56 protein-coding genes and 1 rRNA gene (1 of these 57 running past the window's edge) are annotated in these 57671 nt (G+C 56.8%); 16 read left to right on the top strand and 41 right to left on the bottom strand.

The window, feature by feature from the left end:
* From rlmH to FOI68_RS19020, 4 genes are all read right to left on the bottom strand, one after another.
* A protein-coding gene (gene rlmH, locus FOI68_RS19035; RefSeq protein WP_143864028.1) for a 23S rRNA (pseudouridine(1915)-N(3))-methyltransferase RlmH crosses the window boundary here: on the bottom strand, window positions 1-172 show its 5' portion. The gene continues 308 nt to the left of window position 1, outside the view; 172 of the gene's 480 nt are visible here — the first part of the coding sequence; the start codon lies at window positions 170-172; its stop codon lies beyond the left edge, outside the window.
* 3 nt (window positions 173-175) lie between these two features.
* Complete coding sequence (locus FOI68_RS19030; RefSeq protein WP_143864027.1) at window positions 176-445, bottom strand: CxxH/CxxC protein; 270 nt, start codon at window positions 443-445, stop codon at window positions 176-178.
* A gap of 173 nt (window positions 446-618) precedes the next feature.
* Complete coding sequence (gene cls, locus FOI68_RS19025) at window positions 619-2064, bottom strand: cardiolipin synthase (protein ID WP_143864033.1); 1446 nt, start codon at window positions 2062-2064, stop codon at window positions 619-621.
* A gap of 250 nt (window positions 2065-2314) precedes the next feature.
* A complete protein-coding gene (locus tag FOI68_RS19020) occupies window positions 2315-3535 on the bottom strand; it encodes a S1C family serine protease (RefSeq protein WP_143864026.1) in 1221 nt (406 codons plus the stop codon).
* Window positions 3536-3767: 232 nt separating this feature from the next.
* Between FOI68_RS19020 and FOI68_RS19015 the strand changes: the two genes are divergently transcribed.
* Complete coding sequence (locus FOI68_RS19015) at window positions 3768-4001, top strand: hypothetical protein (RefSeq protein WP_143864025.1); 234 nt, start codon at window positions 3768-3770, stop codon at window positions 3999-4001.
* A 10-nt stretch (window positions 4002-4011) separates the two neighbouring features.
* Here FOI68_RS19015 and FOI68_RS19010 read toward each other — a convergent pair whose 3' ends face one another.
* The 6 genes from FOI68_RS19010 to FOI68_RS18985 form a co-directional block, all read right to left on the bottom strand.
* Complete coding sequence (locus FOI68_RS19010; RefSeq protein WP_044899692.1) at window positions 4012-4800, bottom strand: MBL fold metallo-hydrolase; 789 nt, start codon at window positions 4798-4800, stop codon at window positions 4012-4014.
* A 349-nt stretch (window positions 4801-5149) separates the two neighbouring features.
* On the bottom strand, window positions 5150-5926 hold the full coding sequence (locus FOI68_RS19005) for a two-component system regulatory protein YycI (protein WP_029100537.1): 777 nt from the start codon (window positions 5924-5926) through the stop codon (window positions 5150-5152).
* The gene (locus tag FOI68_RS19000) at window positions 5913-7295 is read right to left on the bottom strand and encodes a YycH family regulatory protein (RefSeq protein WP_044899674.1); all 1383 of its coding nucleotides are present in this window, start codon (window positions 7293-7295) and stop codon (window positions 5913-5915) included. The genes FOI68_RS19005 and FOI68_RS19000 overlap by 14 nt, the downstream gene beginning before the upstream one ends.
* Window positions 7292-9121, bottom strand: coding sequence for a cell wall metabolism sensor histidine kinase WalK (walK, locus tag FOI68_RS18995; protein WP_029100539.1), 1830 nt, complete (start codon window positions 9119-9121; stop codon window positions 7292-7294). Before walK ends, FOI68_RS19000 begins: the two co-directional genes overlap by 4 nt.
* Complete coding sequence (yycF, locus tag FOI68_RS18990; RefSeq protein WP_029100540.1) at window positions 9118-9825, bottom strand: response regulator YycF; 708 nt, start codon at window positions 9823-9825, stop codon at window positions 9118-9120. Before yycF ends, walK begins: the two co-directional genes overlap by 4 nt.
* Before the next feature lie 161 nt (window positions 9826-9986).
* Entirely contained in the window at window positions 9987-11483 is a 1497-nt protein-coding gene (locus FOI68_RS18985) for a peptidoglycan DD-metalloendopeptidase family protein (RefSeq protein WP_065067545.1), read from the bottom strand.
* Between the two features lie 267 nt (window positions 11484-11750).
* Here FOI68_RS18985 and FOI68_RS18980 point away from each other — a divergent pair, with 267 nt between their 5' ends.
* Window positions 11751-12122, top strand: a complete 372-nt coding sequence (locus FOI68_RS18980; RefSeq protein WP_029100542.1) for a hypothetical protein — start codon at window positions 11751-11753, stop codon at window positions 12120-12122.
* Window positions 12123-12195: 73 nt separating this feature from the next.
* On the opposite strand, the gene FOI68_RS18975 is transcribed toward FOI68_RS18980, so the two are convergent.
* From FOI68_RS18975 to pepF, 11 genes are all read right to left on the bottom strand, one after another.
* Complete coding sequence (locus FOI68_RS18975) at window positions 12196-12399, bottom strand: hypothetical protein (RefSeq protein ID WP_029100543.1); 204 nt, start codon at window positions 12397-12399, stop codon at window positions 12196-12198.
* A gap of 317 nt (window positions 12400-12716) precedes the next feature.
* On the bottom strand, window positions 12717-14003 hold the full coding sequence (locus FOI68_RS18970) for an adenylosuccinate synthase (protein ID WP_029100544.1): 1287 nt from the start codon (window positions 14001-14003) through the stop codon (window positions 12717-12719).
* A gap of 256 nt (window positions 14004-14259) precedes the next feature.
* Window positions 14260-15609: a replicative DNA helicase gene (gene dnaB / locus FOI68_RS18965; RefSeq protein ID WP_029100545.1), complete on the bottom strand. Its 1350-nt coding sequence runs from the start codon at window positions 15607-15609 to the stop codon at window positions 14260-14262.
* 23 nt (window positions 15610-15632) lie between these two features.
* Window positions 15633-16076, bottom strand: a complete 444-nt coding sequence (gene rplI, locus FOI68_RS18960; RefSeq protein WP_029100546.1) for a 50S ribosomal protein L9 — start codon at window positions 16074-16076, stop codon at window positions 15633-15635.
* 63 nt (window positions 16077-16139) lie between these two features.
* On the bottom strand, window positions 16140-18077 hold the full coding sequence (locus FOI68_RS18955; protein WP_029100547.1) for a DHH family phosphoesterase: 1938 nt from the start codon (window positions 18075-18077) through the stop codon (window positions 16140-16142).
* Window positions 18078-18081: 4 nt separating this feature from the next.
* Window positions 18082-18990, bottom strand: a complete 909-nt coding sequence (locus FOI68_RS18950) for a DUF2232 domain-containing protein (protein WP_143864024.1) — start codon at window positions 18988-18990, stop codon at window positions 18082-18084.
* 88 nt (window positions 18991-19078) lie between these two features.
* Window positions 19079-19309: a 30S ribosomal protein S18 gene (rpsR, locus tag FOI68_RS18945; protein WP_035290218.1), complete on the bottom strand. Its 231-nt coding sequence runs from the start codon at window positions 19307-19309 to the stop codon at window positions 19079-19081.
* Window positions 19310-19366: 57 nt separating this feature from the next.
* Window positions 19367-19825 (bottom strand): single-stranded DNA-binding protein, encoded by a 459-nt coding sequence (locus tag FOI68_RS18940; RefSeq protein WP_029100550.1) that lies wholly within the window; start codon window positions 19823-19825, stop codon window positions 19367-19369.
* Window positions 19826-19854: 29 nt separating this feature from the next.
* Window positions 19855-20142, bottom strand: a complete 288-nt coding sequence (gene rpsF / locus FOI68_RS18935) for a 30S ribosomal protein S6 (protein WP_029100551.1) — start codon at window positions 20140-20142, stop codon at window positions 19855-19857.
* 141 nt (window positions 20143-20283) lie between these two features.
* On the bottom strand, window positions 20284-21384 hold the full coding sequence (gene ychF / locus FOI68_RS18930; RefSeq protein ID WP_029100552.1) for a redox-regulated ATPase YchF: 1101 nt from the start codon (window positions 21382-21384) through the stop codon (window positions 20284-20286).
* 207 nt (window positions 21385-21591) lie between these two features.
* Window positions 21592-23502: an oligoendopeptidase F gene (gene pepF, locus FOI68_RS18925; RefSeq protein ID WP_143864023.1), complete on the bottom strand. Its 1911-nt coding sequence runs from the start codon at window positions 23500-23502 to the stop codon at window positions 21592-21594.
* A 339-nt stretch (window positions 23503-23841) separates the two neighbouring features.
* On the opposite strand from pepF, the gene FOI68_RS24290 reads away from it, so the two are divergent.
* A complete protein-coding gene (locus tag FOI68_RS24290; RefSeq protein ID WP_035290222.1) occupies window positions 23842-23931 on the top strand; it encodes a YjcZ family sporulation protein in 90 nt (29 codons plus the stop codon).
* A gap of 355 nt (window positions 23932-24286) precedes the next feature.
* On the opposite strand, the gene FOI68_RS18915 is transcribed toward FOI68_RS24290, so the two are convergent.
* Genes FOI68_RS18915 through FOI68_RS18905 form a run of 3 tightly spaced genes read right to left on the bottom strand, consistent with a single transcriptional unit; the run spans window position 24287 to window position 25695 of the window.
* Complete coding sequence (locus tag FOI68_RS18915; RefSeq protein ID WP_029100554.1) at window positions 24287-24496, bottom strand: DUF951 domain-containing protein; 210 nt, start codon at window positions 24494-24496, stop codon at window positions 24287-24289.
* 30 nt (window positions 24497-24526) lie between these two features.
* A complete protein-coding gene (locus FOI68_RS18910; RefSeq protein WP_029100555.1) occupies window positions 24527-25417 on the bottom strand; it encodes a mechanosensitive ion channel family protein in 891 nt (296 codons plus the stop codon).
* Window positions 25414-25695, bottom strand: a complete 282-nt coding sequence (locus FOI68_RS18905; RefSeq protein WP_029100556.1) for a putative Se/S carrier protein — start codon at window positions 25693-25695, stop codon at window positions 25414-25416. Before FOI68_RS18905 ends, FOI68_RS18910 begins: the two co-directional genes overlap by 4 nt.
* A 343-nt stretch (window positions 25696-26038) precedes the next feature.
* Here FOI68_RS18905 and yyaC point away from each other — a divergent pair, with 343 nt between their 5' ends.
* Window positions 26039-26650, top strand: a complete 612-nt coding sequence (gene yyaC / locus FOI68_RS18900; protein ID WP_035296459.1) for a spore protease YyaC — start codon at window positions 26039-26041, stop codon at window positions 26648-26650.
* A gap of 190 nt (window positions 26651-26840) precedes the next feature.
* On the opposite strand, the gene FOI68_RS18895 is transcribed toward yyaC, so the two are convergent.
* From FOI68_RS18895 to noc, 6 genes are all read right to left on the bottom strand, one after another.
* A complete protein-coding gene (locus FOI68_RS18895; RefSeq protein ID WP_035296462.1) occupies window positions 26841-27740 on the bottom strand; it encodes a diacylglycerol/lipid kinase family protein in 900 nt (299 codons plus the stop codon).
* A gap of 179 nt (window positions 27741-27919) precedes the next feature.
* Complete coding sequence (locus FOI68_RS18890) at window positions 27920-28636, bottom strand: DUF554 domain-containing protein (protein WP_029100559.1); 717 nt, start codon at window positions 28634-28636, stop codon at window positions 27920-27922.
* A gap of 81 nt (window positions 28637-28717) precedes the next feature.
* Window positions 28718-29878: an aminotransferase class V-fold PLP-dependent enzyme gene (locus tag FOI68_RS18885; RefSeq protein ID WP_143864022.1), complete on the bottom strand. Its 1161-nt coding sequence runs from the start codon at window positions 29876-29878 to the stop codon at window positions 28718-28720.
* A gap of 18 nt (window positions 29879-29896) precedes the next feature.
* Window positions 29897-30739 (bottom strand): ParB/RepB/Spo0J family partition protein, encoded by an 843-nt coding sequence (locus tag FOI68_RS18880; RefSeq protein WP_029100561.1) that lies wholly within the window; start codon window positions 30737-30739, stop codon window positions 29897-29899.
* Window positions 30736-31494, bottom strand: coding sequence for a ParA family protein (locus tag FOI68_RS18875; protein ID WP_029100562.1), 759 nt, complete (start codon window positions 31492-31494; stop codon window positions 30736-30738). The genes FOI68_RS18880 and FOI68_RS18875 overlap by 4 nt, the downstream gene beginning before the upstream one ends.
* A 274-nt stretch (window positions 31495-31768) precedes the next feature.
* Window positions 31769-32620 (bottom strand): nucleoid occlusion protein, encoded by an 852-nt coding sequence (gene noc, locus FOI68_RS18870; protein ID WP_143864021.1) that lies wholly within the window; start codon window positions 32618-32620, stop codon window positions 31769-31771.
* A gap of 919 nt (window positions 32621-33539) precedes the next feature.
* Between noc and FOI68_RS18865 the strand changes: the two genes are divergently transcribed.
* A complete protein-coding gene (locus FOI68_RS18865) occupies window positions 33540-33977 on the top strand; it encodes a hypothetical protein (protein ID WP_143864020.1) in 438 nt (145 codons plus the stop codon).
* A 691-nt stretch (window positions 33978-34668) separates the two neighbouring features.
* On the opposite strand, the gene FOI68_RS18860 is transcribed toward FOI68_RS18865, so the two are convergent.
* The 11 genes from FOI68_RS18860 to rpmH all read right to left on the bottom strand — a co-directional run bounded on the left by FOI68_RS18860 (window position 34669) and on the right by rpmH (window position 44346).
* Window positions 34669-35214, bottom strand: a complete 546-nt coding sequence (locus tag FOI68_RS18860) for an MgtC/SapB family protein (protein WP_035290225.1) — start codon at window positions 35212-35214, stop codon at window positions 34669-34671.
* A gap of 386 nt (window positions 35215-35600) precedes the next feature.
* Window positions 35601-36317, bottom strand: coding sequence for a 16S rRNA (guanine(527)-N(7))-methyltransferase RsmG (rsmG, locus tag FOI68_RS18855; protein ID WP_035296470.1), 717 nt, complete (start codon window positions 36315-36317; stop codon window positions 35601-35603).
* A gap of 12 nt (window positions 36318-36329) precedes the next feature.
* Entirely contained in the window at window positions 36330-38225 is a 1896-nt protein-coding gene (gene mnmG / locus FOI68_RS18850; RefSeq protein WP_029100567.1) for a tRNA uridine-5-carboxymethylaminomethyl(34) synthesis enzyme MnmG, read from the bottom strand.
* A 45-nt stretch (window positions 38226-38270) separates the two neighbouring features.
* A complete protein-coding gene (mnmE, locus tag FOI68_RS18845; protein WP_029100568.1) occupies window positions 38271-39647 on the bottom strand; it encodes a tRNA uridine-5-carboxymethylaminomethyl(34) synthesis GTPase MnmE in 1377 nt (458 codons plus the stop codon).
* 347 nt (window positions 39648-39994) lie between these two features.
* The gene (locus tag FOI68_RS24085; RefSeq protein WP_255309723.1) at window positions 39995-40120 is read right to left on the bottom strand and encodes a hypothetical protein; all 126 of its coding nucleotides are present in this window, start codon (window positions 40118-40120) and stop codon (window positions 39995-39997) included.
* Window positions 40121-40143: 23 nt separating this feature from the next.
* Window positions 40144-41394, bottom strand: a complete 1251-nt coding sequence (locus tag FOI68_RS18840) for a helix-turn-helix domain-containing protein (RefSeq protein WP_029100569.1) — start codon at window positions 41392-41394, stop codon at window positions 40144-40146.
* A 294-nt stretch (window positions 41395-41688) separates the two neighbouring features.
* Entirely contained in the window at window positions 41689-42318 is a 630-nt protein-coding gene (gene jag, locus FOI68_RS18835; RefSeq protein WP_143864019.1) for an RNA-binding cell elongation regulator Jag/EloR, read from the bottom strand.
* Complete coding sequence (yidC, locus tag FOI68_RS18830) at window positions 42315-43073, bottom strand: membrane protein insertase YidC (RefSeq protein WP_029100571.1); 759 nt, start codon at window positions 43071-43073, stop codon at window positions 42315-42317. Before yidC ends, jag begins: the two co-directional genes overlap by 4 nt.
* A 42-nt stretch (window positions 43074-43115) precedes the next feature.
* On the bottom strand, window positions 43116-43340 hold the full coding sequence (gene yidD / locus FOI68_RS18825; protein WP_035290332.1) for a membrane protein insertion efficiency factor YidD: 225 nt from the start codon (window positions 43338-43340) through the stop codon (window positions 43116-43118).
* A gap of 7 nt (window positions 43341-43347) precedes the next feature.
* Window positions 43348-43716, bottom strand: coding sequence for a ribonuclease P protein component (gene rnpA / locus FOI68_RS18820; protein ID WP_029100573.1), 369 nt, complete (start codon window positions 43714-43716; stop codon window positions 43348-43350).
* Between the two features lie 495 nt (window positions 43717-44211).
* Window positions 44212-44346: a 50S ribosomal protein L34 gene (gene rpmH / locus FOI68_RS18815; RefSeq protein ID WP_081656608.1), complete on the bottom strand. Its 135-nt coding sequence runs from the start codon at window positions 44344-44346 to the stop codon at window positions 44212-44214.
* 565 nt (window positions 44347-44911) lie between these two features.
* On the opposite strand from rpmH, the gene dnaA reads away from it, so the two are divergent.
* From dnaA to FOI68_RS18760, 11 genes are all read left to right on the top strand, one after another.
* Window positions 44912-46273, top strand: a complete 1362-nt coding sequence (dnaA, locus tag FOI68_RS18810; protein ID WP_029100574.1) for a chromosomal replication initiator protein DnaA — start codon at window positions 44912-44914, stop codon at window positions 46271-46273.
* A gap of 214 nt (window positions 46274-46487) precedes the next feature.
* Complete coding sequence (dnaN, locus tag FOI68_RS18805; RefSeq protein ID WP_029100575.1) at window positions 46488-47627, top strand: DNA polymerase III subunit beta; 1140 nt, start codon at window positions 46488-46490, stop codon at window positions 47625-47627.
* A gap of 27 nt (window positions 47628-47654) precedes the next feature.
* Complete coding sequence (gene yaaA / locus FOI68_RS18800) at window positions 47655-47870, top strand: S4 domain-containing protein YaaA (RefSeq protein ID WP_029100576.1); 216 nt, start codon at window positions 47655-47657, stop codon at window positions 47868-47870.
* A 16-nt stretch (window positions 47871-47886) separates the two neighbouring features.
* Window positions 47887-49005, top strand: coding sequence for a DNA replication/repair protein RecF (recF, locus tag FOI68_RS18795; protein WP_029100577.1), 1119 nt, complete (start codon window positions 47887-47889; stop codon window positions 49003-49005).
* A gap of 12 nt (window positions 49006-49017) precedes the next feature.
* Window positions 49018-49302, top strand: coding sequence for an extracellular matrix regulator RemB (gene remB, locus FOI68_RS18790; RefSeq protein WP_029100578.1), 285 nt, complete (start codon window positions 49018-49020; stop codon window positions 49300-49302).
* Window positions 49302-51227: a DNA topoisomerase (ATP-hydrolyzing) subunit B gene (gene gyrB, locus FOI68_RS18785; protein WP_029100579.1), complete on the top strand. Its 1926-nt coding sequence runs from the start codon at window positions 49302-49304 to the stop codon at window positions 51225-51227. Before remB ends, gyrB begins: the two co-directional genes overlap by 1 nt.
* A 227-nt stretch (window positions 51228-51454) precedes the next feature.
* A complete protein-coding gene (locus FOI68_RS18780) occupies window positions 51455-52642 on the top strand; it encodes an MFS transporter (protein ID WP_143864018.1) in 1188 nt (395 codons plus the stop codon).
* Window positions 52643-52742: 100 nt separating this feature from the next.
* Window positions 52743-53285 carry a YdbC family protein gene (locus FOI68_RS18775; RefSeq protein WP_051188305.1) on the top strand — a complete coding sequence of 181 codons (543 nt, stop codon included), beginning with the start codon at window positions 52743-52745 and terminating at the stop codon, window positions 53283-53285.
* 105 nt (window positions 53286-53390) lie between these two features.
* The gene (gyrA, locus tag FOI68_RS18770) at window positions 53391-55895 is read left to right on the top strand and encodes a DNA gyrase subunit A (protein WP_029100581.1); all 2505 of its coding nucleotides are present in this window, start codon (window positions 53391-53393) and stop codon (window positions 55893-55895) included.
* Between the two features lie 157 nt (window positions 55896-56052).
* On the top strand, window positions 56053-57156 hold the full coding sequence (locus FOI68_RS18765) for an HD-GYP domain-containing protein (protein WP_082059666.1): 1104 nt from the start codon (window positions 56053-56055) through the stop codon (window positions 57154-57156).
* Between the two features lie 451 nt (window positions 57157-57607).
* Window positions 57608-57671, top strand: a 16S ribosomal RNA gene (locus FOI68_RS18760); the annotation flags it as partial.

The following is a 57671-nucleotide window of genomic DNA, read 5'->3' as shown; positions in this document are numbered from 1 at the left end:
GGCGCTTCACCTGCTCCATCTCGCTGGGGCTCAGCTCTTCCGGCGCTTTTTCGTCGGCCACCTCCACCACCTGCAGCTTGCAGTAGGCGGAGAGGCGCTTGCTGTATTCGTCGATCCCTTCGCGCAGATATTTTTCTTTCAGTTTGCCCACGGCGACAATCGCGATCTGCACGTCCTACATTCCTTTCCCGCGGAGGAGCGCGATCTTGCCCTCGGCGCCGCACACCCGGCAGCGCTTGTCCAGGATGCCGCCTTCCACGTCTTCGGCCCGATACGTGTCCGGCGCCGCCTCAAATTGATCCACGTACTCATCGATCTCCTGGTCGACGTGCTCCATGCAGGCAAACCGCACCGGGTGTTCCGGGTGCAGCTCCACCTCTGTTCCAGCGATGCGGATTGTTTGTGCGGTTGGCTGCTCGTTCGTGTTTCTGGTCTTCTGCTCCATGTGTTCCGCTCCTTTTTCTTTCTCGTTACCCGTCCTTATTCTACCCAAGTTCCAGGAAAGGTCAAATGACGCTGTCCCCGTTCCGGGAAAGCGCCCCCGTCATTTCCCGCGAAGGAGGCGGGCCGGCCGGATCGCCAGGCGGTGGGTGTCGTCCGGAAATCCGCCCGCCTCCCCTACAAAATCGGCGACAGCAGCCGCGTCAGCGACTCTTTCAGCCGCACGACGATCGGCCGCTGCTCGTACGCCTCCATGGTCACTTCCGTACAGTCGGCCAAGTCCTGCCGAAAGATCTGCTCCAGATGGGTGGCCAGATCCGTATCGAACAGAAAGGCATTCGTCTCAAAATTGATCTTGAAGCTGCGGATGTCCAGGTTGGCGCTGCCGACCGAGGCGATTTCGCCGTCGACGACCATCGTCTTGGCGTGCAGGAAGCCCTTGTCGTACCGGAAGCAGCGGACGCCGCTCTTCAACAGCTCGCCGATGTAGGATTGCGACGCCCAGTAGACCAGTTTGTGGTCGGCGCGGCCGGGGATCATGACCCGGACGTCGACGCCGGACATGGCCGCCATCTTCAGGGCCGTCAGCAGGCTGTCGTCCGGGATCAGGTAGGGCGTCTGCACAAAGATGCGCTTTTTTGCCTTGTAGATCATTTTCAGATAGCCGTGCTTGATCTGCTGCTTCTCCGAATTGGGGCCGCTGGACACGATCTGGACGCCCACGCTGCCGGCCGCGACCGGCTCGGGGAAGTACCGCGGCAACTCCTCCATTCGCCGGGTGGCGGACAGGTTCCAATCGAGGAAAAAGCGGGCCTGCAGCATGGGAACGGCGCTGCCGGTCAGCTTCAGATGGGTGTCCCGCCAGTAGCCGAGCCGTTTGTGCAGTCCCAGATACTCGTCGCCGACGTTGAATCCGCCGATGAAGCCGGTCCTGCCGTCGATGACGGCGATCTTCCGGTGGTTGCGGAAGTTGACCCAGATGTTCACGTAGGGAATCCGCGACGGAAAGAACGCGGCCACCTGTCCGCCCTCCTTCACCAGCGGGCGGAAGAAGCGGGTGGACAGGTGGGACGAGCCGATCGCGTCGTACAGCAGTCGGACCTCCACCCCCTGCCGCGCCTTGTCGGCCAGGGCCCGGATGAGCCGTCCGCCCAGGTCGTCATCGCGAAGGATGTAGGTCGTGATATGGATATGGTCACGCGCTTCGTCGATACTCTGAAACAGCGCGTCAAATAGGCTGTAGCCTTCGGTATACACCTCGACCGTATTGTCCTGGGTAAGCAGCGCGGCGTCGCTGGCCACATTCATCAGGATCATGTCCCGATGATCGCGCATGGCCGGATCGCGAAAGCACAGCGTTCCGTTTTCAAGCTGCCGCATCTGCCGCTCCACCGCCTCCTGAAACCGGGAAAACTCGCCTTCGCGCAGCCTGTACAGCTTTCGCCGCGTCAATTTCTGTCCGAACAGCAGATAAAACACGAATCCCACGCCGGGCAAAAACAGCAGCACCATCAGCCACGCCCAGGTGGCGGCAATGTTGCGCCTCTCCATAAAAATGAGAATGGCCGCCAGCAGCAGGTTGGCAATCGTCAAGAGGGAAACGATTTGTTGAAACAGTTCCATATCCCATCCGTCCCTGTTGGCGCGGCGGTCCCGTCTGCGGCGCAGGGACCGGGCACAGGTGTCTCCTTCTCGATTCATGTTTCTTTCATTGTACACGATGTGCGGCACTGCATGCACATGGTCACGAGGAGGCAGGCCTCGGGCGGCGAACACGCAAAAAAGGGGTGCCGATTCAGTTCGACACCCGTTAGAGGAGGAAGCGCATTTGGTTCAAAGAGACAGCCGCGTTGGCGGCCCGGTTGGGACCGCGTCACCGCTGCGGCGGATTGGTCAGAGTGGCGGTAGTTGTCTTCTGGAAGCCATCCCGGTAGTAGGTGATTTCGATCTTGTCACCCGGCTTCTTGTTCAGGGTCAGGTATTTGCGCAGTTGAGCGGCGTTGTTGATTTCCTTGCCGTCCAGCTTGACGATGACGTCGTACATACGCAGACCCGCTTGGCCGGCCGGGGAGAATTTCGGCACCTCGTCGCGAATGACGACGCCCGCTTTCACGCTGTCCGGCAGATTCAGCGTCTCTTTCCAGTGATAACGGGGAACGTTGGTCAAATCGTAAGGAATAATGCCCAGATACGGTCGTTTCAACTGGCCGTACTGCATCAGTTGGCCGACAATCGCCTTCACGTCGTTGATCGGGATGGCAAAGCCCAGCCCCTCAACGCCTTCCTTGGAAATCTTCAGCGTATTGATCCCGATTACCTGTCCGTAGATGTTGACCAGCGCGCCGCCGCTGTTCCCCGGGTTGATCGCCGCGTCCGTCTGCAGGACGTCCAGCTCCCAGTCATCCTGCCCGTCTTGATCCACGTCAATCGGCATGGAGCGCTGCAGCGAACTGATAATGCCCTGCGTAACGGTGCGGGAGAACTCCATGCCAAGCGGGTTGCCGATGGCGATCGCCGGTTCGCCCACTTTCAGCGTGCTAGAGTCGCCCAACTCCGCCACCTTCGTCACCTTGGAGCCGTCGATCTCCAGCACAGCCAGGTCGGTAAACGGGTCGTACCCCATCACTTTGGCGTCCACCTTGTCCCCGGACGGCAGGACGACCTCCACTTTTTCGGCATCGTCAATCACGTGGTTGTTGGTGATGATGTGCGCTTTGCCGTTTTTCTTTTCAAAGATAACCCCGGACCCTTCACCGCGCGTCACCGACTCCTGGTTGAACCAGTTGACTACCCGGCGGATGTTGATCACGCCGACGACCGCGTCTTCCACTTTTTCCACGGCTTCCACCGTCGCGGTATTGACTTCGACGGAGATCGGCTGGGCAAACAGTTTGGCGGCCGGATTGGTCATGGCATTGGCCGTGCCCGGTTCCACCATGGAGATGTATCCCGATTTGGAGAGGGTCGGCAGCATCAAGAGGACGACCATCCCGCCGATCACGGCCGAGGTGATCGACGTCATGATCAAGCGTCCGACACCCGGCTGCTTGCGCTTTTTCTGCTCCACATGCGCCATATCATCGTAAAAACCCATGGTTCTCGCTCTCCTTTCTCTACTTACCTAGCTTAGCGGCTTTTTTGCCTACGTATACATACGATTGCGACACTTTCAGTATACGACGTGTTTTCGGCAAAATCGCGTGAGAAATATGGAAAGGTTGTGGAAGAGCACCAGCAAACCGGCATAAACCGCAAGCGGCACGGATATGCTGGAGGTAAGGCTTTCCGCGAAGGATTCGCAGAGATGCGAGAAAGGATTGATAGGCATGAAAGACGTAAAGGTCATCGCCAAGCTGGCCGACCTGCAGGAAGTGGGATACCAGAACGCGCTGCTGCTGCACGCGCTGGTGGAACTGCTGGAGGCCAAGGGCTTGCTGACGAAGGACGAGCTGATCGGCAGCATGCACGAGCTGGACGCCGAGCTGCACCACCGCATCCAACAGATTGCCGGGCCCGCCACCTATGAACCTCCTGTCACACCGCTCCAGCCTCGTTCCTGACCATGCGCGTCTACAGCACTTCCAATCTGGTCGGCCGGTCGGGGTAGGTCTCCCGCAGATGGACGTCGTCGCCCACTTTCAGTCCCCGCTCCTCCAGGACGCTTTTCACCGTGAGACGGGCCAGATCGATCATGTTGTTTTCCTTGCTCAGGTGGGCGAGGTAGACCCGCTCCGCACGGCCGCCCAAAAAGTCGCCCAGCGCCTCGCCGGCCGCTTCGTTGGAGAGATGGCCCACGTCGCTCAGAATCCGCTGCTTGATGCTCCACGGATACTGCGACATGCGCAGCATCTCCACATCGTGGTTCGCTTCAAAAATGTAGGCGTCCGCGTCGCGAATCGTCTGCTTGATCCGGTCGCTGACATAGCCAAGGTCAGTAGCGACGCTCAGTTTTTTCCGGCCGTGGTAAAAGCAAAACCCCATCGGTTCGGCGGCGTCGTGGGAAATGCCGAACGACTCGATCCCCAAATCCTCCAGTTCCTTCTTTTCGCCCACCTCAAAGAAGCGCTTTTGATCTTCTCGAATGGTACCGATCTGTTTGTCCAGCTCGGCCCACGTCTTTTGGTTGGCATAAATGGGCAGATTGTAGCGGCGGGCCATCACGCCGATGCCTTTGATATGGTCCACATGCTCGTGGGTAACCAGAATGGCGTCCAGCTCCCCCGGATTGACCCCGATCTCCCGCAGGGCCGCCTCTGCCTGTTTTCCGGTAATGCCCACATCGATCAACACGGAAACACGGTCGGTCGCCACGTAGATGGCGTTGCCCGTGCTGCCGCTTGCCAGAACACTAAATCTCACCGCAATCCCTCTTCCTTCACACGTCACGTTGCAAAAAAACTGTCCGGTCTGAAAAACGTCGGCGATGGTCACGACACCGTCTGGAAGTCCTTCCCGCCCGGGCGTCGCCGCCGGTTGGACTGTCTTCCTCATGCGGTCGCCGACTCGCGTTCCGGGCGAGCCTCACAATTTGGACTGTCTTCCTCGTGCGGACGCCGACTCGCGTTCCGGGCGAGCCTCACAATTTGGACTGTCTTCCTCGTGCGGACGCCGACTCGCATTCCGGGCGGGCCTCACAGTTTGGACTGTCCTCCTCGTGCGGTCGCCGACCCGCGTTCCGGGCGGGCCTCACGGTCAGTTTGGACAGCCCTCACGGTTTGGACGTCACCAGCGGCCGTTCCAGCGCGCCGGTGAACGCGTTGACAAAATGCTGCTTGCCGTCGTGGATGACGCGCCACACCGGGGCCAGCACCTGGACGTCCGCATCGTACGAGCCGTAGTATCCGAGACGGACGCTCTCGATCCGCTCGCCCGGCTGAATGATCCGCTTGTCCACCAGCGAGCGAATGGCCGTGTACGGCGAAATGACCTGCCGGGACGCCCCCTGGCTGCGAAGGTGCAGGTAGGTTTGCCGGTACCCGAGGACCGCGCCGTCCTCCAGGTAGATTTCCAGCGGGGCCACAAAGAGCGGCAGCTTCTTGTAGGTCTGCCAGTACAGCAGCCGTCCCTGGCTGGATTGATACAGATCGGCCGTGTATTGGTCGGCGTGCAGCATGCGCGGGCCGAGCTGGCGCAGCAGATCGCCCGGGGTGAACTGTCCGCGGATCGGAAGCGGCGGGTCCAGCCGGGCGGCCAGCGCCATTTTTTCCATCGTCACCCGAATGCCGGGTATCTCCTGCAGGGTGATCGCATTGATGCCGGCGTACTCCGCGTTGAGGTAGGTCATCGCCGGCGTCTCCTGCGGCACCTCCGCTTCCAGCGAGATGTTTTGCTGATTCAGATACATCTCGATGTCCCACCTGTCCGCCTGCACCGCCTCCGGGCTCTGCCAATGGCTGAACCGGGTCACGTACACCTGGTAGCCGAGAAACAGATCGAGGAAGAGAAAGGCCCAGATCAAAATGGTCTTGGCTCTACTCCAATCCATGTGCCTGTCCTCCTCCCCGCTGCACCCGGGCGGGAATGTACAGATTGGCCCGATTGGCGATCTCCACGACCCAGACTGGCGTCAGTTCGACGTACTCGGGGGTCGTTCGGGTCTCGTACGCCAGGTACGCGTTGGTAATCTGTTCGGTATCCGCCAACTGTTTGTCGCGGATATACTGGTACAGCTCCGGTCCGGACATCACGATCCACTCGTGGTTGTCGATGTAGCGGTCCAGATCCAACAGCGAACGATCCATCGTCACCACCTGCCCCGCCTCCGAGGTGATACGGATCACGTCGATCGGATAACTGTCCTGGCTGACCAGCGGATAGGCGCCGACGTACTGCCGGAACGTGATCACGTCTTTTTCGTTGTAGCTCCTTTTGATTGTCTCGAAGTGAAAGTCGCCTGTCCACCCCACGTGTTTGTTGATAAACGAGACCGCCCCTTTGACCTTTTCCTCGTCCGTCAGTTCCTGCCCGCCCGGTTGAAAGGCAGGGTCGGTAAAGGTGATCGCCTGCTGTTCGGAGCGCAGCAGGATCGAGCGGCTGCCGTCGGTAAAAATCAGCGTTTTGTCCCGCTCCATGATTTGTCGGACCAGCGTCCGGTCGAGGAAGTAGGCGTCAATCAACTGGTCGTTGGTCAGCGTATGGTAGCTGTAGCGAAACGCCTGCATCCTCGTCTGGTTTTTGGGCAGATAGTACATGTCTCCGAGCGCATATCGCTGCTCCACCGTGGGCATGCTCCGCGGCGGCCCGACCACTTTCAGGATCTGTTCCGGCATGGCGTTGCCGGTCGGCAGGTAAGACTGCCGCAAATCCTTGGGACTGATCGACGTGCGCGCCCGCATCACCCGCTCTTCTTCCGTGGAAATGAACAGGGCGTACACGACGTCTTCCTCTTCCTCGTAATACAGCCACAAACGGTCGATGCTTTTCAGCCTGGCTTCGTTCTCATCGCGAATCGTCACCAAACGGCCCACGACAGACATGGGGACGCTGCTGCGAAAGCGAATCTCCACCCCCTGCTTTTCCCGGGCAATTGCCTCCCATTTGTCCGTGGTGAGCGGATACGGAGCGAAGTCGAGGAAGATCCACTTGGGCATTTCCACCTGAACGATGACGCGATACTGCCCGTCCGTCGCGTTCGCCTTCGTGTGCCGGTTCTGCCCGTAGTGGAAAATGACCGACTCCGGCGTCACCAGCTCTTCCAATTGTTTTTCCTGCACCGGCTTTGACTCCTTGTACTGGGCCGGCTCGATGAATTGAAACTTGGGCTGATTGCTCCACAACAGCGCGGTCAGACAAAAGCTGGTCAGCACCAGGAGGTTGAGCAGCACGGTTTTGGCGGGTTCCTTCCACTGCTTCATCCCGCCTTCCCCCCTTTGGCAAACGGCACCCAGAACGTCACCGTGGTTCCTTGGTTCAACTCGCTGGCAATCTCAATCTCGGCTCCATGCGCCTGCACCAGTTCGCGGGCGATGGCGAGGCCGAGGCCGGTTCCGCCCTGTCCGCGCGAACGCGCCTTGTCGACGCGGTAAAACCGCTCGAAAATCCGCTTCAAATCCCGGCTGGGAATGCCGATGCCGGTGTCGGCGATCGAGATGTACACCCGTTTTTGATGCCGGTTGGCGTGTGCCCGCAGCACCACCGAGCCGCCCGCGGGTGTATACTTGATCGCATTGGACAGCAGGTTGTCCAGCACCTGATTGATCGCGTCCTTGTCGATGTGGACGTCGGGCAGCGTTTCCTGGATGTCCAGGCTGAGCTGCACCCCCTGCTGCTCGCCGAACAGGGAAAAGCGGTCCGCCGCGTAGCGCAGCAGTTGGTTGGCATTCACGTCCTTGCAGTGCAGGCGGACGCCCTGCGAATCAAAGCGGGAAAGCTGAAGCAAATCGTTGACGAGCCGGATCATCCGCTCCGTCTCCGACATCGTGACCCGCAAGAAGCGGTTGGACAGCTCCGGCTCCTCGACCGCTCCGTCCAGCAGCGCTTCCACGTAGCTTTTGATCGTGGTCAGCGGCGTGCGCAGCTCGTGCGACACGTTGGCCACAAACTCCCGGCGCTGCTGCTCCAGCCGCTGCTGCTCGGTCACGTCCTGCAGCACGGCGATGATGCCGCCCTTTTTGCCGCTGTCATGCTGCAGCGGGGTAAACGTCACGCGCAGAATCAGCACATCCCGGTTGGGCAGCATCATCTCGATAAACAGCGGCTCTTCCTGGGCGTACAGCGGCATCTCCTCCTCCGGCGGCAGCCGCAGAAGGTCGTGCAGGGTAGACCCTTTTTGCACGCACTCGTTCATCGTCACCTGCAGCATCTCTTCCGCCGATCGGTTTAGCAGGATGATCTGGCCATCCCTGTTGGCCGCGATCACGCCGTCGGACATGTTGCTGAGAATGCCGGCCAGCTTTTCGCGCTCTTCTTCCTGCTGCAGGATGGCCTCCTGCAGCCGCCGGGTCATGTGGTTAAAGGCCATGCCCAGCTGGCCGATTTCATCTTCACTGTACACACGTACGTTCCTGTTAAAATCTCCGTCCGCGACGGCTCGCGCCTGACGGGTCATCTCCTTGACCGGCGTGGTTATCGTCCGAGCCAGTACCACGCCCAATCCGGCCGTCAAGAGCAGCGCGATCATCGTCCCCGAGGCGAGAATCCCGTTCATCTTGCGAATCGTCATGTACGTGCCTTCCATGGAAGCGACCATGTACACGGCCCCGTAGACGATGTTGTCTCCCTTGACCGGCAGCACCAGCACCTTTACCCGGTCTCCGGTCCGCGGGTCGATCCGCATCGACTCGCTGCGCGTTCCCAGGAGGGCGATCGTCACTTCCGGCTGGGACGTGCGCTGGCCGATGATGCGCTTGTCTTCCGTCGTGCTGATCACCGTGCCGTTGGAGTCGATGACCTGGACGTTGGCCCCGTTCAGCTTCACCAGGTTGTTGATCAGGTTGTCGATGCCCTGCCTGACCTCATCGGCACTCTGTTCCTTGGCGTCGCGCGGGCGCAGGTACCCCTCCAGATGGGTGGCCAGCAGGCTGGCCTGGGCGTTCAGCGTCTCCGAGAAGTTGTTGAGGTAGTAGCTTTCCACTTCCCGCGCAAAATAGGCACCGATAAACTGCATGGCCATCAAGATCAAGAGCATGTAGATGACGACCACTTTCCACTGGACCGTGGTAAACAGCCGGAGCGGTCTCATCCGGCCGTTCCTCCCAGACCCGGATTGCGCATGGTGTACCCCAGACCGCGGCGCGTAATGATGTACTTCGGCTGGCTGGGATCGTCCTCAATTTTTTCGCGCAGCCGGCGAATCGTCACGTCGACGGTGCGCACATCGCCAAAGTAGTCGAATCCCCATACCGACTGCAGCAGGTGCTCCCTCGTCAAGACCTGTCCCTGATGGCGAGCCAGGTATGCGAGCAGTTCAAACTCGCGATGCGTCAGGTCCAGCGGCTCTCCCGCCTTCTCCACCGTGTACGAATTCAGGTCGATCTCCAGCTCGTGCACGCGGATCTGGCGGATGTCCTGCTCCTCGTTTTTCGGTTTCTGCCGGCGCAGATGGGCCTTGACGCGGGCGACCAGTTCCCGCGCGCTGAACGGCTTGGTCACGTAATCGTCCGCCCCCAGCTCCAATCCCAACACCTTGTCCAGCTCCGAATCTTTGGCCGTGAGCATGATAATCGGCACGTCGCAAGTCTGCCGCACCACCCTGCAGACGTCCATCCCGTCCCGGCCGGGGAGCATCACATCCAAAAGGATCAGGTCCGGCTTTTCGTTCTGCACCTGAAGCAGCGCTTCTTCGCCGTCATAGGCGCAGACCACCTGATAGCCTTCTTTTTCAAATGTAAACTTCAAAATATCGGCAATTGGCTTTTCATCGTCCACAACCAGGAGTTTTGCCATTCCGCTCCCCCCTTCTGTCTATTGGATTCCACTCGACCCCGGTTTTTTCCTCCACAAGCCCGCCTTGTAATACTTGTCATCCCCCTGCACGGACGCCTCTCGCGCAACAAGAAAAGGGCTCCTCCGTTTTCGGAGGAACGCCCTTTTTTTCGATGAATGTGCTAATTCAGGAAACGAAGCGGGTTCTGGACTCGTCCATTTTTTATCACCTCGAAATGGAGGTGAACCCCGGTGGAATCTCCGGTAGAGCCCATGACGCCGATCGGTGCGCCCTGTTCCACCACTTGGCCGACCTTTACATTGATGGAACGCAAGTGGCCGTAGCGGGTCTTCATCCCGTTTCCGTGGTCGATCAAAATGGATTTCCCGTAATCGCCATCCCATCCGGCGAACACGACACGGCCGTTGTCGGCCGCCCGGACCGTACCGGAACCGGCGATGTCGATGCCTTTGTGCAGTTTGCCCCAGCGCATGCCAAAGCCGCTGCTGATATAGCCTCTGGCCGGCCAGGCGAAACGGCCTGTCCCACGGGACGGAATCACCTTGGTGCCCCGTTCCACAATTTTGGCCACAGGCTGGACCAGCACCTGCTGGTTGAGCACCCTGCGGTCAACCACCTGTCCATTCTCCTTGACCACCTGGTAGCTGACCAGCTTGCTGCCGTCGCGTCCTTCCTGGACGACTCTGGTTTCCCCTTTGGGCAGCTTGTCGTTGTTTTTGATCTGCGTGGTGTACGGAATCGCCTCTTTTTGCGAGACCTCCTCCTTCACCTGGACCGTGACCAGGGGCCGGATGGCCGTCACGTTGATCTTTTGCCCCAACTGGAGCACGGTGTCTTCCGTAATCCCCGGGTTGTTGGCGTAAATGTCCTTGGAGGTGATGCCGTACTTCTGCGCGATGCAGCCGATGCAATCGCCCTGCACCACGGTATGGGTGACGGTTTTCAACGTGCCTCTGGACAGCAGTTCTTCCAGCTTGTCCACCGGCAGCACCTGCGCCGCCGCGACCGAGTCGCTTTCCAGCTTCACGTCTTCCTTGAACGTCACTTCCTTGACCTTTTCAGGCATCGCCGGCGGCATGGACGCGGCCGCCACCATCGCTTGTTTTCCTCTCACGGCGGGGATGCCGGAGAACTTTTCCTTCACCTTGGCCAGCGCTTCTTCGGCCGAACGGCGATCGGCGGCGTAGCCGATCACTTTGCCGTCGACGACCAGCTTGACGGCTTCCACCTTGATGCCGGCAAGATCCGACAGCTTTTCAATCGCGGCGGCATTGTCGTATGTGCCCTTGTAAACCTTCTCTTCCGTAAACGTTATGTAGTTGGAAAGCGTCAGGTTCAGGCCGTGCTTGTCCTTTTCCTCCGCCAGCTTTGCCTTGATCCAGTTGTTCACCACGTCCGGACTGTTCACCACGCCGATTTCCTGTCCGTTTACAAACACGTGATAGATCGGGATGACGTTGCTCGTATAGTAACTGTAGGCTGATACTCCAATTGTCGTTGTCAGTAGCAATCCTGCCGCTATGGATAGGGTTTGCTTTTTATGGGTGCGGAGATACGCGTTCGTGCGTGCCGCCGCGCGCTTCGCCAGTTGGCTGCCGTTCTGGATGAAGCTGCTCATCCGCTTTTGCAGCCTGGCCTTCCATTCGGCCCATTGCATACCTTGTCCCTCCTGAAAACAGTACAGCTTTTCCAATTGCCGGTACTTGCTGAATATTTGAAAAATACCGTCCAGGTCAAAAAGCCTATTCTCTTGTTTCCAGTTGCCTGTCAAATTGCCTAAAGAAACCAACTATGTCGACTTTACCACAAAAATAACGACAACATCAAGTGTAAAATATTGTCGAATAAACGCTCCGACAAAAAGGCATCATATGGACACCAGAGCGGCAGTGCTCATGCAGAAATGTTGAGAGGAGCGGCACACGTGAAGGAACGCAACATTTTGGCCGGATTCAAGACCGAGGAAGCAGCTGTCCAGGCGGGCGACAAACTTCGCCAGGCCGGTTTCGACATCGTTCAGATCGACCGGATCGGTCAGTTTCCCGGCGATGGCGTGGAGAACATCCTCAACCCGATCACCGGAGAAATCCCCAGTCTGGCGAAGATGACCACAGCGGGCGATTTCCCCAGCGGCCGCGACGCCAGCATTCTGGCGGCGGCCAATCCGGATGCGAGCGGAATGGCCGACCGCGGCGACGACAATCTGGAAGCCAGCATCCTGCTCACCGCTGTCGTGCCGGAAGAACGAGGCGACGAAGCGACCGACATCATCCGCGCCTGCGGCGGCATGGTCTAGCCGCAAGTCGCAAATGAAGCCACCTTCCCTCTCATCGGGGCAGGTGGCTGTATTTGGCATGTGCATCGGGACGTCACACCTCGACCATCGACGTGATGTCTTTCAGCGCCAGACGGCGAATCGTCGTTTTCCCCGCATCCCGCTGCTTGTATGTGGTGATGAAGCAGAGATACCCGTTGTCAAAATGAGTCATGGTTCCTTTGATGACGCAGCCGTTGAACATTTTCACCTGAACGTTCTTGCCCAGGAGTTTCATTGCCTTTTGATCGAATCCCATCATCGCGACCACCTCATTTTCTTTCCTTGGTATGCCTTACCATATGCCCAGACAAAGTCGTTTTGTGTCTGTCCGGCGGAAAAAAATTTGCTCCACGCTTATCCTCCCCAGGCACAAACGCAGCCGACAGGGGCAGGGACATGTACGGGCCTTCTTTCCGCCCGGGATGGGAGGGCCGGACCAGGACGTTTGGCCAAACAGGGCGGGAAACCACATCCTTCGCACTACGAAATCGGGCGTAGGAACATCGCAGGACATAGAAAAAAGCTGCCTGATATGGCAGCTTTTTTGCGGAAAACCCGCCCGATACGCAAGGATTATCCGTAGATGCCGCGGACAACCACGGTCTGTTCGCGGTCCGGACCCACGGAGAAAATGGAGAGCGGAATGCCGGTGAGCTGGGTGATGCGCTCCACGTAGTGGCGGGCGTTCTCCGGCAGGTCGTTGAGACTGCGTACGCCGGTGATGTCTTCCTTCCACCCCGGCAGCTCTTCGTAAACCGGTTTGCATTTGGCCAGCATGTTCAGATTGGCCGGGAACGACTCGATGATTTGCCCGTTGTACTCGTACGCCGTGCAGATGCGCAGGGTGTCGATGCCGGTGAGCGTATCCAGCTTGGTCACGGCCAGGCCGGTGATCCCGCTGACGCGGCGGGCATGGCGGACCACCACGCTGTCAAACCAGCCGACGCGGCGCGGACGTCCGGTCGTCGTGCCGTACTCGTACCCCACTTCGCGAATGTGGTCGCCAGTAGCGTCGGTCAGTTCGGTCAGGAACGGGCCGTCACCGACGCGGGTGGTGTAGGCTTTGGCGACGCCGATCACCTGGTTGATCTTGGTCGGACCGACGCCGGAACCGATCGTGACCCCGCCGGCAATCGGGTTGGAGGAGGTGACGTACGGATAGGTGCCTTGATCGATGTCCAAGAGTACCCCCTGCGCTCCTTCAAACAGAACGCGGTTGCCGCGGTCAATCGCGTCGTTCAGCACCACCGACGTGTCGGTGACGTACGGGCGGATGATCTCCGCATACCCCAGGTATTCTTCCAGCACTTCTTTCAGGTCAAAGCCGCTGGTGTTGTACATTTTCTCCAGCAGGCGGTTCTTCTCGGCCAAATTGCGCTCCAGCTTGCGCGCGAACTCGTCCTTGTCCAGGAGATCGGCGATGCGGATGCCGATTCGCGCCGCTTTGTCCATGTACGCCGGACCGATTCCCTTGCGCGTGGTGCCGATCTTGTTCTGGCCGCGGCTGTCTTCTTCCACGCTGTCCAGCTTGATGTGGTACGGCATGATGACGTGCGCGCGGTCGCTGATTTTCAGGTTTTTCGTGGAGAAACCGAAGCCGTGCAGGTATTCCAGCTCCGCCACCAGCGCCTTCGGATCGATCACCATCCCGTTGCCGATGACGCAGATTTTGTCTTTATAGAAAATCCCGGAAGGAATCAGATGCAGCTTATACTTGTTTCCGTCAAAAATAATCGTGTGCCCCGCATTGTTACCCCCCTGGTAACGGGCCACTACCTCTGCGCTTTCCGCCAGATAGTCCGTAATCTTCCCTTTTCCTTCATCGCCCCATTGGGTTCCGACGACAACGACCGTTGACATCGAAAAACACCTCCTGCTCTCATCATATCCTTATTGGGCCTGAAACACTCTAAGTGTACTAAACCATTTCATACCTGTCAACGAAAATACGAACGTTAGGAGTTTGGGTAGATTCTACGTTCGGTATTTTTATCTTATTCAGAAAAACCGCCGCTGATCCCCCATTTGCCGCCGGCGTCCGGATGCAGCAAAAAAGCCGGACGGTCGTCCGGCTTCGCGCTTGCCTGTGCCGCCTTCGCTGCCCGCGGTCCGATGCTCAACCCGCCATGTCGCGGAAGCGGTTGTCCAGGCTGACAAACTTGTTGTATTCCTTTAAAAACGCCAGCTCCACGGTTCCGGTCGGGCCGTTCCGCTGCTTGGCGATAATGACTTCGATCACGTTTTTGTTCTCGGTTTCCTTGTCGTAGTAGTCGTCCCGGTACAGGAACGCCACGATATCCGCGTCCTGCTCGATGGAGCCGGATTCGCGAATGTCCGACATCATCGGCCGCTTGTCCTGGCGCTGCTCCACGGAGCGGCTCAACTGGGAGAGCGCGATGATCGGCACGTTCAGCTCGCGGGCGATCCCTTTCAGTGTACGGGAGATTTCCGAAACCTCCTGCTGCCGGTTTTCTCCGCGCCCGCGACCCTGAATGAGCTGCAGGTAGTCGATCAGGATCAGCCCCAATCCCTTTTCCGCCTGCAGCCGCCGGCATTTGGCCCGTATGTCCTGCACCGTAATCCCCGGCGTATCGTCGATGTAGATGGGGGCTTTGGCCAGCGTCCCGATCGCCATCGTCAGCTTCTGCCAATCGTCCTCTTCCAGCCAACCCGTCCGCATCCGGGACGCATCCAGGTTGCCTTCCGCGCAGATCATCCGCTGTACGAGCTGCGACGCCGCCATCTCCAGCGAAAAGATCGCCACGGTCTCTCCCGCCCGGGCCGCCACGTTTTGCGCCACGTTCAGCGCAAACGCGGTTTTCCCCACGGACGGACGGGCGGCCAGGATGATCAGGTCGCTGCGCTGAAAGCCGGAGGTCATTTTGTCCAGGTCGGGGTAACCGGACGGAATGCCGGTCACGTCGCCCCGTCTCTGGCTGAGAAACTCGATCCGCTCGTAGGTTTCCAACAGCACGTCGCGAATCGGCGTAAAGCCCCCGCTGTTGCGGTTCTGGGCAATTTCCAGGATGTATCTCTCGGCGTCCGCGAGAATCTGCGTGACGTCGTCTTCGCGCGAATAACCGTCATTGGCAATCTTCGTCGCCGTGCGAATCAGCCGGCGCAGCAGCGACTTTTCCTCGACGATGCGGGCGTAATACTCGATGTTGGCCGCCGTCGGCACGGATCTGGCGATTTCCGTCAGATAGGTGACGCCGCCCACTTCGTCCAGCAGCTTGTGGTCCTGCAGTTCCGCCGTCACCGTGACGAGGTCGACCGGTTCCCCTCTTTCGTAGAGGTCCTGCATCGTTTTAAAAATCCGCTGATGCGCCGTCTTGTAGAAATCTTCCGGTCGAAGAATCTCGATGGCCGTGATGAGAGCTTCCTTGGATAAGAACACGGCCCCCAGAACAGACTGCTCGGCTTCGTTGTTTTGCGGCGGCACACGGTCCAAAAACAGGTCGCTCACGTCACACCCCTCGCTTGCCTAGCTTATTCTTCCACCACGTGCACTTTGAGCGTTGCCGTCACTTCGTTGTGCAGCTTGACCTTGATCTGGGTCACGCCCAGCGAACGAATCGCATCCATTTCCAGTTTGCGCTTGTCTACCTTTATGTTGAACTGCTCTTCCAAGGCCTGCGCCACCTGTTTGCTCGAAATGGCGCCGAACAGGCGGCCGCCTTCTCCCGCTTTTCCCGCTACCTTCACGGTCAGTTCGTTCAGCTTTTGTGCCAGTTCCTGGGCTTCCTGCTTCTCCTGCTCCTTGCGTTTCGCCTCGCTGCGCTTCTGCGCCTCCAGCGTCTTCAGGTTGGCTTCCGTGGCTTCCTTGACCAGTCCGCGCGGCAGCAGGAAGTTGCGCACATAGCCTTCGGACAGGTCTTTCACTTCGCCTTTCTTGCCTTGTCCTTTCACATCTTGCAGAAAAATGACTTTCATCGTCGTTTCCCCCTTTTCATCGAATACTGGTCGAGGGCAGAGCGCAAAACAGTTCCTCCCCGCCTAGACGACCGCATCGATCGCTTCTTTCAAGCGCTTGACCGCCTCTTGCAGGGAAATGCCCTCGATCTGGGTGGCCGCGCCGTTCAAGTGGCCGCCGCCGCCCAACTGCTCCATGATGGATTGGACGTTGATGTCCCCCAGGGAACGGGCGCTGATCAGCACGGTGTCGTCCGCGCGTCTGGCGACGACGAACGAAGCGGCAATCCCGGACAGCGTCAATAGCTGCTCCGCCGCCTGGGCCACCTGCACCTGCGTAAAGTCCTCGTTCGGATCGCCCACGGCAATCGCCATGTTGTCGCGGTACGTCTCCGTGTTCATGATGACGCGGGCCCGCTTTACATACTGCTGCAGGTCTTCTTTCAGCAGACGCTGCACCGCCGCCGTGTCCGCCCCGTTACGGCGCAAAAACGACGCCGCTTCGAAGGTACGCGAACCGGTGCGGAACGCGAAGCTCTTGGTATCCACCACGATCCCGGCCAGCAGGGCCGTCGCGATCAGGCTGTCGATGTTTAACCGTTCGCTCTGGTACTGCAGCAGCTCCGTCACCAGCTCCGACGTGGAGGAGGCGTACGGTTCCAGGTACAGGAGCACCGGCTCGATGAACTCCTCGGAGCGGCGGTGGTGGTCGATCACCACGATCCGGCTGGTTTCCTGCAGAAGCTGCGGCTCGATGACCAGCGACGGCCGGTGCGTGTCAACGACGACGAGCAGCGTCCGGCCGGTGACGAGACGAATCGCCTGCTCCGGCGTGATGAACGATTCGGCCAGCTCCGGATGGGCGTAGATCTCCTTCATCAGCCGATCCACGGAGGAGTTGCCCTCGTCCATGACGATGTAGGCGTCTTTGTTGTGGACCTGCACCGCCTTCAGCACCCCGAGCGACGCGCCGATCGAGTCCATGTCCGGCTGCTTGTGGCCCATGACGATGACATGCTCCGCCTCGTGGATCAGATCGCGCAGCGCGTGGGCGATCACGCGGGCCCGTACGCGCGTGCGCTTCTCCACGGCGTTGGATTTGCCGCCGTAAAACGTCAATTTGTTCCCTACTTTGACGGCCGCCTGGTCGCCGCCCCGTCCCAACGCGATATCCAGGCTGGATTGGGCCATTTGTCCCAGTTCGATGTAAGTGTCGGCCGCCGCTCCCACCCCGATGCTGAGCGTCAGCGGAATCTTGTTGTCGGCCGTCATCTCCCGCACGACGTCCAAAATGTCAAAACGGCTTTCTTCCAATTTGTCCAGCGTCTCTCGCTCCATCAGTCCCAAAAACTTGTCGGCGGTGAGTCGACGCAGGTAAATGCCGTGCTTGTTGGCCCACTCCGTAATGACCCCGGACACGCTGGTGGAAAGCAGGGTGCGGCTTTGTTCGTCCATGACCTGTCCCACTTCGTCCAGATTGTCCAGGTGGATGATGGCGAGCACGGCCTTTTCGCGATGGTAGCGAAGCGTCAGCTCTTTCATGTCGGTAATGTCCGTAAAGTAGAGCAGCCGCTCCTCGGGCCGGATCAGCACTTCATAGGTACGTTCGTTGTAGGTAAACTCCAGCCGCTTCTGCTCCGGTTTCCAGGTCAGATGCGGAAAAACGTCCTGGAGACTCTTGCCGATCATCATCTCGTCTCCCGACATCTGTGTCATGAACGGGTTTACCCACTCGATTACCTTCTCTTCGTTGTACAGCAATATGCCGATCGGCAGTTCCTGGATGACGCCGTCTCCCGCTTTTTTCACCCGGTGCGTCACCGTAGCCAGGTATAGGCGCAGATCCCGTTGAAAGCCTTTTTCCGCTTGCAGGGCATAAAGAACCAGGCCAATCAGACAGATGATCCCGATCGCCCCGTACATCCAGTGATGCAGCGTCAAAATCCCCAACAGCAACAAGCTAAAGCTGAGAGCCAGGACCATATGCAGCCCGTACCAACGCTTTAACAGGAATTTGGGCATTTCCTCAGCCCCTCTTCACTCTTGTTTCCAGTTTTTTGCGCAATTGAAGCCCCAGATCAAAAATGCCTAATAAGCTAAGTATAGTAGTTAGGAAAGGAAAAATAAATAGAGAGACAACTAGCGCGGGAGCCAATCGCTTCCATCCGTACAGATGAATCGCAAACAGACAGAAAGCCAATCCCTGCAGGGCAAAGATGCCGTCCAGCATCACCTTTACGTTGAGAACGGCGCTTGACCAGAACGTTCCCTCCGGCTCCTGCCCGATCAAAAACAGGCCGATCAGGGCGGCGAAGTAGTAGTACAGCAGGGAGCGGGGAAAACTCCATTCGCGTACCGGCTTCAAGGCGGGCACGGGGTATCCCAGCCGCTTGCCGATCAGGCGCGCCAGCCCGTGCGTGATGCCGCTCTGCAGGTAGCTGAGCATGACCAGAAACGCCGGCATCACCATTCTGCCAAGCGCGATTGACTGTTCAAACTGCTCTTTGGTCATAAACGACGGCTTAAAGGCTGCCGCCTCCCGCATGACCGCCTGGAAGTCGACATGCAGGACAAACGCAGCGAGAGCCAAAAAGGAAACGTATCCGAGAAACACCACGCCGGCTCCCGCCGTAATCGCGGACAGCGCCGTCCCGCGCTTGGCGTACATCACGCCCATGGCGCCGCCCCACAGCCCGGACAGGAGCGCGATAAAGCCGGTCATCGGCCCGGTCAGCACTCCGCCCAACAAGGCAAAGCCCGACACGATCCAGATCATGTTCGTCACCGTTCGTCTCATGCCCAGCAGCACGAACGGCAGCGGAAGCAATAAACCGGTTGCGACGCCCAGCACCGTGTAGAGGCTGACGAACAGCAGAATCAGCGCGATGGCCAACAGCACGGCGTTTTCCGCCAGTTGTTTGGTTTTGGAAGGCATGGCGACACCTCTCTGAGAATCTGGCAATGACAAATAATATGGAAAAAAGAGGGCCACGCAATTGTGTCCCCCTTTTTGCTTGTGTCAATTATTCAGCCGTGTACGGCAGCAGTGCCACTTGACGGGCACGTTTGATCGCTACGGTCAGCATGCGCTGATACTTCGCAGAAGTGCCGGTTACGCGACGAGGCAGGATTTTGCCGCGCTCGCTGATAAACTTCTTCAGCAGATCGGTGTCTTTGTAGTCGATGTGCTTGATTTTGTTTACCTTGAAGTAGCACACTTTGCGACGCTTGTTCGGACGTCCTTTGCGCGCCATGAAAAGTCCCTCCTTTTGCAGGAAATGTGAAGTTCTACGATTGAACGCAACCCCAAATCAGAACGGCAAGTCGTCATCCGAAATGTTGATCGGCTTGCCGGCATCGGCAAAGGGATCTCCAAATGGATCAAAGTCGTCTCGCTGGCCGCCGGCCGGTTTCCCGCCGCCAAAGCCGGGATCGTAACCTGCGCCTTCACCGCCGCGCCCGCCCAGGAACTGGACGTTTTCCGCCACAACTTCTGTCACGTACACCCTTTTTCCTTCCTTGTTGTCGTAGGATCGCGTCTGAATGCGTCCTTCGACAGCCGCTTGTCTGCCTTTGCGCAGATACGTGGCGCACAGATCGGCCAGCTTCTGCCAAGCGACAATGTTGATGAAGTCGGCTTCCCGCTCGCCCGCCTGATTGGGGCGCGGACGGTTCACCGCAAGGGTAAAGGTGGCAACAGCGACACCGTTTGGCGTATAGCGCAGCTCCGGATCTTTCGTCAGGTTTCCGATGAGAATGACTTTATTCATCTTGGGTCCCCCTCTGCCCGCGACGACGATTACTTCTCTTCACGAACAAACAAGTAGCGAATCACGTCGTCGTTAATTTTCATGAGACGCTCTGCTTCCGCAACAGCATCGGAATTCGCTTTGAAGTTCATCAAAACGTAGTAACCCTCACGGAACTTTTTGATCTCATACGCAAGACGACGCTTGCCCATCTCTTGAAGATTGGTCACTTCGCCGCCGAAGTTGGTGACAACTTCCTGGTAACGAGCAACGTTGGCTTTTACTTTCTCCTCTTCAAGGTCTGGACGCAATACGTACATGACTTCGTATTGACGCATACCTTTTCACCTCCTTATGGACTTAAGCGGCCCTGTGCGGGCAAGGAGCGAGTGCAGATAGATACGCATGGGACATGCACTCCATAAATACTCGCATTTTCGTATTATAGCAAAACACCCCATGCGAGGCAAGGTTGCGTTCTAGACATTGAACCGGAAATGCATGACATCGCCGTCCTGAACGACGTACTCTTTCCCTTCCAGGCGGTACTTGCCCTTTTCCCGGGCGGCCGCCACGGAACCGGCTTCCACCAGGTCGTCGTAGGAGATCACCTCGGCGCGGATAAAACCGCGTTCAAAGTCGCTGTGGATCACTCCGGCCGCCTGAGGCGCCTTGGTGCCCTTGCGGATGGTCCATGCACGCACTTCCTGCACGCCGGCGGTGAAGTAGGTAATCAGCCCCAGCAGGTCGTAGGCGGCGCGAATCAGACGGTCGAGACCGGACTCCTTCAGGCCCAGCTCTTCCAGGAACATCTGCTTGTCTTCGCCTTCCAGCTCGGCGATCTCCGCCTCCACCTTGGCGCTGATCACGACCACCTGCGCCCCTTCCTCGGCCGCCTGCTTGCGCACCGCCTGCACGTGCGGATTGTTGTCGGCGTCGTGAATGCCGTCCTCCGCCACGTTGCACACGTACAGCACCGGCTTGATGGTCAGGAGATGCAGGTCGCGGATCAGTTTGCGTTCGTCCTCGTCCATCTCCACGCTGCGCGCCGGCTTGCCTTCTTCAAATGCCGCCTTCAGGCGTTCCAGCACGTCCAGCTCCTGCTTCGCCTCTTTGTCGCCCGCTTTCACCTTGCGGCCGATCCGGTCGATGCGCCGTTCGACCGACTCCAGGTCGGCGAAGATCAGCTCCAGGTTGATCGTCTCCATGTCGCTCAGCGGATCGACGCGCCCCGCCACGTGCGTGATGTTTTCGTCCTCAAAGCAGCGCACCACGTGAGCGATCGCATCCACCTCGCGAATGTGACCCAGGAACTGGTTGCCCAATCCTTCGCCCTTGCTTGCCCCTTTGACCAGACCGGCAATGTCCACAAACTCAAATGCCGTCGGAACCACCTTGTTCGGCACGACGATCTCCGTCAGCTTGGTCAGGCGCGGGTCCGGCACCTCGACAATGCCCACGTTGGGGTCGATGGTACAGAACGGATAGTTGGCCGATTCGGCGCCCGCCTGCGTGATCGCGTTGAACAAAGTCGACTTGCCTACGTTGGGAAGGCCTACAATGCCACAAGATGCACCCATCTATATACACTCCTTGTTTTCATCCTCATATCCTTTTCAGTATATAGATTTGGCTGAAAGAATACAATTGTCTCCTTGTGGCAGCAGATTCCGGCATGCGGTTGCGTCTGTGAGCGTCTTTCCTGTCGCTTACGTTAGCATCCTGCGCTGGGACAAAAAAAGCTCCCTTTCCGCGTGAAAGGGAGCCAGCCGGTTCGATCTGCCGCGTTACTTCTCGTTCACCAGCTTTTCCAGCTCGTTGAGCGTCTCTTCGAAGATCTCCATCGCCTGTTCGATCGGCTTGGAGGTGGACATGTCCACGCCTGCCGCTTTCAGCACCTCGATCGGCGGCGCGGAGTTGCCCGCCTCGAGGAAGTTGGTGCGGATGCGGTCGACGGCCGGTTTGCCTTCGTCCAGCACCTGTTTGGCCAGCGCCTGGGAAGCGGCGAAGCTGGTGGAGTATTGATAGACGTAGTAGCGGTAGTTGAAGAAATGGGGGACGCGCGCCCATTCCATCGCGATTTCCTCGTCCGAGACCATGTCCGTGCCGTAGTACTTCTTGTTGAGGTCCAAATAGATCTTCTTGATCGCTTCGGCGTTGAGCGATTCGCCCGCCTGCTCCTTCTCGTGGATCACCCGCTCAAACTCGGCAAACTGGGTCTGTCTGAACAGCGTGGAGCGGAAGTTCTCCAGGTAGTGATTGAGCAGGTACATTTTCTCTTCCTTGGTCTTGGCCTTTTCGTACATGCTCTTGAACAGCATCGTTTCGTTCATCGTGGAGGCCACTTCCGCCGTAAAGGTCGGATAGTTGGACGTGATGTACGGCTGCGTCTTGTTGGTGTAGTACGACTGCATCGCATGGCCCAGTTCGTGGGCAATCGTAAACACGTCGTCCAGCGTTCCCTGGTAGTTGAGCAGCACGTACGGATGCGTGTCGTACGCTCCCCACTGGTACGCCCCGCTGCGCTTGTCGTCGGTGGAGTAGACGTCCACCCAGCCGCTTTCCAGTCCCTCGGCCAGCACCTTCACGTAGTCGTCCCCCAGCGCCTGCAGGCCGTCGACGACCATTTTCTTGCCTTCCTCGTACGGAATGTACCTGTTGTCAGACGGCACGATCGAGACGTAAATGTCGTACATGTGCAGTTCCTTCACGCCGAGCATTTTCTTCTTGAGCGCGATGTAGCGGTGCAAAAGCGGCAGGTTTTTGTTAACGGTTTCGATCAGTTCGTCGTACACTTTCGTGGGAATGTTGTTGGGCGTCAGGCTGGCCTCCAGCGCGGAGCCGTACTTGCGCGCCTGGGCGTAGAAGTTGTCCGCTTTCACTTTGGCCGCCAGCGTCTGGGCAAAGGTGTCCTGGAAGTCTGTCAGCGCCTGATAGTATGCCTTGAAGGCATCCTTCCGCACCCGCGGGTCCTTGCTCTCCAGGTAGGAGACGAAGTTGGCCCGCGTCAACTGCACCTCGTTCCCCTTTTCGTCCTTGATTTTCGGGAATTTCACGTCCTTGGAGAGCATGCCGTAGATGTTGGTCGGCGAGTTGCCCAAAGGCGACGACTTGGCCAGCAGCTCCTCCATCTCTTTGGACAGCGAGTACGGTTTGGTGCGGATCATGTCCTCCAGCATCATTTTGTACGGCGCCAATTCCTTGGCTTCCAGGAAGCTCTTCATCTTGTTGTCCGGAATGGCGACGATCTCCGGCTGCATCCACGAGGTCTTTTCGGAGACCAGCGTGTTCATTTTTTCCGCCCGGTCCGCCAGTTTTTGCAGCTCGGAATTGGCCGAGTTGACGTCCAGGGACATGTTGGCGTAGACGTACGCCTTGTCGTTCAAGCGCATCAGCGCGCTGTAGTCGTCCAACGCCTGCAGCAGCGATTGCACCGACTGGCCCAGTTTGCCCTGATGCTTGGTAAACGCGTTCGCCAGCGCTTCCACCTTGGCGACGTCCTTCTCCCAGTCCTGAACGGTCGGGTAGATATCTTCCAGCTTCCATTTGTACGAGTCGGGAATGTCGGCGCGGGATTTGTAAACGGGCGCTTCCGCCGCAGCCGCCACCGCCGCCGTACTGTACGGGATAAACGGGGAAGATACGGTCGTCAACGCGATCGCCAGCGCCGCAAAAGATGCAAACGCTCGTTTTTTCACTCAGAATCGCCCCTTTTCTTCATGTTTTATCTTTGCTAAATACTGTAATTATATCCCTCCCCCTTAATTCCTTCTTACTAATAAAAATATTTTAAATATTTAATCCTGTTTATCCAAAGATTTACGCTGTTTGTGAATAAAATTGTGGATAACATTTGTCGAAAACCGTGATTGTCCACATTTCTTACGGAAAATCCAAAAAAAACGACTTGGTTGTCCACATTTTTGTGGATAGTGCTGTGCATAACTTATTTTCCGTTCAACGTGACAAACGCCCATACCGCCTCCTCTCTTCCGACATAGCATAAGTAATGAATCCAGGGTAGGAGGTGTTAGCTAGTGGGTATCTTCAACGGCCGCTTCGAGGGTTTCGCGCTTGTGCTGGTTCTCTTCATCCTGCTTGTCATCGTTGGTTGTGACTGCGACTAACGTCCCCGCCGCCATCCAACCTTTTTAAAGGTGTACATCCTTTTGACACGAGCGTCTGCATATCCAGCCCCGGCATCGCTTCGGCAGCAGCTTCGCCGGAATGGCTCGACTGAATTTTCGAGAGGTCATCCACAAGATGTTTTGCGCAAGGCAAGACGCCACCCACCCGGTTCCCTTGCCTTTCGCCACCATTGACCAAAAGAAAGAGGATGCAGCCCGTGATGCGGCTGCATCCTCTTTCCATTGCGCTCGCTTGTCCGTTTTTGCGGTGTCCTTTGTCCGCATGTCCGGTTACCCGGCATTCCGGCCGTTTACGGGCATTGTGGAAAACAACAGGCCGGGTCTTCCCAAACGGTTACGATTCCGGTTGGTCCTCTGCACGAACCAGCACTTTTTTCATTTTCCGCTCAAATTCAAGACGCGGGATCATCACACTGTGGTCGCACCCGGTGCATTTGATGCGGATGTCCATGCCCATGCGGATTACTTTCCAGGCGTTGGTCCCACACGGATGGGGCTTTTTCATCTGCACGATGTCCCCCAGGGCAAACTGCTTTCGTTCCATGTGTCTCCCTCCTTCTCCTCGTCCCTCGTGTCAGGCTTGTCCTTTTGGCTGGATGGACACCATCCGCGGGTACGGGATCTCGATGCCGCGCGCGTCGAACTCTCTCTTGATCATCGCCCGCAGCTTGCGGTTCACGCCGTGATGGGTGTTCGGTTTGCACTCCGCCGTCACGCGCATGATCACTTCCGACGGTCCGAAGGCGTGAACGCCGAGCAATTGCGGTTCCGCGACGATATCCGGCATTTCTTCCTGCGCCTTTTTCAAAATCTCTTTCAAGACGCGCTCGACGTGGTCCAGATCCTCTTCATAGGCTACCGATACGTCCACGACCGCCAACGTGTTTTGCAGCGAAAAGTTGGTCACCTGATTGATGGTGCCATTGGGGAAAATGTGAACCTCCCCCGTCCAACTGCGAATCCGGGTGATCCGCAGGCCGATCTCCTGCACCGTACCCGTCATGTTGTTGATCGTGACCACGTCGCCCACGGCGAACTGATCCTCAAAAATGATGAAGAAGCCGGTGATCACGTCGCGCACCAGGCTTTGCGCGCCAAACCCGACCGCCAGCCCCAGCACCCCCGCGCTGACCAGAACGGGACGCAGGTCGACGCCCATCTGCTGCAGCACCAGCAACATGGCCAAAAAATAGATCGTGTACCGGGCCACGTTGTTCACCAGCACCCGCAGCGTGTCGACCCGCCGCTGCTCAATCTGCAGCTTGCTGCCCTGCCGATGCTGAAACACCCGGTTTACCGCCGCCTGGACGACCGATACCACGATGCGGGACAAGATGATAATCATCAGGATTTTCAGGGCGACCAATCCGATTCTGACCCATGTATCCGGATTTGTCAGATAAGCGCTCGCTTGCGCATACAATGTCTCAAACCATCGCTCCTGCTTGGCGATCTCCTCTGTCATGCAAACCGCTCCTTTCTGTTTCCGTGTTCGTCGATTTCGTGGTAGCAGTCGGAAAACAAGCGAAAGTAGCCGCGAATTTCCACATGCTGCCCTTCGATGATCTCTCTGGCTTGCCGGTAGTCAGCCAGCGGGAACTCAATGGACAGGGCGCAGCCGGCCGTGATTTCTTTCGGGGTCGGGCGGGTGTCAATGTCGATATCGGCATACTCCAGCAGCATCTCCGCCCGCAGCGCCTGCTGGGTGGAATCAAACGCGATCAGTACGGTCTCGCCTTCCACATCGATCCCCTCCCTCCACTTTTCTGTTCCCATTGTACCTGTTCAGGTACAACCGCGCCAGTTTCCCCGGTTGTAAAGAATTGCTTTTGCCGGGCATGTTTCCGGGCATGGAAATGGAACAGGACCCATCGCTCAGCCCGAAAAGCTGCCGCCGCAAGACCGTGAACCGCCGGCTGCGGACGGCTGGTATTCCCGGACGCTTCGCCTGTCGTTGTTTCACTTTCCGAAGCGTTCAAAACAGCCGCAACCTTTGCATTAGCTGGTATAAAAATGCCCGTCCGGTACTATACTGTGAATACTTTTGGTGTTATCCGTCCGAACGACGCGAGACTTGGGGGTAGCCATGAACCTGTTCGATAGCCAGCGCAAGGACAGCTCCTTGCCGCCGTTTACAGTCGAGTATCGAAATGAAAACGCTGCCGATCAGTTGGCTCAGCACCTGGCGCAGCGCTTTCTCCTGAAGCCGTACCACGACGAAATTGTCATCCTCTGCATCGGAACCGACCGTTCTACCGGCGACGCGCTTGGGCCGCTGGTCGGCAGCAAGCTGAAATCCCGCACGCACCACCTGCTGCACGTATACGGAACCCTGGAAGAGCCCGTGCACGCCATGAATCTCAGCGAAAAACTGGATGAAATTCGCCGGACCCATCCGCAGGCACTGCTCATCGCCATCGACGCCTGTCTCGGCCAGTTCAGCAATGTGGGCAATATCAATGTGGCGGACGGGCCCCTGAAGCCAGGCGCCGGCGTGAAAAAGGACCTGCCCTCGGTCGGCACCTTTCACATTACCGGCATTGTCAATGTGGGTGGTTTCATGGAGTATTTCGTCCTGCAAAACACGCGTCTCTACGTGGTCATGCGCATGGCGGACATCATCGCCTCCGCCCTGTTCCAGGCGGCCGTGCTTCACTCGGGCGATCCGCAGCGGCTGGGCACCGCTTCCCCCGAGTAACCCCTTGCCCACTCTGTACGGGGATGACGCGTTTCTATCGAAGCCTTCGCGATGAAGGCGGATCTTCTTTCCCGGCGGTATGGTGCGGTTTCAGGGAACAGCCCGGTGTGATGTTTTCAACGATGGGACACCGAAAAAAGACTTGTTTTCCTCTCGCGCGGGGACAAACAAGTCTTTTGGTTGTGATCGTCTACAGACTTACAACCTGCCGCTGCCTGGCTACCTCCACCGTCACCGGCGTCACGTCCGCCACCTCTCCGTCGGCATGGACGACCAGCGGGTTTTCCGCCTGAATCCGGATGTGGCGGCCGCGAAAAAAGCGGACAGCCGGATGCCGGACGTGCGCCCCTCTGTAGATCAAGGGGAAGGCCCTCAGCAGGGCCCAACGGCTGACGCCGCTGACCACGCACACCTCAGCCAAACCGTCATCCGGCACGGCCCCCGGACAGATGAGCATCCCTCCGCCGTAATTGGGAATGTTGGCGACGGCGATCAGCCAGACGTTTTCCAACTGCTCCTGTTTGCCGTCGACGGTCAGCATGACCCGGCAGGGTTGATAGGAAACCAGCACGCGCAGCATGGAAATCACATAGGAGAGCGTTCCAAGCCTAACCCGATTGAGCCAACGTTTGTAGCCGGCTTCGTTCGTGATCTTTGCCACCTGCCCGTCAAACCCGGCCCCCACGGCATTGACAGCCAATTGCCCGTTGACGCGAAGCAAATCGATCCGCTTTTGTTTCCCGGCAGCCAAAATCCGCTCCAACGCCTGCAGCGCATCGCTCGGCAGGTTGTGGCCGCGGGCAAAATCGTTTCCCGAACCGGCCGGCACATGGCCAAACGGGCAGCAAATCCCCGACTCGCTGATGCCGTTGATCACTTCGCTGACCGTTCCGTCCCCGCCGACCGCGACAATGTGCGTTACTTCCTCTTTTTGCAGCAGCTCGGCAGCCAGTTTTTTGGCTTCCCCCTCTTTTGACGTCATCCGCACCCGATAAACGGCACCACGCCGTTTCAATTCCGTCTCAAGACGTTTCCACACGACGGCTCCCCTGCCGTTTCCCGCCACCGGGTTGACGATAAATCCCAGCATTGCGCCCTCTCCTCGCCCGTTCTCCTCTCACTCCTGTCTGTATTATCGCACGATGCGGTGCCCCTGCATAGGTTGCGGCCCGTCGATCTGCATCCCGTGAAACGCCGAGATGACGGCGGGCACATCCGGTTCATTAAGAAAGACTCCTCCCTCCGGAAGAGCCTGTCCCTCTCATTTGTTCAGCCCATCACTGCCGACAGCCATTTCTCCACCGGCACGCCGACCGCTGCGATCACGAGCGCCGGAAGCATGTTGGCCACGTTGATTTTTTTTAATTCCAGAATGTTGATGCCGATCGCGATGATCATCAGTCCGCCAACCGCCGTTACCTCCGCCAGTATGGCCTCCAGCATCGCCGGGCTGACCAGACTGTTGATTTGCGTGGCCAACAGGGCAATCGTCCCCTGATAGAGAAAGACGGGGACGGCGGAGAAGATGACGCCAATGCCCAACGTCGATGAAAAAATGATGGACGACAAACCGTCCAGCATCGCTTTCGTGTACAAAATGTCGTGATTGTTGCGCAAACCGCTGTCCAACGAGCCCAAGACGGCCATGGCACCGATACAGTACACCAGCGTTGCCGTTACAAACCCTGTGGCGATTTTCCCCTGCCGGTTTCCTCCCATCTTTTTCTCCAGCCATTGGCCCAGACGGTTCAGGCTTTTTTCGATGCCCATCAGCTCTCCGATCATGGAGCCCAGCACGATGCTGACAATCACGAGCAAAATGTTGTTCGTATCCAGGCTCATTTTCAATCCCAGCACGACAATGGCAAGGCCGATCCCCTGCATGACCGTCTGCCGGATTGATTCCGGGATGCCGGACAACAAGCGCCCCGCCAATGCCCCCGCCGCGATGGCAAGCGCATTTACCAGTGTCCCCAACAAAAACACGTTCTCCACTCCTCTGTGATCGCAGCTTTTGGAGGAACTCCGTTTTGCCGTTCTGTACGCAGCAAGCGGGGCCTCTTCCGCCTACGCCGGGTTGAAAGCGGACGCGATCTCGCGGACCGCGTTCAGCAGCGCGTCCACGTCCTCTTCCGTATTAAAGACGCCAAAGCTGGCCCGCACCGCTCCTCGCTGTTCCGTTCCCGCCGTCTGGTGTCCCAGCGGCGTGCAGTGGTAGCCGGCCCGCGTCGCAATGCCGTACTGCTGGTCCAGGATAAAGGACGCCTCCGCTGCATCGACTCCCGCGATATTAAAGGAAACGACGCCCACTCTTTCCGTTTCGATGCCCGATCCGTACCATTCCACTCCCGGAATCTCCTGCAGTCCCAACATCGTCCGCTTCGTCAGTGCCCACTCGTGCGCACGAATCGCTTCCACGCCTTTTTCCATCACAAACGTCACGCCGGCCAACAGACCAGCCAATCCGGCCGTGTTGACCGTTCCGCTCTCATAGCGGTCCGGCCTGGTCGTCGGCTGATCGATCGCTTCCGATTGACTGCCTGTCCCTCCGTGGATCAACGGCTCCAGATCAATCGACTCGTGAACGTACAGGCCGCCCGTCCCCTGGGGCCCGTACAGTCCCTTGTGTCCGGGAAACGCCAGCATGCCGATGTTCATCTTCTCCACGTCAATCGGCAAAACGCCTGCCGTTTGGGACGCGTCCACCAGAAGTACGACACCGTGCCGTTTGGCCACTTCCCCCAGTTCGGCGACCGGCAGAATCACCCCGGTCAGATTGGAGGCGTGGCTGATCACCAGCAGTTTCGTTTTGGGCGTGATCGCCCGTTCAAAATCTTCCGCGTGAAACAGTTGGTCTTCTCTCGGCTCCACATAGGTAATCTCCACCTGTTTCGTCCGGCGCATGTACTCCAGCGGACGGCGCACGGAGTTGTGTTCAATCGACGACGTGACGACATGGTCTCCTTCTTTTAAAAACCCTTTGATCGCCTGATTCAGCGCCTGGGTGGCATTGAGATAAAAAAAGAGGTCATTCGGGTTTTGAATCCCAAACAACCGAGCCAATTGCACCCGCGTCCGAAACACGGTCTTGCTCGCCTTCATCGCCAACGCGTGCCCGCCTCTGCCCGGATTGGCCGCAAAATCATCGAGTACCTCGGCCATCATCTCCTTTACCCCGGGCGGTTTGGGCCAGGTAGAAGCAGCATTGTCCAGGTAAATGATCCGCATTGCTTCCTCCTTATGGGGTTACTCCACATACAATATGTCCAAAATGCGCTGCAAGTCTTCCTGCGAGTAAAAATCGATCTCGATTTTCCCCCGTTTGGTTCCTTTTTTAATCTTCACCGATGTGCCGAGACGGCTGCGCAGACGTTCCTCCAGTTCCATGAGCTGGGGTTCCTTTTTGGGCGGCTTCTTCTTCTTTGTTTCACGTGAAACATTGAGTTGTTTCACCAACTCCTCCAACTGCCGCACGCTTAACCCCTTGTTGACGACATCGTTGGCAAGCTGGAGCTGGACCGACTCCTTTTCCACGGACAACAAAGCGCGGGCGTGTCCCATCGACAGCGCAGACACCGACACCATCTCGCGAATCTTTTTGGGAAGCTGCAGCAGGCGCAGCATATTGGCCACGTGCGGTCTGCTCTTGCCGATCTTTTGGGCCAGTTGTTCCTGCGTATACGAGTGATGGGCGATCAGCTTTTCGTACGCTTCCGCTTCTTCCAGCGGATTCAGATCTTCCCGCTGCAGGTTTTCGATCAGGGCAATCTCCATCAACTGTTGGTCGGAATACGCCTTGACCACAGCGGGCACTTTTTTCAATCCGACTGCTTTGGCCGCCCGCAATCGCCGTTCTCCTGCCACCAATTCAAAGCCTTTGATGCTTTTCCGAACGATCAGCGGCTGAATGATGCCGTGTTCCTTGATTGACTGGGCCAGTTCTTCGATCGCTGTCGGTTCAAACTCTTTCCGTGGTTGATACGGGTTGGGACGGATGTCTCCGACGGCGATCTCCGTTACGCTCTCCCCCTCTTCAATGAGATTGGACGTGATCAACGCGTTCAGACCTTTCCCTAAGCCCCTGCTCATACCCCTACCACTTCCTTCGCCAAGTCGGTATACACTTCCGCTCCTCGAGAGCGCGGATCATACGTGATGATCGCCTGTCCGTGCGACGGCGCTTCACTCAAGCGGACATTGCGGGGAATAATCGTCTTGTACACCTTGTCCTGAAAGTATTTCTTCACTTCTTCAATAACCTGAAGCCCCAGGTTGGTACGCGCATCCAGCATGGTCAGGACGACGCCTTCGATCGTCAACTGGGAATTCAGGTGTTTCTGCACCAGGCGGATCGTGTTCAGCAGTTGGCTCAATCCTTCCAGCGCATAGTATTCACACTGAATCGGAATCAGCACCGAATCGGCCGCCGTCAGGGAATTCACCGTCAGGATTCCGAGCGAAGGCGGACAATCGATAATGATGTAATCGTATTTATCTTTGACGACTTCCAGCGCCTTTTTTAAACGAACCTCACGCGAGATGGTTGGGACGAGCTCAATTTCCGCGCCGGCCAATTGAATGGTAGCAGGAATGATCATAAGACCATCGATGTCAGTAGGCAACGTGGCATCTACGGGGCTGACATCATTGATGAGCACGTCGTAGATACAGTAGCGCACATCCGCTTTGTTCACACCAATCCCGCTGGTTGCGTTCCCCTGCGGATCAATGTCCACCAGCAGCACCTTTTTTCCCAACGTGGCCAAACAAGCGCTGAGGTTGACGGACGTGGTCGTCTTTCCTACGCCACCTTTCTGGTTTGCTACCGCAATGATTTTACCCAACTTCTCCACCTCATTTTTACACCATTCTACTAACCATGTTACCAGATTTGCCGTTCTGTCGTACGCTGTTTTTTGGAAATGAAATATTTTCCGCCCATGTGCCAGCGTGACACGGGCGTGTTTTCCTCCCGAAGCGTCAGAATGGGACGTGTGCCAAAAAGAAAGGCGGCCGTTGTCCGCCACCGTGTTCCTGTTTCCGGAACGATTCTTCCCCTGTCTTTTCTTTCTTCTTTCCCCTTTGGAAATCCGTGTGTGCATCTATCGCGTCTCTGTCTTATTTCCCTTCCATCCGTTTGGGAATGCGAATCGTAAATTGATAGTATTCCTCGTGATCCTCTTCATTCGTCTCGACCGGAAAACCGGTCTGCAGCACCATGTCAATGGACTGACGCACCGTGTTGATGGCGATGCGCGCATCCCGGGAAAAGGCTTTCCACTTGGGCTTTGCCTCTTTTTCCGGTTTGGGATGTTCCGCTGCCTCCAGGAGCTGCTTGACGCGCGTCTCCGTCTGCTTGACGTTCCATTCACGCTCCAGAATTTCCTGCAGGACTTTTCGCTGCAGGTCCGCATCCTTCAAGGGGATCAAGGCACGCGCATGTCTCTCCGTCACTTTTCGGGTGAGCAGGGCATCCTGAATCTCCTGCGGCAAATGGAGCAGCCGCAGCTTGTTGGCGATGGTGGACTGCCCTTTGCCCAGACGCTGCGCCAGGCTTTCCTGCGTCAGGTTGTGCAGGTCAATCAGCTTCTGGTACGCGATGGCTTCTTCGATGGCCGTCAAGCCTTCGCGCTGCAGATTTTCGATCAAGGCGATGGATGCCGTCTGCGTATCGTTAAAGTCCTTGATGATTGCCGGAATACGCTCCATCCCCAGCTTTTTCGTCGCACGCCAACGCCGTTCCCCAGCGATCAACTCGTAACGGTTGTTACGCAGGCGAACGACAATCGGTTGAATCAATCCATGCGTGCGGATGGTTTGGCACAGTTCGTCGATTTTTTCGTCGTCAAATACCGTCCGAGGCTGATATGGATTGGGTACAATTTCGTCAACGGGTATTTGTCGTATTTCTTCATTGTCTGTTTTGTCCGTCAACCCGAAAATGCGAGAAAACGAATCTTTTACTGCCATGGTTTGCATCCCCCACTTCCAACCGTTCCATCAGCCGCTGTGCTAAACAAGACGTGACGATTCCCTGGTTGACAAAACTTCCGCCTGAGCCGTTCGACGCAGCCGTTTCTTTTATTGGATTTCGGAACGTTTTCTTCCCGTATCAGTCTGGCGAGCTCACACGATGCTGGGTTGGGTGATACGGCCGAAAGAAAAACTTCTACCAGTCGTTTTTCGAAGATGTCGATCCTTCTTTTGCGAATGGTTCTTCCTGCTGTTTCAGGCTGCACATCGCTGAAGCATTTGCTTTTTGAAACAGGAAGAACACCTTCTGCAGAAGTCCTTCCGAGGATGATCAACCTTCATCAGCCAAGCGTATTCCTACTGCTCCAGGCAAATCATCGTGAAGTGTGCTTTTTTCTGAAACAGAAAAACAGTCGACGTCGTCTCTTCGATGCAGTCGAGTGCTTCCCCTGCGGATTTGTTACCAAAGAAATGCCGATAGCTGACGCTGAGGCACATACGTATCTGTCTCACGTACTCTTCTTTCCTAATTATTCTGCACGGTCCGTTTAATTCCTGCTGCGGAAACGTGTTTCACGTGAAACATCCAATGCATGAACGTGCCCCCTCGTTTAGCAATCGCTTCTCAACGGATTACGCCCTACGTATGCAGCACGCACTCCTGAATCGTGCGCTGCCGGGATTCGTGATGGAACGGAAGCTGCTGCCCACCCCTGCCGCCCTTGCAGACGCATCCGCAGCAAATCGCCGTTCCCGCCTCATCACCAGATGGCCCCGTTCTTCCTTCTCTTTATTGCGTCAGGGAACGTTCCGTATTCATTTTCAACCCGATTGTTGAGCGAACAGCCTGAACCGTGCAAGCGGGCGTCTCCTGCCGCCATACCGCACACAAGCAATGATGAATGGATCATGCCCGGTGGTGCAGAAAGCGGTAACCGGCAACCCATACATGGCAAAAGAACCGATGAATCTATTTATCTTCGGAGGTCATGCATCAGAGGAAATCGGGAAAATAACGAAAAAGAGATTGGGGAGCAGGTTGAGGGTAGCACGTTTTTCCATGGCGAAACTCATTGGTATTCTGCTCCCTCCTTTGTCCATCCAAGATGATGTTGTTTGGAAAAAATGCGAAAAGCGAAAATCCGGAGTCATCCCCGGTACAATGGAGCAATTCCCCTCCTCCCTTCATGCCAATCCGCATGTCGGGATATCGTCATTCCCGTTCATGAACATACCCCTATCGATCAGCATTCGGGAAGATGCGAATCATCCAGGCCATTGCGCGAACGGGAATCGTTCACGTGAGAAACGGAATATGTCCGCCTTTGTGGAACAAAACGACCATTTCCGCTGAACGACAGTCAACGCCAAACGATAGCCGGGTCTTTGAAACAGGCAATTTGCCCCGCATGCTCCCTTCTGCCCAGGACTCGTCTCACATGCTGCCGGCCGCCACGCTTGTCCCGGCAAACAAAAAACCAAGCGAACCTGCCGCCCGCTTGGATGAATCCGATCGTGTCCGTTGGGAAAACGTGATTTCTTCGGTTTCGACCCGGACGCCGCTCCGGCCCTTCCAGGGAAAACATGCCACTCTCACTGGCACCACGTCGATGATGAGCTGTGTATATTCCAGTATGCGAATGGGGCGGCGCTCATATAAAGGACGTCTCGCTGAATTCTCCTCTGCTGATTTTCCCATCCCCTTTTTCGCTGCTGGATGGGATTCCTTTTTTCGCCTTCTCGTTAGGACGTTGGGGGCAGAATCGTCTGCTTGCGTGGCATCCATTCCCTCTTCTCATGACCATCGCCGCTGTCCGCCGCCTTTCGCGAAACAAGCCGAGCAGCAGCAACCACGTTAAACAACCGATACCTCCTGAGAGCGTCTGTCAGTACGTGCTGGTCGACATGCCGTGAGCCGCTTGATCAGACGCTCTTGTGGCAGCCATCGATTCATCTCTCACTGATCTGTCAGCCGAGCGGCCCAATTCGGCAATCTCTCCCCTTCAACGCGTCTTTCTTTCGCCCCCGCTGTTTCACGTGAAACATCAATAATTGTCATGCCTGTTTCCGTCTCGCTCCTGCTGTCCAAAATCATAATCGTCGTCTCCCGGCTCCTGCTGGTTTCGGAAGTTGAACAGATGGGGGAACAAGCGGTGAAAATCAAGCGTAAGATAGGCGAAAAACGCCGCAACGATCGCCGTGATATACATGCCGGCGCTGAACATCAAACCGATGGCCGAGGCCACCCACATGCCTGCCGCCGTAGTCAACCCTTTTACCGTACCGTTAAACTTGATGATCGCCCCCGCGCCCAAAAAGCCCATCCCGGTAACCACCTGGGCAGCCACGCGGCCGGGATCGTTGTTTACGCCACTGCTCGAAAAGCCGTAGATGGAAGCCAGTCCAAACAGGCAAGAACCGAAGCAGACGAGACTGTACGTGCGGAAACCGGCTCCCCGCTGCCGATTGGCCCCTCTGATGAAACGCTCCCGCTCCAATCCCATAATGGCGCCGGTCACAAACGCCAAAAACAGTCGAAGCAAAATCGTAGGCAGTTCCGGTGGGAAAAATGTCGCATGAATCGTATTCATTTCCCTCTCATCCTCCCGTTCATGCTATCGTCTCTTGCGGAAAAGACCGCCTTCTTTGAAGGTATGCGGACAAAGCCGCAATTATCAATGAGCGGCTGTCCGCTGCGGAAAGCTTCTCTGGCAGCTCACTCGGCAAAACATGTTCTTCTCCAGTGGAAGCGGAGGCGATTCCGGTTGTTCCGACGCAGTCACAGGAAGTTTTTCCATCGGAAACAGTCGGAACAGCCGGCCACCAAACAGTTTCGGCAGATTCTTCGCCACGCGTTTGTCGATGGGAAAACGCTCAAACGTTCCTCCCTGCCAAAAAAGGGCCACAGCGTTGTGCCATAGCCCTCCTGGTCTCCAAAAACGTCGGGATCCCGCAGCCGCCCCGCTGCAATCTGCTTCTACAGCAGCGGTTTTTTGGCAGGGGTGCCCGGCTTGCGCGGATAACCTTTCGGGGTGGCGCCGACTTTTTCGATGATGACGATGTTGCGCTCCCCCGCTTCCTCCACCAGTTGAAACGTCTCCACTTTTTTCGTCTTGCCGCCCAGGGTCTTGATCGCCTTTTTCGCCTCGTTCAGTTCCGGCGAGATGTCGGCTCCCTTCAACGCGATGAAGTGGCCGCCGACGCGGGCGAACGGCAGACAATACTCGGCCAGCACGTTCAGACGGGCGACCGCCCGGGCCACCACGAGGTCGAACGACTCCCGATACGCCGCTTCCTGTCCGCGCTCCTCCGCCCGGCCGTGGACCGGATACACGCCGTCCAGGCCGAGTTCGGCGGCGACGTGATTCAAAAAGGTCATCCGTTTGTTCAGCGAGTCAATGATGGTCATCTTGAGATGAGGGAAGCAGATTTTCAACGGGATGCTGGGAAATCCCGCCCCTCCGCCGATGTCTGCCACCGACTCCACCTGATCAAAGGAAAAGTAGAAGGCAGGCGTAATCGAGTCGTAAAAATGCTTCACGTACACCTGTCCTTCTTCCGTAATCGCAGTCAGGTTCATTTTTTCATTCCACTCCACCAGCAGGCGGTAATACCCGTCAAACTGCTCCAACTGGCGGGCGGACAGCACGATGCCTTTGGCTGCCAGCGCCTCGGCAAATTGCTCTTTGTTCATGCCCTCGTCTCCTTACTCGGCCGTTCTCACGCGATTGTACTGCTCCAGATACACCATCAATACGGAGATGTCTGCCGGGTTTACGCCGGAGATGCGGGATGCCTGCCCGATGTTCAGCGGGCGGATTTTGCTCATTTTTTCCCGCGCTTCTTTGGACATGCCGGCGATCTGATGGTAGTCGATGTCGTCCGGAATGCGGCGCTCCTCCATCTTTTTCATCCGTTCCACCTGCTGCAGCGACTTGCGGATGTAGCCGTCGTACTTGATTTGAATCTCCACCTGCTCGGCCACCTCTTCCGGCACCGGTTCCGGAGCCGGCACCATTTGGATGATGTGCTGGTAGGTAATCTCCGGACGGCGGAGCAGTTGGGCCAGGTCGATCACTTCCGTCAATTCCGGCGAACCGGCCGCGCGCAGCACTTCCTGCACGTGCGGCATGTCCGGACGGACGCGGGTGTTCATCACCCGTTCCTTTTCCTTCTCGATCAGTTCCCGCTTGCGGCAGAACTTGCGATAGCGCTCTTCGCTGATCAGGCCGATCTCGTAGCCGATGTCGGTCAGGCGCAGGTCGGCGTTGTCGTGACGCAGCAGCAGCCGGTATTCCGCCCGGGAAGTGAGCAGCCGGTACGGTTCGTTGGTTCCTTTGGTCACCAGGTCGTCGATCAACACCCCGATGTACGCCTGCTCCCGTCCCAAAATGACCGGCGGCTTGCCCTGTACTTTTCGCGCGGCGTTAATCCCGGCCATCAAGCCTTGGCCGGCAGCCTCTTCATAGCCGGACGTACCGTTGATCTGACCGGCGGTGAACAGCCCTTCCACCAGTTTGGTTTCCAGCGACGGCCAAAGCTGTGTCGGCACAATCGCGTCGTACTCGATGGCGTAGCCCGGACGCATCATTTTCACGTTTTCCAGACCGGCCATGGAACGCAGCATGGCCAACTGCACGTCCTCCGGCAAGCTGGTGGACATTCCCTGCACGTACATCTCTTCGGTGTGGCGCCCCTCCGGCTCCAGGAACACCTGATGGCGCGGCTTGTCGCTGAAACGCACCACCTTGTCCTCGATGGATGGACAATAGCGCGGCCCCGTCCCCTCGATGATGCCGGAGTACATCGGCGCGCGGTGCAGGTTGCTGTTGATCGTCCGGTGCGTTTCTTCATTGGTATAGGTCAGCCAGCACGGCAGTTGATCCATGATAAACTCCGTGGTCTCGTACGAAAACGCGCGCGGCACGTCGTCGCCCGGCTGAATCTCCATCTTGGAGAAATCGACGCTGCTCTTGTGCACGCGCGGCGGCGTCCCGGTCTTGAAGCGAACCATCTCAAAGCCCAATTCCTTCAAATTATAGGCGAGACGGATGGACGGCCGCATGTTGTTCGGGCCGCTTTCGTACTGGAGATCGCCCAGAATGATTTTCCCGCGCAGATACGTCCCGGTGGTCAGCACAACCGCTTTCGCCGAATAGCGGGCTCCCGTCTGCGTAATCACCCCTTCGCAGACGCCGTTGTTGACGATCAGCTCCTCCACCATCGCCTGACGCAGGATCAGGTTGGGGGTCTGCTCGATCGTGTGTTTCATTTGATGCTGATAGGCAAACTTGTCCGCCTGCGCGCGCAGGGCGTGGACAGCCGGTCCTTTTCCCGTGTTCAGCATCCGCATCTGAATGTGCGTTTTGTCTGTATTTTTGCCCATCTCTCCGCCCAGGGCGTCGATTTCGCGCACGACATGCCCCTTGGCCGGCCCGCCGACAGACGGGTTGCACGGCATGAAGGCGACCGCATCCAGGTTAATGGTCAAAAGCAGCGTGCTGCACCCCATGCGCGCCGCCGCCAACGCCGCCTCGCAGCCGGCATGACCCGCCCCAATCACAATGACGTCAAACGATCCCGCTTCGTAGGTTGCGTTCATGGTTCTCCTCCTTTATGTCCAGTATGGGCGCAATCTCTTGTTTTGTCACTTGCCCAGACAAAACTGGGAGAAAATCTGGTCGATCAAATCTTCGCCCACACTCTCTCCGATCACTTCGCCGAGCAGTTCCCACGCCTTTTTGATGTCGATCTGCACCATGTCAATCGGCATCAGGTTGTCGATGCCGCTGATCGCATCGTCGACGGCCCGTTCCGCCTGGCGCAGCAGTTGAATATGACGGGCGTTGCTCACGTAGGTCAGGTCGTCCTGCTGTACGCGGCCGCTGAAAAAGAGATCGGCAATCGCCCGCTCGAGCTGGTCGATGCCCGTCTCCTCCCTGGCCGACGTCAGGATGAGCGGCCGGTTGGGGAAGTGCCGTCTGACTTCGTCCAGGTCGATGCGCTGCGGCAGGTCGACCTTGTTGACGATGACGATCACCTGGAATCCTTTGGCCGCGTCAAAAATGGCGTAGTCGTCAGGCGTGAGCGGCTCGTTGTAGTTGAGCACCAGCAGCACGAGATCGGCTTCCTGCAGCAGCTGCCGCGATTTTTCCACGCCGATCTTTTCCACGATGTCCTCCGTCTCGCGAATGCCGGCCGTATCGATCAAGCGCAGCGGCACGCCGCGCACATTCACGTATTCCTCGATGACGTCCCGGGTCGTGCCCGCCACGTCGGTGACGATCGCCTTTTCCTCCTGCACCAGGCTGTTCAAGAGCGACGATTTGCCGACATTGGGCCGGCCGATGATCGCCGTGGACAGCCCCTCGCGCAGGATCTTCCCCTGCCGGGCCGTCTGCAGCAGCCGGCCGATCTCCTCTTTGACCTCTGTGCATTTTTCGCGCAAAAAGTTCTGCGTTACCTCTTCCACATCGTGCTCCGGGTAGTCCAGCGTCACCTCGATGTGGGCCATGGCTTCGATCAGGTTTTGCCGCAGCTTGCGGATCAGGCGGGACAGTTTCCCCTCCACCTGGTTGAGCGCCACTTTCATCGCCTTGTCCGTCTTGGCGCGGATCAGGTCAATCACCGCCTCGGCCTGGGACAAATCGATGCGTCCGTTCAAAAACGCGCGCTTCGTAAACTCCCCGGGCTCCGCCAGGCGAGCGCCGTTGTCCAGAATCAGCTCCAGCACCCGTTCGACGGACACGATCCCGCCGTGGCAGTTCACCTCCACCACGTCCTCCCGCGTAAACGTCCGCGGCGCACGCATCACCGAGACCAGCACTTCTTCCACCCGCTCGCCGGTCTGTGGATCGTACAGATGTCCGTAATGAATGGTGTGGCTTTCCACAGTGGACAACTTCCGCTTGCCCCGATATATCTTATCCACAACTTCGATTGCGTCCGGGCCGCTGACGCGAATCACCGCAATCCCGCCCTCCCCCATGGGGGTCGCAACCGCCGCGATGGTGTCAAATTCCACGCTGTTTCACCTCAAGCTTTCCACTGACGAATCAGTACTAACTTCTTAGCATAGCAGAACCACCTGAAAAAATCCAAGCACGAAACGCTTCGATCGACCCTTTTCGATGAAGCGGCGTTATCCACAGCGGAACATGCAGTTTTCCCGTTCAAAACGTGAGATTCCCTGTCCGGTACGTTATCCACAGTATGGTCGTTTGAAAAGGGATCCAATCGCACTATCGTACAGTCATGGCGCACCGGTTTCATCTGGATCAACTTCATGGATTCGAGTAATCAAAAAAAGCCCCCCCTAACGAGAATATCCATTCTCATTAGAAGGGGGGTTGTACCTACATTTGCGTAACGTTACCAATCGATATCGGCATCATTTACAACAATAACTGCTTTTCCATTTTGGTTCGGCAGTGTTGAAGGCACGGTAAATGCGAAAAGTAGAGCAGCAGTGCAGATAATGGAAAAAAACTCTTTCACAGGGTATACCTCCCTTATACTTTTTATTCATTATGACAGATATTTTCAATTAATTCCATAACTTCAAACGATAAGTTTTTCTCGTTTTTTCGATGGTAGGCCAAGAGGAGACAAATGCACTCGGTTACTTTTTTGAAAGCCCCTAGCTGTCGATAATAAGAAATACTTTGAAGTATGCTATGCAGCCCTTCGTCAACCAGTCCAACTGCAAACTGACACAAGCCTTTTCGCTTATAATACCTGGCTGCCTGTTTAATCCTATTTGGGTGGCTGATGTAACCAGAAGGCACAAACTCTCCTTCTGACTCAATCAGTTCATGTATCAGATCGTTTCTACCGGTCTCCAGGTACACTTCCAAAAGATCACTTGCAATGGAAATACGGCTGTTGTGGTCAGCCTCATCAAGACACTTTTTATAGAGACTGATCGCTTCGTCGTGTTGTCCCTTTTTGGCGTGAAGAAGCGCTCGCAGGTGTTTTTTACGAAAGTCCGCATATTCGCTGTTTTCATACTGTTTTAAGTAAAACTCGGCAAGAACCAAATCACCCAGTCGCAAGTATGAATTCACAATCGCAATTAGCGCAGAGGCTTTCTGTTTGTTGTCCGTTTGGTCTTCTAGTATTCCTTTTCTACACAACTCTATACATTCGTTATAATACCCCAAGATTGAAGCATGTCCACCAATTCGATAATAAAAAGTAATGCGCTCAATCGGTTGTAAGGAATCCAAGTAGTGCAACAGTTCCTTTCCTCTGCGGTACGTTTCTTCAAAGTTGCAAAAATCATCACGTTCTAGTAAGTACCGCTCATAAAGCCCCTTCGCCAAGTAATAGGGAATTCCATGCTTTCTGGTATATTCAATGAGCACATCGTACAATACCAGTTTAATGCCCTGATCGTCCGTACCATTTGCCGTTTGGAAAAGGTGGTCCAGAGCAAGAAATGTATCCATTCTGGGCGTGTCCAGCAATTTTTGGGCCGCTTTTTCGATAACGGTTTTGTTTTTGTGGGCTATGGCTTCTTGGAGCAGGAACTTTAATGTTTCCGCCCGTTCTGTTACATCCAGATACGTACTGATTACCAATCCGTAGGGAATATTCAATGTGCTTCCGATCTTTTTCCAGGTGGCAAATCCAGGCCGTTTCGTTTCCCCGGATTCAATCCGAGACAGGACGCTTTTGCTGACGCCTGACCGCTCCGCCAGTTCGCTTAATGTGATATTTTCCTGATGCCTGTACCTGAGAAGCACATCTGCAAAGTCTCCAAACCCCATGGCAGAAGCCCCCTACCTAAAACTTTAGGAATTTTCACTTTTCCTTATGATTAGAATACCACAAAATTTTTTTGATGGTAATCGTTTCCTTGGATATGCCCATGATTTTTGTGAGCTTATTCCCATAACTAGCAAGAAAAGTTCTTCGCTTTCCATATCGTTTATCATCATAATTTTACTAATGTTTCACACAAAAGAAAATGAAAAGGGAGCCGCAGCGAATGGAAAACAAGCCGATTCCGCTTCCATGCGGTCTGCATCCATGACGTCCCTGCCGGGTATAAAAAAAGAAGCCTACCTGGAGGCTTCTTTGGGCGCGATCACGATGCAGCGATTGGGTTCGTCCCCTTCGCTGTAGGTGACCACATCCGCACGATTTTGCAAAAACGAGTGAATCACTTTCCGTTCCGCGGCCGACATCGGTTCCAGCCGGACGGAGCGCCTGGTGGCGACAGCCTTTTTGGCCACCCGCTCGGCCAATTGTTCCAGCGTTTCCTTGCGGCGCGTGCGGTAGTTTTCAGCATCGAGAATGATGCGGACGTGTTTGTCCGCGTGGCGGTTTGCTACGACATTTACGAGATACTGTAGTGAGTCTAAGGTCTGTCCCCTGCGGCCGATAATGATCCCCAGGTTGGTCCCCTGTATGTCAAACAGGATGCCGTCTTCCACGGGGCGCGTTTCCACTCGGGCGTCCACGTTCATGTTGGCCAGCACATCCTGCAGAAACGCGAGGCCCTGATCCACCGGATCGACATTGACCTCCACTTCCACCTTGGCGTCCCGCGAACCAATCAGCCCGAACAACCCCCTGCTCGGCTCCTCCAGGACGCGCACGCTCACCTTGTCACGTGTGACGCCCAGTTCTTCCAAGGCCTTTCGCACAGCATCGTCAATGGTCTTTGCCGCAGCTACCACCTTTTTCACTTGGAGGTTCCCTCCTTAGGACGCGGCGCTTTGTTTGTGTCGCGATACAGGAAATACGTCTGCACGATCGTAAACAGGTTGCCGTACACCCAGTACAGGGACAGCGCCGACGGCAGCGTTACGGCGATCGCCAGAATCATCAGCGGCATCATGATCGTCATCAACTGCATCTGCGGATTGTTCTGCACCGCCGATCCCATCATCTTGGACTGCAGGTACGTGGTAATCGCCGCCACGATCGGCAGGATGTAGTACGGGTCCTTTTCCCCCAGCGACATCCACAGGAAGGTGTGGTTCTTGATTTCTTCCGTACGGATAATCGCGTGGTAAAACGCGATCAGAATCGGCATCTGCACCAGCAGCGGCAGGCAGCCGGCCAGCGGATTCACGTTGTTCTTCTGGAACAGCACAAGCGTTTCCTGCTGGGCCTTTTGCGGATCGTTTTTATACTTCTCGCGGATTTTTTGCAGTTCCGGCTGAAGCTCCTGCATTTTCTTGGAACTCTTGATCTGCTTGACCATCAGCGGCAGCACGAGCAGGCGGATGATGATGGTGGCCACCAAAATCCCCAAACCGTAACTGCCCCCCAGTACCACCGCGCTCTCTTTGATGAGCCAGGACAGCGGCCAGACGAAATACTTGTCCCATATGCCGGTGGCGTCCGGACCGATCGGCGCAGCGGCCTGAGGGTTGCAGCCCGACAGGATCAGTACCAGCAGGGCCAGCATGGATATGCTGAGGATGCGTCTTCTCAAAGGATGGTCCTCCTTTTCCCTGATTCGGTTGTTCACGATTGATTACGAATTGCGTTGATCCGGCACAGGATCGAATCCGCCCGGATGAAACGGGTGGCACTTCAACAGGCGGCGCAGGGCCAACCAGCCCCCCTTCCACGCCCCGAACCGGCGAATGGCCTCGATCGCGTAGTGCGAACAGGTGGGCGCAAACCGGCATGTAGGCGGTTTCAACGGGGACAGAAACAGTTGGTATCCGCGTATCAGCCATACCATTATGCGCGCCATCACCGTTTCACCCTCTTTTTTGGTTATGTACGGGTGTCTGTCTGATCACCTTGGCTCGTTTCATCACGTGCAGGAGCGATTGTTCGATCGCGTCCAGCGTCATCGCTTCCACGCCGGGTCGAGCGATGATGACCAGATCCACGTCCGGCGGGATGACGCCTTCCAATCGGCCTACCGCCTCGCGGATCAACCGCTTGACACGGTTCCGGATCACGGCGTTGCCGATTTTTTTGCTGACGGAAATCCCGGCGCGAAACGCGGCTTGTCCCTCCTGTTTGGCGCAATACAGGACAAACTGCTTGTTTGCCGCCGAGCTCCCCTTTTGAAACACTGCTTGGAAGTGCTCGTTTTTTCTGAGCCGATGCGAACGATGCAAGGTAAACAACCCCTAACATCATAATTATAGTAGAAAACGTATGCAGCATCTACCAGTATATCCTGGTTTCGTCCACTTTTTTCCCCCGTCCGACCGATCCTCCCGCACGCGCGCGGATGATTCCGGTCCGGCACCCGCGCAGATGCACCGTCCGGCGAGGCTAAGAAAAAAGCCGGTCCCATCCCTCTCGCGTTCCAATGTCCTTCCTCCTCCTTGCCGTCCCCCGCATTCGTAAAACGAGACCTTCTTCTATATAGAAACGAACGCATTCGCAAAAGGTTTCGAATCTGCGGCAAGAACGCCCGCCCGGTTGTCCCTACGCGCTCTTCCCTCTCGGCCGCACTAGCGGTGAGCCGGGCGAGCGCGTTCTCTCCGGGCAGTCCCTCTCAAGGAGCGGCGCCAATCGGCGCCTGCTGCGGACACAAGTCCTGCGGTCAGGTGATGTCCCGACTGATATCCATCACATACAGCAAAAAAGGCCACTGTAGCTGTGGCCTATGCGGAAAGCACTTTTCTACCTTTACGACGACGGGCTGCCAAGACCTTACGGCCGTTTTTCGTGCTCATGCGCTTGCGGAACCCGTGGTCCTTTTTGCGTTTGCGATTATTTGGATTAAACGTTGGTTTCATTCCCTATACACCTCCGTCCTCAAAAGGCATTCTTTCGCATTATAAGGAGATTTGCCTAAAAAGTCAAGCGGACCCGGCAGCGCCATCCAAGGAAAAATATCCCCACAAAACTATTTCCCGTCTTGTGGATATCATTTTATCCACACTCACACATTTCGACAAGGTTATCTACAGCTTGTACACAAAATATAGGGGTGTGAATATGTACCCAACACCAGTGGTTGTGTTTGTGGATAAGTGCGAAAAAACCATTGATACCATGCCTTTTATCTGTTATTATGTTTTTGTTTTGGAACGTGCATAACTCCATTGGGATAATCAGATTTTCCACAGTGTGTGGATAAGTTTGTGGACAGCTTTCCTCAGTTGTGAATGATTGTATTCACAATGATGCGGATAACCGTCTACTTTTTTTCGCTTCTCTGAGCGAAATCCCTTTTTTTCGACTTTTTTTATCCACAGTCGACACGCTGTAATCGTGTTGAAAATTCGTCCTGTTGGTCATCCGCCATTCCGATCATTTTCATTCATTCCATAATCGTTTGCCCGAAAGGAGGGATTCTGGTTGGATGCAGCGATTAGCGAGCTCTGGCGAAAGGTGCTGGCCAAGATAGAAAAATCGCTCAGCAAACCAAGTTTTGATACCTGGCTCAAGGCGACCAAAGCAACCACACTGGAGGAGGACGCGCTGATCGTCATGGCGCCCAACGACTTCGCCAGGGACTGGCTGGAAACCCGCTACTCTCAATTGATCACCGATACACTCTATGAGGTGACCGGCGTAAATATGAAAGTAAAGTTCGTCGTCCAGCAAAATACGGACGGCGCCTTTGCCGAAGAGCAGCCGGCGCCCCGTGTGAAAGTGTCCGCTCCTCCAGCCAACGCCGATGACCAGCCCCCCAGCATCCTGAATCCCAAGTACACGTTTGACACGTTCGTCATCGGTTCCGGAAACCGGTTTGCCCACGCTGCATCGCTCGCCGTGGCGGAAGCGCCGGCCAAGGCGTACAACCCGCTGTTCATCTACGGAGGAGTCGGACTGGGGAAGACTCACTTGATGCACGCCATCGGCCATTACGTGATTCAGCACAATCCCTCGGCCAAAGTGGTGTATCTGTCGTCGGAAAAGTTCACCAATGAATTCATCAACTCGATCCGAGACAACAAGACCGTCGATTTTCGCAACAAATACCGCAGCGTAGACGTGCTGTTGATCGACGACATCCAGTTTTTGGCAGGCAAGGAGCAGACGCAGGAAGAGTTCTTCCATACGTTTAACGCGCTGCACGAGGAAAGCAAGCAGATTGTCATCTCCTCCGACCGGCCGCCGAAAGAGATCCCCACGCTGGAGGATCGCCTCCGCTCCCGCTTCGAATGGGGACTGATCACGGACATCCAGCCGCCTGATCTGGAGACGCGGATTGCCATCCTGCGCAAAAAGGCCAAAGCGGAAAACCTGGACATCCCCAACGAAGTCATGATCTACATCGCCAACCAGATCGACAGCAACATCCGCGAGCTGGAAGGCGCACTGATTCGTGTCGTGGCGTACTCGTCCCTGATCAACCGCGACATCGACACCCACCTGGCGGCGGAAGCGCTGAAAGACATCATTCCGTCTTCCCGTCCGCGGGTGATCACGATCATGGACATCCAGCGCGCGGTCGGCGAGGCGTTCAACCTCAAGCTGGAAGACTTCAAGGCGAAAAAGAGGACCAAATCGGTAGCGTTTCCACGGCAGATCGCGATGTATCTGTCCCGCGAGCTGACGGACGCGTCGCTGCCCAAAATCGGCGACGAGTTTGGCGGCCGCGACCATACGACGGTCATTCACGCGCACGAAAAGATCTCCCGGGCGCTCGCGACCGATCCGCAGCTCCAGGCGACGATCCAATCGTTGATCGAAAAGCTGAAAGCCAACCACTAACCTGTGAATTGTGAATAACGCCAAAAGCCTATACACAACTTACCCACATGTGTATAGGCTATCTTTTACGTCAGAAATGGGGATATCCACAAACCCACAGGGCCTAGTACTACTTCTGTTAAAAAAGATAGATCCTAATAGGATATGAAAGAGAAGCGGGCATTATGCACAGCGGCCCAAAACGAGATGGCAGGAAAAAGGGAGGTTTACGGTGATGCACATTACCGTTCAACGCGAAAAACTGGTTAACGCCGTTTCGCACGTCAGCAAGGCGGTATCCAGCCGAACGACGATTCCGATCCTGACCGGGATCAAGATGAAAGCGGATGAAGAGGGACTGACGCTGACCGCCAGTGATTCCGACGTCTCCATCGAAGTGCTCATACCCACGGAGGAAGGAGACGAATGGGGGGTAACCGTTCACCAGCCGGGAAGCATCGTGCTGACCGCGCGCATTTTCAGCGAAATCGTACGGAAACTGCCGAGCAACGAAATTCAGATCCAGGTGGATGACCGCCTGGTGACGCAAATCCGGTCCGGCCAAGCGGAATTCACGATCAACGGGATGGACGCGAACGAATTTCCGCAGCTGCCGCAGTTGGAAGAGGACAAGGTGTTCAGCGTGCCGGGCGATTTGCTGAAAGCGATGATTCGCCAGACCGTGTTTGCCGTGTCCACGTCCGAAATGCGGCCGATTCTCACCGGGTTGATGTGGTCGCTGGACCGCGGCCAACTGAAATTCGTCGCGACCGACAGCCACCGCCTGGCCAGCCGCACGGCGATGGTGGAGTGCCCGGAAGAGCTTTCCTTCCACAATGTGGTCGTACCGGGTAAAAGCTGCAACGAATTGGTCAAAATATTGGATGAAGACCAACATCCGGTCGACATCGTCGTGGCCGACAATCAGATCCTGGTGAAGTCGAAGCACATTTTGTTCTACTCCCGTCTGCTGGAAGGGACGTATCCGGACACGACCCGGATCATCCCGCAGGGCAGCAAGACGGAAATCACGGTCGGCACAAAGGAATTCCTGCAGTCGATCGAGCGCGCTTCCCTGTTGAGCCGCGAGGGCAAATCCAACGTGGTGCGCCTCGTGACACTGCCGGACGGCAGCGTGGAGATCACCTCCAACGCGCCGGAGATCGGGAAGGTGACGGAGATCGTCGTGCCCAAGTCGCTCAACGGCGAGGAGCTGAAAATCTCCTTTAACGCCAAGTACATGATCGACGCGCTTCGCTCCATCGACAGCAGCGAAATCAAAGCCAGCTTTACCGGCCCGATGAGCCCGTTTGTCATCCGTCCGACCGACCATGACTGGATGCTTCACCTGATCCTGCCGGTCCGGACCTATTAGTAATTGGAAAAGGAAAGGAGCCCATCCATGCGAGAGGTGTCCATTCAAACCGAGTACATCGCCCTGGGCCAGTTCCTCAAGCTGGCCGACATTATTGACACCGGCGGGATGGCCAAAGCGTTTCTCGCCGAAGTGCCGATCCTGGTCAACGGCGAAGAGGAAAACCGGCGCGGCCGCAAGCTGTATCCCGGCGATGAGGTGACGGTCGAAGGGCACGGCCGGTTCAAAGTGGTGCGCCGCTGAGAGGAGAGCGTGATTCTTGTTTCTCAAGAACCTGTCGCTAACCCATTTTCGCAATTACGACGCGCTGTCCCTCACGTTTGACGGCCCCATCCAGTTGTTTATCGGCAACAACGCGCAAGGCAAGACCAACGTGTTGGAGTCCATCTACGTTCTCGCTCTGGCCAAATCCCACCGGACGCCCCGGGACAAGGAGCTGATCGCCTGGGATGCCGATTTTGCCGCCATCCGCAGCGACGTCGAGCGCCGCTACGGATCGGTCCGTCTGGAGCTGCAGTTGACCGCCAAGGGAAAACGGGCCAAAATCAACGGGATGGAACAGCAAAAATTAAGCGAATACGTCGGAGCACTCAACGTGGTCATGTTCGCCCCCGAAGATCTGGGAGTGGTCAAGGGGGCGCCTGCCCAACGGCGCCGGTTTATCGACATGGAAATCGGCCAGGTGTCTCCGACGTATCTGTACTATTTGAGCAATTACAACAAGGTACTGGCCCAGCGCAATCAACTGCTGAAAGACATGGCGATGAAGAAAAGTAACTCGCTGGAAATGCTGGCAATTTGGAATACCCAATTGGCTGATTTAGCGGTAAAATTGTTACGGAAGCGTTTTGAGTTCATTCGGAAGCTGGAAACGTGGGCCCGAGCGATCCACGCCGGCATTACCGACGGCAAGGAAACGCTCTCTTTGCATTATGAGAACAGTTCGCCGGTGACGGAAGAGATGGCCGCGGAGCAGGCGGTAGAGGCGATGCTGGCCGCCTACGAAGAGGTGTTTGACCGGGAAATGGCGCGGGGCAGCACGCTGATCGGCCCGCACCGGGACGATTTCAGTCTGAAAGTGAACGGCATGGACGTACAGACGTACGGTTCTCAGGGACAGCAGCGGACCAGCGCGCTGTCGATCAAACTGGCCGAAATCGAGCTGATCAAGGAAGAAGTGGGCGAGTACCCCGTTCTTCTGTTGGATGACGTGCTGTCCGAATTGGATGAACATCGGCAGACGCTGCTGTTGGAAACCATACAGGATCGCGTTCAGACGTTTGTAAGCACCACGGGTGTGGAAGGCTTAAAACATCAGGTTCTCCAGCAAGCCTCGCGTTTTTACGTGCGGGAAGGGAAAATCTCCGGGGAAAGGTAGGGAGAACAGGTTATGTTTATACACATTGGTGGCGATACTGTGGTGAGCACCAAGGACGTGATTTCGATTCTCGACCATCAGTCTGTCAAATCGTCAAAAGTGAACCAGGCGTTTTTGCAAGCAAAGCGGAGCATGGTGGTGGACCAGGGTGTGGAGGAGACGAAATCGTACGTCATCACCAAGGATGCCGTATACTGTTCGCCCATATCTTCCCTGACGCTGAAGCGACGCGCTCAGTTCGTGGACAGCTTGGATCAGGTTCCCGTACAAGCTGAAGTGGAGGAGTTGACAGAGTAGTGGACCAAGTAACGACGAAGGATACGAATTACGACGCCAGCCAGATCCAGGTGCTGGAGGGCTTGGAGGCGGTGCGCAAGCGTCCCGGGATGTACATCGGGTCGACCAGCAGCCGCGGTCTGCACCATCTGGTGTGGGAGATTGTCGACAATTCCATCGACGAAGCGCTCGCCGGATACTGCGACAATATCGAAGTGGTGATTCATCCGGACAATTCCGTCTCCGTGACGGACAACGGCCGGGGGATCCCCACGGGCATCCACGAAAAGACCGGGAAATCGACCGTCGAGACGGTCCTGACCGTCCTGCACGCCGGGGGGAAATTCGGCGGCGGCGGGTACAAGGTGTCGGGCGGTCTGCACGGCGTGGGCAGCTCGGTGGTGAACGCGCTCTCCGAGTGGTTGGAAGTGGAAGTGAAACAGAACGGCAAGGTCCACTTCATGCGCTTTAACGTCGGGGTTCCGGAGGCGGATCTGGCGGTTGTCGGAGAAACCACTGAAACCGGCACCAAGGTCACCTTCAAACCCGACCCGACTATTTTTACCGAAACGACCGTATTTGATTACGAGGTGCTGCAGAAGCGCATCCGCGAGCTGGCCTTCCTGAATAAAGGGCTGCGCATCACGTTGAAAGACGAGCGGCCCGGCCAGGAGCGGGAAGAGACGTTCCACTACGAGGGCGGGATCGTGCAGTTTGTCGAGTACCTGAACAAGAACCGCGAACCGCTGCACGAAGAAGTCATTTACTGTGAAGGGGAAAAAGACGGGCTGCACGTAGAGGTCGCAATTCAGTACAACGACAGCTACGTCAGCAACATCTACTCCTTTGCCAACAACATCAACACGCACGAGGGCGGGACGCACGAGTCCGGCTTCAAGACGGCGCTCACCCGCGTCATCAACGACTACAGCCGCAAGTTCAACTTCCTGAAGGAAAAGGACCCCAACTTGTCCGGTGATGACGTGCGCGAAGGGATTACGGCGATCATTTCCGTGAAGATCCCGGAGCCGCAGTTTGAAGGGCAGACCAAGACGAAGCTGGGCAATTCCGAGGCGCGCAGCGTGACCGAGTCCGTGTTCGGCGACCGCTTTGCCACCTTCATGGAGGAAAATCCGTCGGTGGCCAAGCGGATCGTGGAAAAAGCGCTGATGGCGGCACGGGCGCGGGAAGCGGCGCGCAAGGCACGCGAGCTGACCCGGCGGAAAAGCGCGCTGGAGGTAAGTGCGCTGCCGGGCAAATTGGCCGACTGTTCGTCCAAGGACGCCTCCGAGTCCGAACTGTTCATCGTGGAGGGGGACTCCGCGGGCGGTTCGGCCAAGGCGGGACGCGATCGCCACTTCCAGGCGATCCTGCCGCTGCGCGGCAAGGTGTTGAACGTGGAGAAATCCCGTCTCGACAAGATTCTCGCCAACAATGAGATCCGCGCGATCATCACGGCGCTCGGCACGGGTGTCGGCGAAGATTTTGACATCTCCAAGGCCCGCTACCACAAAATCGTGATCATGACGGACGCGGACGTCGACGGTTCGCACATCCGGACGCTGCTCTTGACGCTGTTCTACCGCTACATGCGGCCGCTGATCGAGGCGGGCTACGTCTACATCGCCCAGCCGCCGCTGTACAGCATCAAGCAGGGCAAGCAGATCTACTACGCGTACAACGACAAGCAGCGGGACGAGATTCTGGCCACGCTGAAGAGCACGCCCAAACCGAGCATTCAGCGCTACAAGGGGTTGGGCGAGATGAACGCCGACCAGCTCTGGGAGACGACGATGGACCCCGAGGTGCGCACCCTGCTGCAGGTCAGTCTGGAAGACGCGATGGAAGCGGACATGGTCTTCGAAACCCTGATGGGCGACGACGTGGAGCCGCGCCGCGAGTTTATCGAGCAGTATGCCGCCACGGTGCGTGATTTGGACATTTGAGGGGACGGTTCCCCCATGCCGGATGAGTGCGGATGGAACCGGTCGTTTTTCAAGGAAGCGCATGCGTTTTCGCAACAAACCGGAAAAAGCTTGTCCCGAATGGGGCAGGCTTTTTTTATGGGGCGGAGACGACAGCGATGACGCCGCACTTCGTTTGTTGACATTTTTAAACTTACAAAATCATAATGTATAGGAAATGATATGTCCGACACGCTGGAGGGGAAACCATGAACCAAACGGAGCCGCTTTGGACGAAAGATTTCGTGCTGCTGGCGCTCTCCAATTTTTTTCTCTTCGTCGGGTTTCAGATGCTGATCCCGACGCTTCCGCTGTTTGTGACCGAACGGGGCGGGGACCAGTTGGCCGTCGGTCTGGTCGTCAGCCTGTTTACGGTGTCCGCCCTGCTCGTTCGGCCGTTTGCCGGGAAAGCGCTGGATTCGGTCGGACGGCGGCCGGTCTTGATGGTGGGGCTTGCCCTGTTTCTGCTGTGCGTGGCCGGCTATTACTGGATGGCGACGATCGCTCTCGTGCTGGGGCTTAGGTTTGTGCACGGCATTGGCTGGGGAATTGCCACGACTACGTACGGCACGATCGCTTCCGATCTGATCCCGGCTGCGCGGCGCGGGGAAGGCATGGGGTATTTCGGGATGTTCAGCAGCCTGGCGATGGCTCAGGGACCGTTGGTGGGGCTGTGGCTGGCGCAATCGTTCGGATTTGGCTGGCTGTTCGCGATCTCGTCCGTTTTGACCGCATTGGCCATGCTCCTGTCCAGACCGGTGAAAATGGCCGCCCCGGCCGGCGCGGGGCGGCGGCAGCCCGCGGCAAAACGGAGCGGACTGGTGGAGCGAAAAGCGCTGTTTCCGTCGCTCCTGGTGCTGTTTCTGGGGGTGACGTACGGCGGCATTGTCAGTTTTATCACCTTGTTTGGCCAGGAAGCGGGGATCGGCAATGTCGGCCTGTTCTTCCTGTTCAACGCGCTGTCGCTGATGCTGATTCGACCGGTTGCCGGGAAACTGTTTGACCGAAAAGGGCATGCCTGGGTACTGCTGCCCGGCGGCGTCGTGCTGGCTGCCGGTCTTCTGACGCTGTCGTACAGCACGACGTCTTTTGGGCTGATTGCAGCGGCCATCCTGTTTGGAAGTGGGTTTGGCGCGGTTCAGCCGTCGCTGCAGGCCTGGACCATCCACCGCGTGCCGCCCGACCGGCGCGGTGCGGCGAACGGCACCTTTTTTTCCGCATTCGACCTGGGGATCGGGGCGGGGGCGATGCTCCTGGGCGCAGTAGCCAAAGCAACCGGTTTTGCCCTGATGTATCGCTGCTCTGTCGTCGTGATTCTGCTCTATCTGATCATCTACCTGGCGTACGTGATCAGGGAGCGGCGTCGGCATTCCCGCCTGGAACCCGGTTCGTCCTGAGACGGTCCGGGTTTTTTGCTAGCACCGGTTTTATGAACAGGCGGCCGCCTGTTGGCGGTTGGCCGGTCTGACAGGACACAAAAGAAGCAGGGGGCGTGTCATGCTCATCAAATGGATTGCGTGTCAGGTGAGGGAGGGCCAAAAGCAGTCCTTTTCCCGGGGGCAGGAGCAGTGGAGAGCCGTCAGGGAGGTGGACGGCTTTCTCGGCCAGGCCGGCGGGTGGAATGTCAGCGACCCGGCTGAGGCGGTCATTCTCGCTTTTTGGCGGGACGAAGCCGCTTACCGTGCGTTTATGGCGAACCACCACGACCCGATTTTTGCCAAAACCAGGCAGCAGCAGACGTATGAGCGCATCCGCGTGGAGCTCTATGAACGCGTTCGCGACATGCCGGGAACGATGGAAAACGTGCTCGACGCGTTGGCGGTTGGGAAATGGCTGCGGCTGGAACGGCGGCCGGTTTTGCCGGAAGCGGACAGCCTGGCGGGTTGGACGGGGGCTGCCGCCGGTGTGGCGGGAAAAGCCGTGAAGGATGGCGGGCGTTTTCTCGTCGCGACGGTGTGGGATGCCGCCCAACCGGACCAGGAGGGGACATCCGGGGCGATCATCGCCGCGTTGGAGGATGCCTGGCTGGTGCTGCCGTGAGACCGGGGACTGGTGCCGCGATGCGTTTCGGAGAGATTTTGGACGTGACCTCTTTCTCTATGGTATAATAACGTATTGCGAAAACCAGTTGGAGGTTTACCCTTTATGGCAGAAGAAACAGCTCGGTTTCCCAAAGTCGATATTAGCCAGGAAATGAAAGAGTCGTTCATCAGCTATGCGATGAGCGTAATTGTCAGCCGGGCGTTGCCAGACGTCCGCGACGGGCTGAAGCCGGTTCACCGGCGTATTTTGTATGCCATGCACGACATGGGATTGACGCCGGACAAAGCGTTCCGGAAGTCGGCCAACGTCGTCGGTGAAGTAATGGCCAACTACCATCCGCACGGGGATTCTGCCATCTACGAAACGATGGTTCGGATGGCTCAGGACTTCAACATGCGCTACATGCTGGTCGAGGGGCAGGGCAACTTCGGTTCCGTGGACGGAGACCCGGCAGCGGCGATGCGGTACACCGAATCCCGCCTGTCCAAAATTGCTCTCGAACTGCTGCGCGATATCGATAAAGAGACAGTCAACTTTACACCCAACTACGACGGCCGGAAAGAAGAGCCGGTCGTGCTGCCGTCCCGTTTCCCCAATCTGCTGGTAAACGGTTCGGCGGGGATTGCCGTGGGCATGGCGACCAACATTCCGCCTCACAACCTGAGCGAAGTGATTGACGGCGTCGTGTCCATGATCGACAATCCGAACATAACGGTTCAGGAACTGATGAAGATCATCAAGGGGCCCGATTTTCCGACCGCCGGGGAAATCCTCGGCTACAGCGGCATTCGCCGGGCGTACGAAACGGGCCGCGGATCGATCATCATGCGGGCCAAAACGACGATCGAGGAAGACAAAGGGAAACCGCGCATCATCGTGACGGAAATTCCTTTCCAGGTCAACAAGGCCAAACTGATCGAAAAGATCGCCGAGCTGGTACGGGAAAAGAAAATCGACGGCATCACCGACCTGCGCGACGAGTCGGACCGCAAAGGGATGCGGATCGTCATCGAACTGCGCCGGGACGTGGTACCCAAAGTCGTATTGAACAACCTGTTCAAGCATACCCAGATGCAGAGCACCTTCGGGGTCAACATGCTCGCGCTGGTGGACAACCGTCCGCGCGTGCTGAATCTGCGGGACATGCTGTACTACTACCTCCAGCATCAACGGGAGATCGTCCGCAGACGGACCGAGTACGAGTTGAAGCAGGCGGAAGCCCGCGCCCACATCTTGGAAGGGCTGCGGATCGCGCTGGATCACATCGACGAGATCATCAGCCTGATCCGTGGATCGCAGACGGCGGAAGAGGCCCGCGACGGACTGATGTCCCGTTACGGATTGAGCTACGAGCAGGCCCAGGCGATTCTCGACATGCGCCTGCAGCGCCTGACCGGTTTGGAACGGGAAAAGATCGAGAACGAGTACCAGGAGCTGCTGGCGAAAATCGCCGAGCTGCGCTCCATTCTCGCCGATGAAGGCAAGATCTACGCGATCGTCCGCGAAGAGCTTCTGGAGATCAAGGAGAAGTTTGGCGACGAGCGCCGGACCGTCATCACGTTTGGCGAAGAGCACATCGAGGATGCCGATCTGATTCCGGAAGAAGACGTGGTCATCACGCTGACCCATGACGGCTACATCAAGCGCCTGCCCGTCTCCACCTACCGTGCGCAGAAGCGGGGCGGCCGCGGTGTACAGGGCATCGGCACCAAGGACGACGACTTTGTCGAACACCTGTACATCACCAATTCGCACGACCACATCTTGTTCTTTACCAACAAGGGCAAGGTGTACCGCCTGATGGGGTACGAGATTCCGGACCTGAGCCGCACGGCCAAGGGCACTCCGGTGATCAACCTGATCCAGATCGAAAAAGGAGAGCGGGTCAACGCGGTTATCCCCGTCAAGGAACTGGGCGGAGACGCCTACTTATTCTTCGCCACGAAAAAGGGAATTATCAAACGGACGGAGCTGTCCGCGTTTGAGCATATCCGAAAAGGCGGCCTGTTTGCCGTCAACCTGCGGGAAGACGACGAGCTGATCGGTGTTCGCCTCACCGACGGCCACCAGGAGATCATCATGGGGACCCGCAACGGCATGTCCGTCCGCTTCAAGGAAAGCGACGTGCGGACGATGGGCCGGAGCGCGACCGGTGTCAAGGGCATTACCCTGGACGATGACGATGACGTGATCGATATGGACGTCGTGAAGCCGGGGGCGGAGGTGCTGATCGTCACGGCGAACGGCTACGGCAAGCGCACCCCGATTGACGAGTACCGCCTGCAGTCCCGCGGCGGCAAAGGCATCAAGACGCACAACGTCACGGAAAGAAGCGGACACGTTGTCGGATTGAAAGTGGTCGAACCGGAAGAAGACCTGATGATCATTACCACGTCCGGCATCATTATTCGCACCGAGATCAAAGGCATCTCGGTAATGGGCCGCTACACCCAGGGCGTCAAGCTGATTCGCCTCGCCGAAAACGAGCAGGTCGTCTCCGTGGCCAAAGTGCCGCCGAGCGACGACGACGAAGAGTCGGACGGCAGTCAAGAAGGGCAGCAGCCGGAAGCGGACCAGTCCGCCGGCGAACCTGAGGAGCAAGAATAACAAGTATGTTGATCGGATAAAAGGGAAGGTTGTTCCGCTGCAGTGGAACGCCTTCCTTTTTGCTTTATTCTGTGGGAATCTGATCATATTTTCCTATGATTTGGATTTCCGTTGTCATGAAATTGGGAAAAGAGTACTATAACAGTAAACAATACTGATGCGGAGGGTGGGGACATTGCCCATCATACATGTGAAGAATGCAACAGTTGGAGTGAAGCTGGCAGAGGATGTAAACACGATGTTGGGTGGGTTGCTCTTTCCCAAAGGGACGGTTTTGTACGAGAGAGAATGGGAGATTCTCGAAGCGTTCATGATTGAGCAGGTGCATGTGGAGGAAGCCCATGCGGCCGGCGTCGAATGGTCGGACGATCAGCCGAATGAACCGCAGCCGGTCAGCGCACAGACCAGCAGGGAGAAGCAATCGTTTCAACAGTCGTTCAGCAAGGCGGTCGCCACTCTGAAAAATCTGATGGTCGGGGTGGAAGGGGGGCAGAACATTCCCGTCATGGAAGTGCGGGAAGTGGTCGCGCCGCTGCTCAGGCAGGTGCAGGATCAGCCGGAAATCCTGCTTTCCCTGAACAGCATGTCCCGCATTGACAGCTACGCCTACGAACATTCCATCGCGGTCGGTCTGATTTCGTACATGATTGCCAAATGGCTGAAGATGCCGGAAAAGGAATGGATGCAAATCGCGCTGGCCGGAACGCTTTTGGACGTGGGAAAAACCAGGATTGACCGCCGGATTCTGCAAAAACCGGGTAAATTGACACCGGACGAGTTTGAAGAGATGAAAAAGCACACGGTGTACGGGTATCAGATTATCAAGGCGTCCACGGGCTTGAACGAAGGCGTGGCCCTGGCTGCCCTGCAGCATCACGAGCGGGAGGACGGTTCGGGGTATCCGCTGGGGTTGACGGGCAGCAAGCTGCATCCGTACAGCAAAATTGTGGCCGTAGCCGATGTCTATCATGCGATGTGTTCCGATCGCGTCTACCAAAAGGCGCTCTCTTCCTATCTGGTGGCGGAACAGCTCCTGCAGGACAGCTTCGGCAAGCTGGATCCGCACATCGTGCATACGTTTGTAAACGGCATCACCCGTTTTGCTGTGGGAACGGTTGTGGAACTGAGCGATGGAACCATCGGCAAGGTGGTCTTTACCGACCGCAGCCAACCGACACGTCCCATGGTGGAAACGGGCGGGCGGATCATCAACTTGGCGGAATCGCGTCACTTGTCCATTGTCAAGGTGATAAAGTGTTAGACACTGAGGAACGGAGAGATCCGTTCCTTTGTTTGTGTGGCGGTCGAGTCGGAAGAAACCAACCGTCCGATCCCATGCGGGTCGATCTTGCGTGCTGGCCAGGCTGTAACAGAAAAGCTTGACGGAGCCATGTTTTCGGGGCACGGGGCAGACGTTTTTTATTAAGGACGAAAAAAGTGATGTATTTATAAATTTTCCTATTGCGTTCATCCAGCAAACGTGTTACTATACTTCTTGTCGCTTCAAACGAGAGGCGAACACGCAAGAAATCAAGAACATCGATTGATAAAAAAACTCTTGACTTCTTGTGAGACACCTGATATAGTATTGAATTGTCGCCGCTGATGATCGGGCGGCTGACCAACTCGAAATGCTCCTTGAAAACTGAACAGCGAAAGCGTTGAACGAGCCTAGCAATTCTTTTTCTTGAAGCTAATGATTCAACTCAACTTTATTGGAGAGTTTGATCCTGGCTCAGGACGAACGCTGGCGGCGTGCCTAATACATGCAAGTCG

Origin of the sequence: Brevibacillus sp. LEMMJ03 (assembly GCF_007197875.1) — a bacterium.
Taxonomy (GTDB): Bacteria; Bacillota; Bacilli; order Brevibacillales; family Brevibacillaceae; genus Brevibacillus; species Brevibacillus thermoruber.
The sequence above is the reverse complement of the archived record's forward strand: the minus strand, read 5'-3'. Positions and strand labels throughout refer to the sequence as shown.

Coding starts and splice junctions, on each gene's coding strand:
- FOI68_RS19030 (WP_143864027.1), bottom strand. CDS start 445: ATGGAGCAGAAGACCAGAAACACGAACGAGCAGCCAACCGCACAAACA.
- cls (WP_143864033.1), bottom strand. CDS start 2,064: ATGGAACTGTTTCAACAAATCGTTTCCCTCTTGACGATTGCCAACCTG.
- FOI68_RS19020 (WP_143864026.1), bottom strand. CDS start 3,535: ATGGGTTTTTACGATGATATGGCGCATGTGGAGCAGAAAAAGCGCAAG.
- FOI68_RS19015 (WP_143864025.1), top strand. CDS start 3,768: ATGAAAGACGTAAAGGTCATCGCCAAGCTGGCCGACCTGCAGGAAGTG.
- FOI68_RS19005 (WP_029100537.1), bottom strand. CDS start 5,926: ATGGATTGGAGTAGAGCCAAGACCATTTTGATCTGGGCCTTTCTCTTC.
- FOI68_RS19000 (WP_044899674.1), bottom strand. CDS start 7,295: ATGAAGCAGTGGAAGGAACCCGCCAAAACCGTGCTGCTCAACCTCCTG.
- walK (WP_029100539.1), bottom strand. CDS start 9,121: ATGAGACCGCTCCGGCTGTTTACCACGGTCCAGTGGAAAGTGGTCGTC.
- yycF (WP_029100540.1), bottom strand. CDS start 9,825: ATGGCAAAACTCCTGGTTGTGGACGATGAAAAGCCAATTGCCGATATT.
- FOI68_RS18985 (WP_065067545.1), bottom strand. CDS start 11,483: ATGCAATGGGCCGAATGGAAGGCCAGGCTGCAAAAGCGGATGAGCAGC.
- FOI68_RS18975 (WP_029100543.1), bottom strand. CDS start 12,399: ATGGGATTCGATCAAAAGGCAATGAAACTCCTGGGCAAGAACGTTCAG.
- FOI68_RS18970 (WP_029100544.1), bottom strand. CDS start 14,003: ATGTCAACGGTCGTTGTCGTCGGAACCCAATGGGGCGATGAAGGAAAA.
- rplI (WP_029100546.1), bottom strand. CDS start 16,076: ATGAAAGTCATTTTTCTGCAAGATGTGAAAGGACAAGGCAAGAAAGGC.
- FOI68_RS18955 (WP_029100547.1), bottom strand. CDS start 18,077: ATGCCCAAATTCCTGTTAAAGCGTTGGTACGGGCTGCATATGGTCCTG.
- FOI68_RS18950 (WP_143864024.1), bottom strand. CDS start 18,990: ATGCCTTCCAAAACCAAACAACTGGCGGAAAACGCCGTGCTGTTGGCC.
- rpsR (WP_035290218.1), bottom strand. CDS start 19,309: ATGGCGCGCAAAGGACGTCCGAACAAGCGTCGCAAAGTGTGCTACTTC.
- FOI68_RS18940 (WP_029100550.1), bottom strand. CDS start 19,825: ATGAATAAAGTCATTCTCATCGGAAACCTGACGAAAGATCCGGAGCTG.
- rpsF (WP_029100551.1), bottom strand. CDS start 20,142: ATGCGTCAATACGAAGTCATGTACGTATTGCGTCCAGACCTTGAAGAG.
- ychF (WP_029100552.1), bottom strand. CDS start 21,384: ATGGGTGCATCTTGTGGCATTGTAGGCCTTCCCAACGTAGGCAAGTCG.
- FOI68_RS18915 (WP_029100554.1), bottom strand. CDS start 24,496: ATGGAACGAAAGCAGTTTGCCCTGGGGGACATCGTGCAGATGAAAAAG.
- FOI68_RS18910 (WP_029100555.1), bottom strand. CDS start 25,417: ATGACAGAGGAGATCGCCAAGCAGGAGCGATGGTTTGAGACATTGTAT.
- yyaC (WP_035296459.1), top strand. CDS start 26,039: ATGAACCTGTTCGATAGCCAGCGCAAGGACAGCTCCTTGCCGCCGTTT.
- FOI68_RS18895 (WP_035296462.1), bottom strand. CDS start 27,740: ATGCTGGGATTTATCGTCAACCCGGTGGCGGGAAACGGCAGGGGAGCC.
- FOI68_RS18885 (WP_143864022.1), bottom strand. CDS start 29,878: ATGCGGATCATTTACCTGGACAATGCTGCTTCTACCTGGCCCAAACCG.
- FOI68_RS18880 (WP_029100561.1), bottom strand. CDS start 30,739: ATGAGCAGGGGCTTAGGGAAAGGTCTGAACGCGTTGATCACGTCCAAT.
- noc (WP_143864021.1), bottom strand. CDS start 32,620: ATGGCAGTAAAAGATTCGTTTTCTCGCATTTTCGGGTTGACGGACAAA.
- FOI68_RS18860 (WP_035290225.1), bottom strand. CDS start 35,214: ATGAATACGATTCATGCGACATTTTTCCCACCGGAACTGCCTACGATT.
- rsmG (WP_035296470.1), bottom strand. CDS start 36,317: ATGAACAAAGAGCAATTTGCCGAGGCGCTGGCAGCCAAAGGCATCGTG.
- mnmG (WP_029100567.1), bottom strand. CDS start 38,225: ATGAACGCAACCTACGAAGCGGGATCGTTTGACGTCATTGTGATTGGG.
- FOI68_RS18840 (WP_029100569.1), bottom strand. CDS start 41,394: ATGGGGTTTGGAGACTTTGCAGATGTGCTTCTCAGGTACAGGCATCAG.
- yidD (WP_035290332.1), bottom strand. CDS start 43,340: ATGGCGCGCATAATGGTATGGCTGATACGCGGATACCAACTGTTTCTG.
- rpmH (WP_081656608.1), bottom strand. CDS start 44,346: ATGAAACCAACGTTTAATCCAAATAATCGCAAACGCAAAAAGGACCAC.
- dnaN (WP_029100575.1), top strand. CDS start 46,488: ATGCACATTACCGTTCAACGCGAAAAACTGGTTAACGCCGTTTCGCAC.
- yaaA (WP_029100576.1), top strand. CDS start 47,655: ATGCGAGAGGTGTCCATTCAAACCGAGTACATCGCCCTGGGCCAGTTC.
- remB (WP_029100578.1), top strand. CDS start 49,018: ATGTTTATACACATTGGTGGCGATACTGTGGTGAGCACCAAGGACGTG.
- FOI68_RS18780 (WP_143864018.1), top strand. CDS start 51,455: ATGAACCAAACGGAGCCGCTTTGGACGAAAGATTTCGTGCTGCTGGCG.
- FOI68_RS18775 (WP_051188305.1), top strand. CDS start 52,743: ATGCTCATCAAATGGATTGCGTGTCAGGTGAGGGAGGGCCAAAAGCAG.
- gyrA (WP_029100581.1), top strand. CDS start 53,391: ATGGCAGAAGAAACAGCTCGGTTTCCCAAAGTCGATATTAGCCAGGAA.
- FOI68_RS18765 (WP_082059666.1), top strand. CDS start 56,053: ATGCGGAGGGTGGGGACATTGCCCATCATACATGTGAAGAATGCAACA.